General features: G+C 70.9%; 53 protein-coding genes and 3 pseudogenes (1 of these 56 cut by a window edge). 25 read left to right on the forward strand and 31 right to left on the reverse strand.

Features of this window, described 5'->3' with window-relative positions:
* The 3 genes from ACFYQ6_RS29160 to ACFYQ6_RS29170 all read right to left on the reverse strand — a co-directional run.
* On the reverse strand, window positions 1–31 hold the beginning of the coding sequence (locus tag ACFYQ6_RS29160; RefSeq protein WP_361585632.1) for a hypothetical protein. Its footprint begins 530 nt before the window's first position; 31 of the gene's 561 nt are visible here — the first part of the coding sequence; its start codon is at window positions 29–31; the stop codon falls past the left edge of the window.
* Window positions 32–120: 89 nt separating this feature from the next.
* Window positions 121–876 (reverse strand): siderophore-interacting protein, encoded by a 756-nt coding sequence (locus tag ACFYQ6_RS29165; protein ID WP_361585634.1) that lies wholly within the window; start codon window positions 874–876, stop codon window positions 121–123.
* A gap of 252 nt (window positions 877–1,128) precedes the next feature.
* Window positions 1,129–1,857, reverse strand: a complete 729-nt coding sequence (locus tag ACFYQ6_RS29170) for an SDR family NAD(P)-dependent oxidoreductase (RefSeq protein WP_388765775.1) — start codon at window positions 1,855–1,857, stop codon at window positions 1,129–1,131.
* Window positions 1,858–2,236: 379 nt separating this feature from the next.
* On the opposite strand from ACFYQ6_RS29170, the gene ACFYQ6_RS29175 reads away from it, so the two are divergent.
* Window positions 2,237–3,505: an MFS transporter gene (locus tag ACFYQ6_RS29175; protein ID WP_361585639.1), complete on the forward strand. Its 1,269-nt coding sequence runs from the start codon at window positions 2,237–2,239 to the stop codon at window positions 3,503–3,505.
* A gap of 378 nt (window positions 3,506–3,883) precedes the next feature.
* On the opposite strand, the gene gap is transcribed toward ACFYQ6_RS29175, so the two are convergent.
* The 3 genes from gap to ACFYQ6_RS29190 all read right to left on the reverse strand — a co-directional run bounded on the left by gap (window position 3,884) and on the right by ACFYQ6_RS29190 (window position 7,098).
* A complete protein-coding gene (gene gap, locus ACFYQ6_RS29180) occupies window positions 3,884–4,882 on the reverse strand; it encodes a type I glyceraldehyde-3-phosphate dehydrogenase (protein WP_361585642.1) in 999 nt (332 codons plus the stop codon).
* 250 nt (window positions 4,883–5,132) lie between these two features.
* Window positions 5,133–6,089: a helix-turn-helix domain-containing protein gene (locus ACFYQ6_RS29185; RefSeq protein ID WP_361585645.1), complete on the reverse strand. Its 957-nt coding sequence runs from the start codon at window positions 6,087–6,089 to the stop codon at window positions 5,133–5,135.
* 112 nt (window positions 6,090–6,201) lie between these two features.
* The gene (locus ACFYQ6_RS29190) at window positions 6,202–7,098 is read right to left on the reverse strand and encodes a helix-turn-helix transcriptional regulator (RefSeq protein ID WP_361585647.1); all 897 of its coding nucleotides are present in this window, start codon (window positions 7,096–7,098) and stop codon (window positions 6,202–6,204) included.
* A gap of 248 nt (window positions 7,099–7,346) precedes the next feature.
* Between ACFYQ6_RS29190 and ACFYQ6_RS29195 the strand changes: the two genes are divergently transcribed.
* Window positions 7,347–8,363 carry a zinc-dependent alcohol dehydrogenase family protein gene (locus ACFYQ6_RS29195; protein ID WP_361585650.1) on the forward strand — a complete coding sequence of 339 codons (1,017 nt, stop codon included), beginning with the start codon at window positions 7,347–7,349 and terminating at the stop codon, window positions 8,361–8,363.
* Between the two features lie 147 nt (window positions 8,364–8,510).
* The gene (locus ACFYQ6_RS29200; RefSeq protein WP_361585652.1) at window positions 8,511–8,921 is read left to right on the forward strand and encodes a cupin domain-containing protein; all 411 of its coding nucleotides are present in this window, start codon (window positions 8,511–8,513) and stop codon (window positions 8,919–8,921) included.
* Between the two features lie 22 nt (window positions 8,922–8,943).
* Here ACFYQ6_RS29200 and ACFYQ6_RS29205 read toward each other — a convergent pair whose 3' ends face one another.
* Window positions 8,944–11,004, reverse strand: a complete 2,061-nt coding sequence (locus ACFYQ6_RS29205) for a BTAD domain-containing putative transcriptional regulator (protein ID WP_388765778.1) — start codon at window positions 11,002–11,004, stop codon at window positions 8,944–8,946.
* Window positions 11,005–11,156: 152 nt separating this feature from the next.
* On the opposite strand from ACFYQ6_RS29205, the gene ACFYQ6_RS29210 reads away from it, so the two are divergent.
* Entirely contained in the window at window positions 11,157–12,038 is an 882-nt protein-coding gene (locus ACFYQ6_RS29210; RefSeq protein WP_388765779.1) for an alpha/beta fold hydrolase, read from the forward strand.
* Window positions 12,039–12,402: 364 nt separating this feature from the next.
* Here ACFYQ6_RS29210 and ACFYQ6_RS29215 read toward each other — a convergent pair whose 3' ends face one another.
* Window positions 12,403–13,107 (reverse strand): hypothetical protein, encoded by a 705-nt coding sequence (locus ACFYQ6_RS29215; RefSeq protein ID WP_388765781.1) that lies wholly within the window; start codon window positions 13,105–13,107, stop codon window positions 12,403–12,405.
* Window positions 13,108–13,320: 213 nt separating this feature from the next.
* On the opposite strand from ACFYQ6_RS29215, the gene ACFYQ6_RS29220 reads away from it, so the two are divergent.
* The 8 genes from ACFYQ6_RS29220 (at window position 13,321) to ACFYQ6_RS29255 (ending at window position 21,039) form a co-directional block, all read left to right on the forward strand.
* Window positions 13,321–13,794, forward strand: coding sequence for a hypothetical protein (locus ACFYQ6_RS29220; protein WP_388765783.1), 474 nt, complete (start codon window positions 13,321–13,323; stop codon window positions 13,792–13,794).
* Between the two features lie 711 nt (window positions 13,795–14,505).
* The gene (locus tag ACFYQ6_RS29225; RefSeq protein WP_388765785.1) at window positions 14,506–15,714 is read left to right on the forward strand and encodes an ATP-binding protein; all 1,209 of its coding nucleotides are present in this window, start codon (window positions 14,506–14,508) and stop codon (window positions 15,712–15,714) included.
* Window positions 15,711–16,553 carry a roadblock/LC7 domain-containing protein gene (locus ACFYQ6_RS29230; protein WP_361585667.1) on the forward strand — a complete coding sequence of 281 codons (843 nt, stop codon included), beginning with the start codon at window positions 15,711–15,713 and terminating at the stop codon, window positions 16,551–16,553. Before ACFYQ6_RS29225 ends, ACFYQ6_RS29230 begins: the two co-directional genes overlap by 4 nt.
* Window positions 16,546–16,938: a DUF742 domain-containing protein gene (locus tag ACFYQ6_RS29235; protein ID WP_361585669.1), complete on the forward strand. Its 393-nt coding sequence runs from the start codon at window positions 16,546–16,548 to the stop codon at window positions 16,936–16,938. The genes ACFYQ6_RS29230 and ACFYQ6_RS29235 overlap by 8 nt, the downstream gene beginning before the upstream one ends.
* A gap of 4 nt (window positions 16,939–16,942) precedes the next feature.
* On the forward strand, window positions 16,943–17,503 hold the full coding sequence (locus ACFYQ6_RS29240; RefSeq protein ID WP_145807330.1) for an ATP/GTP-binding protein: 561 nt from the start codon (window positions 16,943–16,945) through the stop codon (window positions 17,501–17,503).
* A 10-nt stretch (window positions 17,504–17,513) separates the two neighbouring features.
* On the forward strand, window positions 17,514–18,893 hold the full coding sequence (locus ACFYQ6_RS29245; protein WP_361585673.1) for a cytochrome P450: 1,380 nt from the start codon (window positions 17,514–17,516) through the stop codon (window positions 18,891–18,893).
* 104 nt (window positions 18,894–18,997) lie between these two features.
* Window positions 18,998–20,245: a cytochrome P450 gene (locus ACFYQ6_RS29250; protein WP_388765788.1), complete on the forward strand. Its 1,248-nt coding sequence runs from the start codon at window positions 18,998–19,000 to the stop codon at window positions 20,243–20,245.
* A complete protein-coding gene (locus tag ACFYQ6_RS29255) occupies window positions 20,242–21,039 on the forward strand; it encodes an enoyl-CoA hydratase/isomerase family protein (protein ID WP_361585680.1) in 798 nt (265 codons plus the stop codon). Before ACFYQ6_RS29250 ends, ACFYQ6_RS29255 begins: the two co-directional genes overlap by 4 nt.
* Before the next feature lie 420 nt (window positions 21,040–21,459).
* On the opposite strand, the gene ACFYQ6_RS29260 is transcribed toward ACFYQ6_RS29255, so the two are convergent.
* From ACFYQ6_RS29260 to ACFYQ6_RS29280, 5 genes are all read right to left on the reverse strand, one after another.
* Window positions 21,460–22,986, reverse strand: a complete 1,527-nt coding sequence (locus tag ACFYQ6_RS29260) for a serine/threonine-protein kinase (RefSeq protein WP_388765791.1) — start codon at window positions 22,984–22,986, stop codon at window positions 21,460–21,462.
* A 642-nt stretch (window positions 22,987–23,628) separates the two neighbouring features.
* Entirely contained in the window at window positions 23,629–24,300 is a 672-nt protein-coding gene (locus ACFYQ6_RS29265) for an MFS transporter (RefSeq protein ID WP_361585685.1), read from the reverse strand.
* Window positions 24,301–24,350: 50 nt separating this feature from the next.
* Window positions 24,351–24,773: an NAD(P)H-dependent oxidoreductase gene (locus ACFYQ6_RS29270; protein WP_361585714.1), complete on the reverse strand. Its 423-nt coding sequence runs from the start codon at window positions 24,771–24,773 to the stop codon at window positions 24,351–24,353.
* The gene (locus ACFYQ6_RS29275) at window positions 24,770–25,855 is read right to left on the reverse strand and encodes an LLM class flavin-dependent oxidoreductase (RefSeq protein ID WP_361585688.1); all 1,086 of its coding nucleotides are present in this window, start codon (window positions 25,853–25,855) and stop codon (window positions 24,770–24,772) included. Before ACFYQ6_RS29275 ends, ACFYQ6_RS29270 begins: the two co-directional genes overlap by 4 nt.
* A gap of 117 nt (window positions 25,856–25,972) precedes the next feature.
* A complete protein-coding gene (locus ACFYQ6_RS29280; protein ID WP_361585691.1) occupies window positions 25,973–26,749 on the reverse strand; it encodes an MBL fold metallo-hydrolase in 777 nt (258 codons plus the stop codon).
* An 86-nt stretch (window positions 26,750–26,835) separates the two neighbouring features.
* Between ACFYQ6_RS29280 and ACFYQ6_RS29285 the strand changes: the two genes are divergently transcribed.
* The 3 genes and pseudogenes from ACFYQ6_RS29285 to ACFYQ6_RS29295 all read left to right on the forward strand — a co-directional run bounded on the left by ACFYQ6_RS29285 (window position 26,836) and on the right by ACFYQ6_RS29295 (window position 29,550).
* Window positions 26,836–27,453, forward strand: a complete 618-nt coding sequence (locus tag ACFYQ6_RS29285; RefSeq protein WP_361585694.1) for an ABATE domain-containing protein — start codon at window positions 26,836–26,838, stop codon at window positions 27,451–27,453.
* A 248-nt stretch (window positions 27,454–27,701) separates the two neighbouring features.
* Window positions 27,702–27,968 (forward strand): annotated as a pseudogene (locus ACFYQ6_RS29290) (MBL fold metallo-hydrolase); the annotation flags it as partial.
* Window positions 27,969–28,659: 691 nt separating this feature from the next.
* Complete coding sequence (locus tag ACFYQ6_RS29295; RefSeq protein ID WP_361585697.1) at window positions 28,660–29,550, forward strand: LLM class F420-dependent oxidoreductase; 891 nt, start codon at window positions 28,660–28,662, stop codon at window positions 29,548–29,550.
* A 23-nt stretch (window positions 29,551–29,573) separates the two neighbouring features.
* On the opposite strand, the gene ACFYQ6_RS29300 is transcribed toward ACFYQ6_RS29295, so the two are convergent.
* From ACFYQ6_RS29300 to ACFYQ6_RS29325, 6 genes and pseudogenes are all read right to left on the reverse strand, one after another.
* Window positions 29,574–30,491 (reverse strand): TIGR03619 family F420-dependent LLM class oxidoreductase, encoded by a 918-nt coding sequence (locus ACFYQ6_RS29300; RefSeq protein ID WP_361585699.1) that lies wholly within the window; start codon window positions 30,489–30,491, stop codon window positions 29,574–29,576.
* Between the two features lie 220 nt (window positions 30,492–30,711).
* Window positions 30,712–31,560 carry a prephenate dehydratase gene (locus ACFYQ6_RS29305; protein WP_361585701.1) on the reverse strand — a complete coding sequence of 283 codons (849 nt, stop codon included), beginning with the start codon at window positions 31,558–31,560 and terminating at the stop codon, window positions 30,712–30,714.
* Window positions 31,561–32,153: 593 nt separating this feature from the next.
* Window positions 32,154–33,005, reverse strand: coding sequence for a hypothetical protein (locus ACFYQ6_RS29310; protein WP_361585704.1), 852 nt, complete (start codon window positions 33,003–33,005; stop codon window positions 32,154–32,156).
* Between the two features lie 208 nt (window positions 33,006–33,213).
* On the reverse strand, window positions 33,214–33,480 hold the full coding sequence (locus ACFYQ6_RS29315) for a hypothetical protein (protein ID WP_361585707.1): 267 nt from the start codon (window positions 33,478–33,480) through the stop codon (window positions 33,214–33,216).
* 66 nt (window positions 33,481–33,546) lie between these two features.
* Window positions 33,547–34,155: pseudogene (locus tag ACFYQ6_RS29320) on the reverse strand (DUF6250 domain-containing protein); the annotation flags it as partial.
* A 54-nt stretch (window positions 34,156–34,209) separates the two neighbouring features.
* Window positions 34,210–36,453 (reverse strand): annotated as a pseudogene (locus ACFYQ6_RS29325) (hypothetical protein); the annotation flags it as partial.
* Here ACFYQ6_RS29325 and ACFYQ6_RS29330 point away from each other — a divergent pair.
* Window positions 36,389–36,811, forward strand: a complete 423-nt coding sequence (locus ACFYQ6_RS29330; RefSeq protein ID WP_361585710.1) for a PPOX class F420-dependent oxidoreductase — start codon at window positions 36,389–36,391, stop codon at window positions 36,809–36,811. The pseudogene ACFYQ6_RS29325 and the gene ACFYQ6_RS29330 sit on opposite strands and share 65 nt — an antisense overlap.
* 171 nt (window positions 36,812–36,982) lie before the next feature.
* Here the strand turns inward: ACFYQ6_RS29330 and ACFYQ6_RS29335 are convergent, their stop codons facing one another.
* Window positions 36,983–37,720, reverse strand: coding sequence for a 3-keto-5-aminohexanoate cleavage protein (locus tag ACFYQ6_RS29335; protein WP_388765796.1), 738 nt, complete (start codon window positions 37,718–37,720; stop codon window positions 36,983–36,985).
* Window positions 37,721–38,051: 331 nt separating this feature from the next.
* On the opposite strand from ACFYQ6_RS29335, the gene ACFYQ6_RS29340 reads away from it, so the two are divergent.
* Window positions 38,052–38,483, forward strand: a complete 432-nt coding sequence (locus ACFYQ6_RS29340; RefSeq protein WP_388765798.1) for a VOC family protein — start codon at window positions 38,052–38,054, stop codon at window positions 38,481–38,483.
* 48 nt (window positions 38,484–38,531) lie between these two features.
* On the opposite strand, the gene ACFYQ6_RS29345 is transcribed toward ACFYQ6_RS29340, so the two are convergent.
* Together ACFYQ6_RS29345 and ACFYQ6_RS29350 are read right to left on the reverse strand one after the other, a co-directional pair.
* Window positions 38,532–39,299 (reverse strand): NPP1 family protein, encoded by a 768-nt coding sequence (locus tag ACFYQ6_RS29345; protein WP_388765800.1) that lies wholly within the window; start codon window positions 39,297–39,299, stop codon window positions 38,532–38,534.
* 114 nt (window positions 39,300–39,413) lie between these two features.
* Entirely contained in the window at window positions 39,414–40,562 is a 1,149-nt protein-coding gene (locus ACFYQ6_RS29350; protein WP_361581879.1) for a hypothetical protein, read from the reverse strand.
* 159 nt (window positions 40,563–40,721) lie between these two features.
* On the opposite strand from ACFYQ6_RS29350, the gene ACFYQ6_RS29355 reads away from it, so the two are divergent.
* On the forward strand, window positions 40,722–41,216 hold the full coding sequence (locus ACFYQ6_RS29355) for a GNAT family N-acetyltransferase (RefSeq protein ID WP_388765801.1): 495 nt from the start codon (window positions 40,722–40,724) through the stop codon (window positions 41,214–41,216).
* A gap of 87 nt (window positions 41,217–41,303) precedes the next feature.
* On the opposite strand, the gene ACFYQ6_RS29360 is transcribed toward ACFYQ6_RS29355, so the two are convergent.
* Window positions 41,304–42,125: a PepSY domain-containing protein gene (locus tag ACFYQ6_RS29360; protein WP_361581885.1), complete on the reverse strand. Its 822-nt coding sequence runs from the start codon at window positions 42,123–42,125 to the stop codon at window positions 41,304–41,306.
* Between the two features lie 192 nt (window positions 42,126–42,317).
* A complete protein-coding gene (locus ACFYQ6_RS29365; RefSeq protein ID WP_361581888.1) occupies window positions 42,318–42,566 on the reverse strand; it encodes a DUF5133 domain-containing protein in 249 nt (82 codons plus the stop codon).
* Between the two features lie 279 nt (window positions 42,567–42,845).
* Here ACFYQ6_RS29365 and ACFYQ6_RS29370 point away from each other — a divergent pair, with 279 nt between their 5' ends.
* The 6 genes from ACFYQ6_RS29370 to ACFYQ6_RS29395 all read left to right on the forward strand — a co-directional run bounded on the left by ACFYQ6_RS29370 (window position 42,846) and on the right by ACFYQ6_RS29395 (window position 47,922).
* Window positions 42,846–43,100: a DUF6296 family protein gene (locus ACFYQ6_RS29370; RefSeq protein ID WP_361581891.1), complete on the forward strand. Its 255-nt coding sequence runs from the start codon at window positions 42,846–42,848 to the stop codon at window positions 43,098–43,100.
* Between the two features lie 193 nt (window positions 43,101–43,293).
* The gene (locus ACFYQ6_RS29375) at window positions 43,294–44,055 is read left to right on the forward strand and encodes a DeoR/GlpR family DNA-binding transcription regulator (RefSeq protein WP_361582216.1); all 762 of its coding nucleotides are present in this window, start codon (window positions 43,294–43,296) and stop codon (window positions 44,053–44,055) included.
* Window positions 44,052–44,999: a 1-phosphofructokinase gene (gene pfkB, locus ACFYQ6_RS29380; RefSeq protein ID WP_388765803.1), complete on the forward strand. Its 948-nt coding sequence runs from the start codon at window positions 44,052–44,054 to the stop codon at window positions 44,997–44,999. Before ACFYQ6_RS29375 ends, pfkB begins: the two co-directional genes overlap by 4 nt.
* Before the next feature lie 82 nt (window positions 45,000–45,081).
* On the forward strand, window positions 45,082–47,118 hold the full coding sequence (locus ACFYQ6_RS29385) for a fructose-specific PTS transporter subunit EIIC (RefSeq protein WP_388765805.1): 2,037 nt from the start codon (window positions 45,082–45,084) through the stop codon (window positions 47,116–47,118).
* 87 nt (window positions 47,119–47,205) lie between these two features.
* Entirely contained in the window at window positions 47,206–47,478 is a 273-nt protein-coding gene (locus ACFYQ6_RS29390) for an HPr family phosphocarrier protein (protein WP_361581900.1), read from the forward strand.
* Between the two features lie 12 nt (window positions 47,479–47,490).
* Window positions 47,491–47,922: a protein-tyrosine phosphatase family protein gene (locus tag ACFYQ6_RS29395; RefSeq protein WP_361581903.1), complete on the forward strand. Its 432-nt coding sequence runs from the start codon at window positions 47,491–47,493 to the stop codon at window positions 47,920–47,922.
* Between the two features lie 30 nt (window positions 47,923–47,952).
* On the opposite strand, the gene ACFYQ6_RS29400 is transcribed toward ACFYQ6_RS29395, so the two are convergent.
* Complete coding sequence (locus ACFYQ6_RS29400; protein WP_356739044.1) at window positions 47,953–48,240, reverse strand: hypothetical protein; 288 nt, start codon at window positions 48,238–48,240, stop codon at window positions 47,953–47,955.
* Window positions 48,241–48,364: 124 nt separating this feature from the next.
* Window positions 48,365–48,796: a DUF2000 domain-containing protein gene (locus ACFYQ6_RS29405; RefSeq protein WP_361581907.1), complete on the reverse strand. Its 432-nt coding sequence runs from the start codon at window positions 48,794–48,796 to the stop codon at window positions 48,365–48,367.
* Window positions 48,797–48,884: 88 nt separating this feature from the next.
* On the opposite strand from ACFYQ6_RS29405, the gene ACFYQ6_RS29410 reads away from it, so the two are divergent.
* Window positions 48,885–49,721, forward strand: coding sequence for an AraC family transcriptional regulator (locus ACFYQ6_RS29410; RefSeq protein ID WP_388765808.1), 837 nt, complete (start codon window positions 48,885–48,887; stop codon window positions 49,719–49,721).
* Here ACFYQ6_RS29410 and ACFYQ6_RS29415 read toward each other — a convergent pair.
* The 5 genes from ACFYQ6_RS29415 to ACFYQ6_RS29435 all read right to left on the reverse strand — a co-directional run bounded on the left by ACFYQ6_RS29415 (window position 49,682) and on the right by ACFYQ6_RS29435 (window position 52,757).
* A complete protein-coding gene (locus tag ACFYQ6_RS29415) occupies window positions 49,682–50,191 on the reverse strand; it encodes a DUF664 domain-containing protein (RefSeq protein ID WP_361581913.1) in 510 nt (169 codons plus the stop codon). The genes ACFYQ6_RS29410 and ACFYQ6_RS29415 overlap by 40 nt on opposite strands.
* A 154-nt stretch (window positions 50,192–50,345) precedes the next feature.
* Window positions 50,346–50,579, reverse strand: coding sequence for a hypothetical protein (locus tag ACFYQ6_RS29420; protein ID WP_361581915.1), 234 nt, complete (start codon window positions 50,577–50,579; stop codon window positions 50,346–50,348).
* A gap of 17 nt (window positions 50,580–50,596) precedes the next feature.
* Window positions 50,597–51,268 (reverse strand): TNT domain-containing protein, encoded by a 672-nt coding sequence (locus tag ACFYQ6_RS29425; protein WP_361581918.1) that lies wholly within the window; start codon window positions 51,266–51,268, stop codon window positions 50,597–50,599.
* A 177-nt stretch (window positions 51,269–51,445) separates the two neighbouring features.
* Window positions 51,446–52,162 (reverse strand): DUF4230 domain-containing protein, encoded by a 717-nt coding sequence (locus ACFYQ6_RS29430; protein ID WP_361581920.1) that lies wholly within the window; start codon window positions 52,160–52,162, stop codon window positions 51,446–51,448.
* A gap of 79 nt (window positions 52,163–52,241) precedes the next feature.
* The gene (locus ACFYQ6_RS29435; protein WP_361581922.1) at window positions 52,242–52,757 is read right to left on the reverse strand and encodes a DinB family protein; all 516 of its coding nucleotides are present in this window, start codon (window positions 52,755–52,757) and stop codon (window positions 52,242–52,244) included.
* Window positions 52,758–52,967: the final 210 nt, after the last annotated feature.

Genomic DNA, 52,967 nt, shown 5'->3' on the forward strand with positions numbered 1-52,967 from the left:
CGGCCCGTGTCACATGATCCCGGAACGCCATGCGGCCTCCTTCTCGATGAGTTCGAAGAGCATAGAGGCCCGGCTCACCGTCCGCTCCGGCACTCCGCCGGCCTGTCCGGCCGCCCGCCGTCAGGCGTGCGCCGGCTCCCGCCGTGTCTCCGTGGCCGCTCGGGGGGCCGGAGTTCCGCGCCAGTAACCGCAGAAGTAGATCTGCTCCTTGTCGATGCCCCGCTCGTTCACCAGGTAGCGCCGTACGGACGTGGCCAGGGCGGACTCGCCCGCTACCCAGACGTAGGGCTTGCCGGGCGGGAAGGGCAGGGTGCGCAGCGCCTCCACGGTCCGGGCACCGTGGGGGCCCGAGCGGAACAGCCAGGTCGCCTCACCGGCCAGATCCACCACGACCTGCTCGTCCTCGACTTCGAGAAGGGTGTGCACGGGGGTGCGTATGCCTTCCAGCATGGACGAGATCGCGGGCAGGGCCGTTTCGTCGCCGATCAGCAGCTGCCAGTCCGCGTCGCCTGCCTCGTACCGGGCACCGTCGCTCAGGATGCCGATCCGATCGCCCCGTTCCGCCCGCATGGCCCAGGCGGAGGCCGGGCCGCTGTCGCCGTGCAGCGCGAAGTCGACATCGAGTCGGCAGCCGGCGGGGTCGATGCGGCGGACCGTGTAGTTGCGGACCACGGGGCGCCGGTCGGGAGACATCGCCTGGAGCTCGGCCCACCAATCCGTGGTCGCCGGCAGCCGCAGATCGTCGTCGACCGGGAGGAAGAGCCGAACCAGATGGTCGGCGCCTGCGTAGTGGAAGTCGCTCACGCCCGGGCCCTCCAGCGTGATCCGGACCATGCGCGGCGCGAGGTGACGCACCTCGGCAACCGTCACGAACATGGGTCGCTGCGGGGGGACTTCAAGGGCTGCACGTGATGGAGACATCGAAGGACCACTCCCGAACCGGACCGTCGGACCATGATTAGGTGAGCCTCAGCTTACTTGTGCTGTGGGTGAGCGCTACCCCGCCCCCGCCCCTCAGCCGGCCCGGACGTGGCGTTCCCTGCCCCCCGGCCCGCGCTGCTCCCACGTTCACTCATGAGACCTCGTCGCCTCCCCGGTCAGGCGCCGGCCCTGGCCCGCGGCGACCGGTCAGCTGAGCTCGACGCCTGTTTCCTCGGCCAGCACCTGCAGGAGACGGTCCTGGAACGCATCGTCGTGCACCGCCGGATGGGTCTGCTGCCGCTGCTGGTGGTACCAGTAGCCACCCGTGGTCATCGCCTCCGGGTCATCGCCGGTGGCGAGCCACGCCTGGGTCCGATGACCTAGCTCCAGATCGTCCGGCGCACCGGGGCCGCCCATTTTCGTCGGCACCCAGCCCGGGTCCACGGCATTGCTCGGCGTGCCGGGCCGCAGCCCCGCCACCGCTGCCGCCAGGGCGGTCACGAACAGCTTGCTGTCCGCGTACGAGCCAGGGCTGAGCCCCGTCCAGTCGACTCCTTCGAGGACGGGGCTGCCGCTGAAGTGCGAGCCGCTGCTGAGGTACACCAGGCGGCGTGGCGTGGGCGTCAGGGCCGTGAGCAGGTAGGGGGCGACGACGTTGACGGGCATGACGGCCGGTCCGCTCCACACACCGGCGTTGTGGATGACCGCATCGAGCGGTGCCGCGTTGCCGAGCTCGGCGGCCATGCGCCGTACGGCGTCCCGCTCGGTGAAGTCCGCCACCGTCAACTCGGCCCCACGGGCCACCAGGTCGGCCAGGTCATGCCCGCGTTGACGGTTGCGGGCGTGCACCACCACCTGGTGGCCATGGGACAGCAGGGCATCTGCTGCCGCACGTCCGAGCCCGTCGGCGGAACCCGTCACCAGAATCCGGCTCATGACCGCTCCATCCTTCCCGTCGACGTCAGGAAACACGCGACCCGCCCCCGTCTCCCGACGTCACGGCCGTGCAGGCGTGTCAGGGGTGCACTGCCAGTACACCCCTCATCCGTGACTCGATCTTTCAGCGCCGCGCCCGTTTCCTGGATGGAGCGGTGTCCGGTCCTGCATGCAGCGGTATCCGGAGTATCCGCCGTGACCGTCGACCGCCCCGAGAAGAGACAGACCGTGTTCCGTGCCGCTGCCCGCGTGGCTCCCGCACCGGCCCCGGGCCGCACAGACGTACGCATCCCGCGGTACGACCCAGTCCAGCGCTGAACCGCCCCGCTGCCCGAGCCGGCCCCGCACCGCACACCTGCGCCGAGGAAAGAACCCGCCCATGCGCTCCACCCCGCCCACGCCCCGGACCGGCACGCTCCCACGTGTCGTCTGGGTACTCGCTGCCGGAACCTTCCTGATGGGGACCACGGAGTTCGTCGTCGCCGGGCTGCTGCCCGAGATCGCCGCCGATCTCGACGTCAGCGTCTCCGACGCCGGACTGCTGATCACCGCGTTTGCCCTCGGCATGATCGTCGGCTCCCCCACGATGGCGATGGCCACCCTCCGCCTGCCCCAGCGCCAGACCTTGATCCTGGCGCTCGTGGTCTTCAGCCTCGGACACGTCGCCGCCGCCCTGAGCGGCTCCTTCACCGTCGTTCTGGCTGCCCGCGTGATCACCGCACTGGCCACCGGGGCCTTCTGGGCGGTCGGCATGGTCATCGCGAACGCCGCGGCCGGCCCCGCCGCAGCCACCCGTGCCACGGGACTGATGATCGGCGGCCTCACCCTGGCCAACGTCATCGGTGTACCCGCCGGGTCCTTCGTCGGCCAGTACATCGGCTGGCGCGGCCCCGTCTGGGCCCTGGCCGTCCTGTCTGCCCTCGCCGCCTTCTTCATCGGCCGGTTCATCCCCGCCCAGGGACGCCGCGCGGCCGTCTCCTTGCGCGCCGAGTTGAGCGCCCTGCGCCAGGGTCGGCTGTGGCTCGCACTGAGTTCGGCCATGCTGATCATGGGCGGCGTGATGGCCACCTACACCTACATCACGCCCCTGCTCACCGAGCGCACGGGGATCCCCGAGGGCGCTGTCCCGCTCGTCCTCATCGCCTTCGGTATCGGCGCTCTGGGGGGCACCACCACCGGCGGGCGGCTGGGCGAACGCCGGCCGATGGCCACCACCGTCACCGCCGCCGCAGCCACCGCGCTCGTACTGTTGCTGATGATCCCGCTGTCCGCCCACGTCGTCACGGTCACGGCACTCGTCCTGCTCATGGGCTGGACCGGATTCACCGTCAACCCCGTCGTCACCGCGCTCGCCGTGCGCTTCGCAGGTGACGCGCCCACCCTCACGTCCGGCCTGACCACCTCCGCCTTCAACGTCGGTATCGCCGCCGGATCCGCAGTCGCGGGCATGGCTCTCGATTCGGCAGGACCGGTCGGCCCCCCGGCCGTGGGTGCCGTCATAGCGGCATGCACCGTGCTGCCCCTCCTCACCCTCGCCCTGCACGGCAGGCACCGCGGCTCACGCGTCGTCGCCCGGCACGCCCCCGTCACGAAGCAGCCCGAGGAACCCACGCAGCCCTGTCCGGCACCGAGTCCGCGCGCTCACTGAACGAGTTCGACGATGCCCCGTTCGTCGGGGATGCGAGGACCGAGAGCGGATGCGTGCGTGCACCGAGAGCAGACGCGTGCGTGCACTGAGAAGACTGAGTCTGTCCCGCCGGGCCGGCTACCGCGCCGCGCTCAGGCCCAGTCGGCTACCGGCGGCGCTCCGAATCCCGAACCGGTGCCGGCTCGTCCTGGGCCGTCGCCTCGTCACTCCGTTCTGCCAGGCGCTCCGGCCAGGCTTTGCGGGTCGGCCGGAGCGCTCGGTCAGGCCGGCGTTGGCCGTGCCGGTCGCCGGCGGCGGCGGGCGCCGCCCCCGGCGTCCCGGTCTCCCCCGGGCGTCCCGGCCCTGGCCCGGGCGTCCCGGCCGGCCTCTGGCTCCTGGTCAGCGGCCTGCGAGGAGTTCGAGCGTGTCGATCACACGGTTCGAGAAGCCCCACTCGTTGTCGTACCAGGCGACCACCTTGATGTGGCGGCCCTCGACGCGGGTGAGGGCGGAGTCGAAGATCGACGAGGCGGGATTGCCCGTGATGTCGGACGACACGAGCGGGTCGTCCGAGTACTCCAGGATGCCGGTGAGCGGCCCCTCCGCCGCGGTGCGGTATGCCGCCAGCACGTCGTCGCGCGTCACGTCGCGGGAGACGGTCGTGTTGAGTTCGACGATCGAACCCACGGGCACCGGTACGCGGATCGAGTCTCCCGACAGCTTGCCGTCGAGGTTGGGCAGCACCAGGCCGATCGCCTTGGCGGCGCCGGTCGTGGTCGGCACGATGTTGACGCCGGCGGCGCGGGCTCGGCGGGCGTCGCGGTGCGGACCGTCCTGGAGGTTCTGTTCCTGCGTGTAGGCGTGCACCGTGGTCATGAACGCGTGCTCGATACCGGCGAGTTCGTCGAGGACCGCGGCCAGCGGCGCGAGCGCGTTGGTGGTGCAGGAGGCGTTCGAGACGATCGTGTGCACGGCCGGGTCGTAGGCGTCGGTGTTGACCCCGAACGCGAGCGTGACGTCGGCGCCGTCCGACGGGGCGCTGACGAGGACCTTCTTCGCGCCCGCGTCGAGGTGTGCCCGAGCGGCCTTGGCGGAGGTGAAGCGCCCGGTTGCCTCCAGGACGATGTCCACGCCGAGTTCGGCCCACGGCAGCTGTGCCGGTTCGCGCTCGGCGAGCACCGTGATCCGGCGGCCGTCGACGACGAGGACGTCCCCGTCGACGCTCACCGGGCGCCCGAGCCGGCCGGCCGTGCTGTCGTAGGCGAGCAGCCGGGCGAGAGTCGCGGGCTCGGTCAGGTCGTTGACGGCGACGATCTCGAGGGAGCTGTCGCGCTCCAGCAGCGCGCGCAGCACGTTGCGTCCTATGCGGCCGAATCCGTTGATGGCGATGCGAGTCATGAGTGATGTCCCTTTCTCTCCCCACCAGGCTCGCTCGCGGCGGGTGCCGCTGACAGTGGCGGGATCGCCATGGTTCAAAAGGATCCCGCCAGGCAGGGCCCGGACCGTACGGCCAAGGGCCCGGCTCCCCCGCGGGCGGGCGCCTGGCGGGGATCGGGCTCCGTACAGGCGGGCATCGGACCACGTACGGGCGGGTGTCGGACCACGTACGGGCGGGCATCGGGCTTCCTGCGGCCGGGTCCCGGGCGGGTCACTCACCCCGGGTGAAGGTGCGCCGGTACTCGCTCGGTGAGGTGCCGAGGATGCGCTGGAAGTGCAGGCGGAGGTTCGCGCCGGTACCCAGCCCGATGTCGGCGGCGATCTGTTCCACGCTGCGCTGTGAGCGCTCGAGCAGTTCGCGGGCCAGGTCGATGCGGGCGCGCATCACCCACTGCATCGGCGTGCAGCCGGTCTCCTCGACGAAGCGCCGGGAGAAGGTGCGCGCCGATACGCCGGCCTGACGCGCCAGCACGTCGAGGGTGAGGGGTTCGGCGAGGCGGTGGAGCGCCCATTCACGGGTGGCGGCGAAGCGCTCGCCGAGCGGTTCGGGGACACTGCGGGGCACGTACTGGGCCTGGCCGCCGCTGCGGTAGGGGGCCGCGACCAGACGCCTGGCCGCGTGGTTGGAGGCGGCCACTCCGAGGTCTCCGCGCAGGATGTGCAGGCACAGGTCGATGCCGGAGGCGGCGCCTGCCGAGGTGAGGACGCTGCCCTCGTCGACGAACAGCACGTTCTCGTCGACCCGCACGAGCGGATGCCTTGCCGCCAGTGCCCGCGTGTAGTGCCAGTGGGTCGTGGCGCGCCTGCCGTCGAGCAGGCCGGTGGCGGCGAGCGCGAAGGCGCCCGTGGAGATGGCGGCGAGCCGCGCGCCCCGCTCGTGGGCGGCGATCAGCGCCTCGACGACGGACCGCGGCGGGTCGTCGCGGTCGGGGAAGCGGTAGCCGGGCACGAAGACGATGTCGGCCCATGCGAGCGCGTCGAGGCCGTGGGCGACGTGGTAGGCGAGCCCGTCGCCGCCGGCGACCGGACCGGGTGCCGCTCCGCACACCCGTACCTCGTACGGCATGCTCGCGCGGGTCGTGAAGACCTGCGCGGGAATCCCGACGTCGAGTGGTTTCGCGCCCTCGAGCACGAGGACGGCGACGCGATGAGGGCGAGGATCGGGCACAGGTAGAGGTTACGTGCGGTGCGATCGCGCCAGGTCCGCGAACGGGGCCGCGGTGGTGCGCCCGGTGCTTATGCGCCATGGCCGTACGCACCGGGGCGGCCTCATCCGCGTCTCAGCCCGTGGTGGGCTGCCGGGTGGTGGAATCGGCCGCTTCCCGGGTGGCGGCCCAGGAAGCGAGCAGACGCAGCCCTTCTTCGGAAGGGGATCCGGGTTCGGCGGTGTAGATCGTGAGGGTGAGGCCTGGTTCGGCGGCCATGTCCAGGCCCTCGTAGGCGAGGATGAGCTGTCCGACGGCCGGGTGGTGGAAGTGTTTGGTGCCGGTGCCGTGGTGACGGACGTCGTGGGCGCCCCAGCGGGTGCGGAACTCGTCACTGCGGGTCGACAGCTCGCCGACGAGGTCGTGCAGGTCCTTGTCGTGGGGGTCCCGGCCGGCTTCGGTACGCAGGATGGCCACCGCCATGTCGGCCGCGGTGTCCCAGTCCGCGTAGAAGCGCCGGGATGCGGGGTCGAGGAAGTTGAAGCGGGCGAGGTTCGCCTGGTTGACGGGGGCGGCGTAGAGGTCGGAGTAGAAGGCACGGGCGAGCTGGTTCGCGGCGAGGAGGTCCATGCGGCCGTTGCGGACGAAGGCGGGTCCGGCGGTGATCGCGTCCAGGGTCCACTGCAGGCTGCGGTGCGGGGTCCACTGCTGCCTGCTGGTGCGACGCCGCGGCCGGGTGAGGGCGTGCGAGCCGTCGGCGGCCTGGGCGAGGTGGAGGAGGTGGGCCCGCTCGGCGTCGTCGAGTTGCAGGGCGCGTGCGACGGCTTCGAGGACTGCCGGGGAGACTCCGGCGAGGTTGCCGCGTTCCAGCTTGGCGTAGTACTCGACGCTCATGTCCGCCAGGGCCGCGACCTCGCTCCTGCGCAGGCCGGGCACCCTCCGTCGGGAGCCGGCCGGCAGTCCGGCCCGCTCCGGGGTGATCTTCGCTCGCCGCGAGGTGAGGAACTCGCGCACTTCCGCATGATTGTCCACGTCTTCGACGGTACGGCCTGCGCGCCGTCCGAGGGATGTACTGCCGGTACACCCCTTGACAGTGACTCGCTGATCGCGGGCGGAGCGTTTTACCTGGATGTGGTGGCGTTCCTCGTCCGGCCGTGCCGGCGGGACGAGGACGACGCCGGACCGGTACGCGTACGGCGGCTCGCCGCCCGGCCCGGTCCCGCAGCCGCACCGGCGACTGCCGGCCGAACACAATGTCTGAGCACGTAAGGAACCCCCTCATGCGCGGAGCAGTGATACACGCCCCCGGCGACGTCCGTTTCGAGACCCTGGACGACCCTGAGATCCTCGAGCCGACAGACGCGATCATCCGGACGGCCGTCACCTGTGTGTGCGGCTCCGACCTGTGGCCCTGGCGCGGCCTGGAGCCGACCGGTGAGGCACACCCCATGGGGCACGAGTACGTCGGATTCGTCGAGGAGGTCGGCCGCGATGTCACCTCGGTGAGGCAGGGCCAGTTCGTCGTCGGCTCGTTCGCGACCTCCGACAACACCTGTGCCAACTGCCGCAACGGATTCCAGTCCAACTGCCTGCACCGCGAGTTCATGAGCACCTGCCAGGCGGAGTACGTACGCATCCCCAACGCCCAGGGCACCCTGGTGGCCACCGACACCGTGCCGGACGAGGAGTACTGGCCCGGGCTGCTGGCCGTCTCCGACGTCATGGGCACCGGCTGGTGGGCCGCCGACGCCGCTGAGGTGAAGCCCGGCTCGACCGCGGTCGTGGTCGGCGACGGGGCCGTGGGTCTGTGCGGGGTGATCGCGGCGAAGGAGAGGGGCGCGGAGCGGATCATCGCGATGAGCCGCCACGCCTCCCGGCAGAAGCTCGCCCGTGAGTTCGGCGCCACCGACATCGTCACCGAGCGCGGTGAGGAGGGTGTGGCCAGGATCAAGGACCTCACCGGCGGCATCGGTGCGGATGCCGTCCTGGAGTGTGTGGGAACCGCCCAGGCGATGCAACAGGCGCTGCACTCGGCGCGGCCCGGCGGCAACGTCGGCTTCGTCGGCGTCCCCCACGAGGTCGCCGTCGACGGGCAGGAGCTGTTCTTCTCCCACGTCGGCCTGCGCGGCGGGCCCGCCCCCGTGCGCCGCTACCTGCCCGAGCTGATCGACGGCGTGCTGTCGGGCCGGTTCGAACCGGGCAAGGTCTTCGACCTCACCCTGCCCCTGGACCAGGTCGCCGAGGGCTACCGGGCGATGGACGAACGGCGCGCCATCAAGACGCTCCTCAAGCCCTGACGCCACGGGGCCGCCGGGGCGGTGACGTCGACGCCGCCGGGCTCCCCCGGTCCCTTCGGCCCGTCCCGCTCCGCCCCCTGCGCCCATGGCGCCGACGACACCCACGGCGCCCATGGTGCCCACGACGCCCACGAAGAAGGAATGACCATGCAGATCACCCGTAGCTCGATGGATACGGCCAAGGGGCCGGCCGACTGGTTCACCGGCGATGTGTACATCGATGCCGTCGCCGCCGCGCCCGCACCCTCACGGGTCACGGCCAACCTGGTGCACTTCATGCCGGGAGCGCGGACCCACTGGCACCGCCACCCGCTGGGCCAGACCGTCTTCGTCACGGAGGGCGTGGGCCTGTGCCAGCGGAGGGGCGGTCCGGTCGAGGTCATCCGCCCCGGGGACCGCGTCCTGTTCGAAGCAGACGAGGAGCACTGGCACGGCGCGGCTCCCAACCGGCTGATGGTGCACCTGGCCGTCAACGAGAGCGACGCCGACCATGACGTCGTGCACTGGCTGACTCCCGTCACCGACGAGGAGTACACCGCGGCCCCGGTGTCCGGCTGACGCGTCGCGGCCTCGCCCGGTCTCAGCGCTGCCCGGGGCGGTCGCCCGGCCGGTCGCGGTCTTCGAGGGCTCTGTCGGCCGCCCGGATGTGCTGCGCGACGGGGCCGAAGGAGACCAGTCCGCTCCCTGCGCCCGCCGACTCTCCGGCGGCTGCGGCGAGTTCGTCGCGGGCACGGCGCAGGACCGGCACATGGCCCACGGTCGCCGCGGCCCGGGCGAGTACGCACCACAGCGCCTCCTGGAGGAGATCGTGCGGCGGGCGGGGCACGACCGCGAGCGCCTGCCTGGCCTGCTCCGTGGCGCCGGCCCCGGCCAGCAGCAGGGGGTGGAGCCACGGCCGGTAGGGGCCGGCGTCGACGCGGGCGAAATCGTCGGGGTCCGGCAGGGCCTCCCCCCGCATGACCGGAATCAGCGCGACGAGGGCGCCCGCTCCCCCGGTGAGGCCGGGCATGCCGCAGTTCGCCGTCGTCCCGAGCACCTCCTCGTACCGGGGACGGGCAGCCGCCCAGCCGTCTGTCTCGCAGATGCGCAGCGCCTGGTACCAGGACGTGAACACCCCTGCGAGCGGGCGTTCGTTGCGGTGCGCGAGCCGGTCGATCTCCTCGGCCTCGGCATCGGCCGCATCGAGGTCGCCGAGTCCGGCGCATGCCTGGAGGCGGATCAGCCGCCCCAGGACCTCGTGGCCCGGAATCTCGTGGCCGGCGGCCAGCCGTGCCAGTTCCCCTCCGATCGCCGCACGGCGCGCGGCCGATCCGCACGTGGCGAACGACTGCATGAAGGCACCGTTCAGGGCGAACGCCAGCACGGCCGGGTCGGCGAGACTCCGGGCGATCCGGACGGCCTCCTCGGCGGCGCGTTCCGCACGCAGCCGCCAGGGTTCGGCAGCCGGCGAATCCGCCGCGCGGGGAAGCGGCGCGTCGGCGGCGGCGTCGCCCCGTGACTCGACCGCGACGACCGAAAGCAACCGGGCGCGCAACGTCGGCGGGCCTCCGGGGCCGAGCCGCGCGACGGCCCGGGCCGCTGCCCGGGACAGCTCACCGGCGTCCGCGGGATCGTCGGCGCGGGTCCACAGCGCCGGCACGTCGTAGGAGCCGATGATCCGGGCCGCCAGTTCGTCGTCACCTGTCGTCTCCGCTGCGGCGACCAGCTCCCGCCGGTGCTCGCGCGCCTCCTCCAGGCCGTCGGCGCCGGTCACCGCCAGGTCCCGCAGGAGGCCCGCGGTGGCGTGCAGCCGGGCCCGGGACCTGGCGGGCACCGAGCGCTCCCACGCGGCGGACGCCCGGCCCCAGACACCGTCCGCCACCCCGGCGAGCTCGGCCCCGGAGCCGGATGTGCCGCTGAGGATGCGCGCTTCGAGCCGGGCCAGCGCGGGACCTGGGCCGTGACCTCCGGCGGGCCGGTCCGTGAGTGCGACACGGGCGTGACGCAGACTCTCCAGGGCCTCACCGCGGCGCCCGGACCGGTCCAGTGCGGTTGCCAGGAGAACCCAGCCGTCCTCCCGCCCCGGGTGCGCGGCGACATGGGCGCGCAGGTCGGCGACGGCGTCGCGGGCGGCGCCCGTGGCGAGCAGGGCGTCGGCGCGGCGCTCGACGGCGTCGAGGCGCAGCGCCTCCAGCCGGGCCTGCTCGGCAGCGGCCCACGCCGCATCGGGAAAGTCCGCCAGAACGGGCCCACGCCACCGGGCGAGCGCCTCGTCCCACAGGGCGACCGCGGCGTGCGGGGGCGCCGCCACGGCACGCGTGGCGGAGTCCTCGAACCGCCAGGCGTCCACCGCCTCGCGGCCCGCGCGCAGGACGTAGCCGGGGCCGTCGGTGACCAGCAGACGGGACGGCTGCCGGGGAGGGCGCCCGGGTTCCAGTGCACGCCGCAGCGCCGCCACGAATGTGCGTACCGCACCGATCGCGGCGGCCGGAGGTTCGTCCCCCCACAGGTCCGCGACGAGGCGGCCCACGGGTACGACCCGGTCGCGAGCGATCAGCAGCCGTCCGAGCACCTCACGGTTGCGGGGCGCTCCGAGCGGGAGCGGTGCGCCTTCGGAGTCCCAGGCCTCCACCGGTCCCAGCAGTCCGAACTCCACGCCCACGGCACGGTCCCTTCGTGGGCGGCGCCGCTGCCGGGGTGCCGCGTGTTCACTCATCGATCGCTGATCCGGGGCCCGCAGTGTGGGTGCCGTCCCGGGGCGGCCGGACCGCGAGGTCCGGAACGTCCACTCTGCCACGAACCACAGGAGTCGCAGTGACACACCTGAGCATCCCCGGTTTCGCCGAGCACCGCGTGCGGGTCGACGACGACGTGACGCTGAACGCCGCCGTCGGCGGCAGCGGCAGCCCGCTCGTCCTGCTGCACGGTTTCCCCCAGACCCACCTGATGTGGCGGCACGTCGCCGCCGATCTCGCTACGGACCACACCGTCATCTGTCCTGACCTGCGCGGCTACGGAGCCAGTGACAAGCCCGCCGAGACGGGCCCCGAGGTGTACGCGAAGCGGACCATGGGCCGGGACGTCGTCCGGCTCGCCGCCGAACTGGGGCACGACCGCTTCACCCTGGCCGGTCACGACCGCGGCGCCCTTGTCGCCTTCCGCACCGCCATGGACCACCCCGACGCGGTGTCCCGGGCGCTCTTCCTGGACGTCCTTCCTACGCTCGACATGTGGGACGCCCTGGGTGGGGTCTCCGGCGCGATCGGCTTCCACCTCTACCTGATGGCTCAGGCCCCCGGTCTGCCGGAGGAGATGATCCAGGCGTCCTCGGACACCTTCTTCGCCTACTTCCTCGACGCCTGGACGAACGCCCCTGAGGCCATGAGTGCGGAAGTCCGCCGTCGCTACCTCGACGCCTCGGCAGCCGCCGTGCCCTCGATCGTGGCCGATTACCGTGCCTCCGCCGGGGTGGACGTGGAGCACGACACCGCGGACCGCGAGGCGGGCAACCAGCTGGCCATGCCGGTCACCGTCCTCCAGCAGGACTGGGGCGCGGCCCTGGGCTACCACGCTCAGGGACTGTGGGGAGCCTGGGCCGGGGATCTGCGGCACCGCACGGTCTCCTGCGGCCATTTCATGGCCGAGGAGGACCCGAAGCTGATCGCCTCCGAGATCCGGGCCCTCGCCGAGCGCTGACAGGCCGGAAACCCTCGTCTCCGACCGGATCGGCTGCCTCGGCCGCAGCGGCATCGGCCCTCTCCCGTACAGCCGGACCGGCCGTCCCCGTACAGCCGGACCGGCCCCCTCCCCGCCTGGGAGGGAAGGCGGTCAGGCGCCGCAGGACACGGCGTACCTGGCCTCCATCAGCAGCACGGCCTCATCGACGCGAGCGCAGAGTTCAGCTCTACCGGAGGCGCCCTGCCCTCCGGCCCCGCGTCCGCACCTGCGCCTGCGGTCGAGGCTCAGGCCTGGCCGGGGCTCAGGCCGGGCGCGGTGCCGTCCCGCCGCATCACGGCGGCGGCACTTCCCTCAGCGGGCGCCCCCGGGTCGCGAGCACAGGTCAGTGGAGGCGATTCCCGCACCCGGCGGGGAACAGAACAGCGTGCGGCGGCAATTCGCCGGGGTGCCGGGCGAATACCCGCAGGCATGATTCCCGGGACCCCGCATCGGAGTACTCGACGGAGATCTCGTTCAGCACGGTGATGGTTCCGGCGTGATGCATCTCGGCCGCGTGCACCCCGTCGGGGAGAGCGCCGCCGAGGATTCCGAAGGCCGCCGCGTCGCCGCCGTCGGCAATGCATTCGAAGATCTCGAAGCGCCAGTGCGCGGAAGCGTCGGCCAGTAATGACTTACCGATCCCGCCCAGGCCGACAAGGAACTCGGTGCGGCCACGGACGTGATGGGCAATGGCGCAGCAGAGGGCCGCCGCCGTGCCGTCGGGTGCCGCCAGTCTCGTGTACCCGGCGTGCGGATAACAGGACAGCGCCTCGTCCAGAAGCCCCAAGGCGGTGTCCCGAGCCGCCGGATGTCCGTGGTGAGCGATGTCCAGCAGCAGCGGTGCAGCGACCGCGGCCGCTGGGAACACCGCGCCGCTGTGGCCATGAACCGTTCCACCCCCGGCAAGCAGAGAGCCAGCGTCTGCAGCTTGCGGCAGATTCGTCGCCCCCGACAGGGCACGCAGCCCGTCGGCGACCCGGGCCGGTTCGTACCAGTCGGGATGGCCAGGCACGGAGTGCCAGTCCACCGCGTCGATCCCGTTCAGCACAGCGGCGTCCTCGCGAGTGGCCGCCGCCCGCCGTGCGCGAGGACCGACGGGTGCAGGGTCTGTTCGTCGTACGACACCATGAGGGAGAAGGTAACCCCGGTGCCGGCAGACCGAGTCACGCAGGCGCCGCGCGCTCCCTTGCCTGCCGGCGACCGGCTCGCACGTCGGAGAAACCGGTGGCAGACCTCGCCTCACCTGACCGACGATGCCCGGATGCACCTCGACGAAGCACTGGTGGGCCTCTGGAGCAGCACCCCGTTCGACTACGGGGTGATGGAAGCCTCCGAACTGGTGTTTCTCCCCGACGGGCGGGGCTTGAGCGTGTGGCACGCTGTCGCGGCCATGTACGTCACCCACTTCCGGTGGGGGTGTCCCGCCCCGGGGCTGCTGGAGTTGCGGGCGGAGTGGACGGTCGAAGGGGAGCCCGGGGGAAGCGGTGACCCTTTCGCGTTCTCGGCCATGCAGCAGCCTGAAGCGGCGGACGAGGTGACGCGCCATCACTACTCCGTCGGCCCCGCCGTCCCGCCGCCTGGTGGTGAGCCGGTCCTGGCCGTCGCCTTCCGGGAGCCGGTGGAATTCTGCACGACCTTCGCCCGACGCTCCGGAACGGCCGCCTTCGAGGAGGATCCGGCCCTGCGGTCGCTCCTCCGCCCTGGAGGGCAGGAGCGCAGGAGCGCGGGAGCTTAGGGGACTCGCTCCGGGAATCGTCCAAGGGGCGCCCCGCCCCGGACGGCACCCTGCGGCGGCGTACCGCTGCCCTCCACCGGACGGCACCCAGCGGCCGAGTACCGCTTCGGCTGTGTGCATGGCGGTCACGACGGTATCGAGGCCCCCGCCACCGGGCAGGGGACAGCTCTCAGAGCTTCCGGGCAGGCGCCACCGCACGGCGTACGGCCTGTCGCGCGTTCGCCCGGTCGGAGTGTCATGCACAGGTAACTGATGGGTGAACGCGCATGACGCGTCGGTGAAGACCGGAAGAACTTCGGCGCCGGTGCGGGAGACACCCCGCACGGAGTCGCACGTCCGGCCGGGGGTCCGGTTGACGGTGCCTCAGATCGATGTGAGAGATTGTCACTCCTCTTGTGAAGGACCCGTTGACGTATCCGCTGCGAGTGGGGTCGAGGGGTGACCGCGGTCGAGGCGAAAGGGCTAGTCAACCTGACGTGACAGAGGCCGCGTTGGCCGCCTGCGCGGCCATAGCGGGAGTCCTTCGAACGTAGATCCGGTGATAGCATCCCGGCATCTGTGATCTTGATCCACTTGACGCAGAAAATGATTTCCGATCGGCGGCCTGCTCTCCGCGTAACAGCAGGTGAACAGTGCCGAGCGGCCGTGCCGCGGGTCCTTCGCGAGGTGTATCCGCCGCCGTCCGCATGCCATGCGCCGGGAAAGGTTTCCATGAATCGAGACGCACTTGTCTGGTGTCTGGTTGCGCTGACGGTGATATCCGTTGTCGCAGTCGTGGCACTCGTCGCCCGCAACAGAGCCCTGGGGGCGAAGAAGCAGCAGAACGAGGCCGAGCTGAGGCGCCAGCTGCTCGCGGCGGACAGCCTGCTTCACGCATCGCGCGCAGAGCTGCAGCAGTTCCGGAACGAACAGGACAACACGCTCCGCGAGGCGAAGGAAGCCGCCGAGGAGAACACCAAGGCCGTCCTCAAGGGTGCGGCCAGCTTCCTGCAGAGTCTGGCCGCCGAACAGACGACCCTCCTGGACGGCATCCAGCGCAAGTACGGCAACCACGCCGTCCTGAGCGAACTGCTGGACGTCAACCACGCCAATGCCCAGATGGCGCGCAAGGCGCAGGGCATCGCCGTGATGTGCGGTGCGCCTCTCGGCCGCCGCAACAGGCCCGCGAGCGTCTACGACGTGGTGCGCAGCGCCCAGGGCCAGATCCGTAACTTCCACCGGGTCGCCATCATGCAGCAGACCGGGCTGGCACTGAAGGCGTCCGCCGTGGCGCCGGTCGCGCTCGCCGTGGCGGAGCTGCTTGACAACGCTGCCAGCTTCTCCCAGCACGACGCACCGATCGAGGTGACGTTCCAGCGCGTGCAGAACAACCTGTGCATCGTCATCGACGACGCCGGCGTCAGCATGAACGACGAGGACCGGCAGCGGGCGACCGCGCTGCTCTCGGGCGAGGTCGCCCCCCGCCTGTCGCAGCTCGGGACCCAGCCGAAGTTCGGCTTCCCGGTCGTCGGGCTGATCGCGCGTCAGCACGGCTTCAAGGTGGATGTCACGGGAGTCTCCCGGTACGGCGGCGTCCGGGCCGTCGTCCTCTTGCCCGAGGAGCTGTGGACCATGGAGGAGATACCGCCCGCCCAGGAGGCCCCCGTCAGCAACATCAGGCGCTCGGCCGAGAGCCGTCCCCAGAGCTCCGAGAGCCGCCCCCAGAGCTCGACGTCGCGCACGATGCACGGGCTTCCCAAGCGAGGAGCGCGTCAGGCGCCCATCGCGAGCGTTCCCGACCCCGACGCGACCCCGCAGGCGACGCGGACACCGCAGGAGACGGGCCGGGCTTCCGGGCGCAGCCTGGGGGCCTTCCAGCGCGGCACGCTCTCCGGCCGCAACCTTGACGCCACCTCGCTCGAAGGGTCCGAAGACGCATGACCGCAGACCTGTCGTGGATGCTCGAGGACATCGTGCACAACGTGCCCCGTGCACGGCACGCCGTCCTGCTGTCCGCGGACGGCCTTCCCCGCGGGGCGACGGAGGGCCTGGCCGAGAAGGAAGTGCGTACCATCTCCGCCGCCATGGCCGGCATGCAGTCGCTCAGCCGCGCCACGGCCCACTTCGCCGGACCGGAGGAGGACCGGCAGTGGAACCAGACCATCATCGAGTTCTCCCACGGGTGGAGTTTTCTGATCGGGGCGGGGCAGGGCGCCTACCTCGCCGCCGCTGCCGCCCCCGATGTGGACATGCAGCAGATCTCCTTCCGTATGCACCGCCTCGTCGCCCGGCTGGGCAACAACCTCACCTCGCCTCCACGCGTGCGTTCCGAGGACGCCGGCGGTGCGCGGGGTACCTCGCCCCGGCGGCAGAGCGCGAGCGACGCGGGATTCGTCCTGGCCGAACTCGATGAAGTCATATCCGAGGTCAAGGGCGCGCGGCATGCCGTGCTGCTGGGGTCCGACGGCCTTCCTCGCGGGGCGACCAAGGGGATGAGCCGGGATCTCGCGGACACGATCTCCGCGGCCATGACCGGGATACACGCCTACAGCCGGGTCACCTCCCAGTTCGCGGGAGTCCTGGAGGACGCCGAGTGGCGTCAGACCGTCATCGAGTTCCAGCACGGCTGGATCTTCCTGATGGCCGCCGGCACCGGATCGTTCCTCGCCGCCGCGGCGGAGCACGACTGCGACATCGAGGAGTTCACCACGCGTCTGCACGAGGTGGTACCGAGACTGACCGCGTCCTCGACACGAGGGGAGGGCGCAGGCGATGCCTGACGGCCCCGAGCAGGATCCCGAGCTGGAACTGACGTCCCCGTTAGTCCCTCTTTTCGTGATCACGAACGGACGTGCGCTTCCTCCGGACCACGAGTACGAGCACACGACGCTCGTGACAGCGGCGGCGCAGGACGGGCCGGTCGTGGGGCGCACCCTGTCACCGGAAGCCGATCAGGTCATGGACCTGGTCGCCAACGGCTTCCTGTCCGTGGCCGAAGTCGCCGGGCACACGCACCTGCCCCTGGGCGTCGTCCGCATCCTGCTGGCGCAGTTGGAGGAGGACGGCCTCATCCTCGTGAGACGGCCGATCCCGCGCGCCGAACGTGTCGACAGAGAACTGGTCAGCGCCGTGCTCGAAGGCCTGAAGAATCGATTCGGAGCGTAAACGCGTGTACCTGGATCCAGACGTCTCCCACGCGGTGAAGATCCTCATAGTGGGGCACTTCGGGGTCGGCAAGACCACCTGCATCGGCAGTCTCTCGGAGATCGAGCCGCTGCGGACCGAGGAGGAGATCACCGAGGCCAGTGTCGGCTTCGATGACCTGTCGGGGGTCCCCGACAAGAAGACCACCACCGTGGCCATGGACTTCGGCCGTCTCACCCTCAGCGACTCGCTGGTCCTCTACCTCTTCGGAACGCCCGGGCAGGAGCGTTTCAAGGAGATGTGGGAGGAGCTCTCCCGGGGCGCCCTGGGCGCGCTCGTCCTCGTCGACCCGGAACGGCTGCACGAGTCCTTCCCCGTACTGGACCTGGTCGAGCGCTTCGGCCTGACGTACGCCATCGCCGTCAACCACTTCGAAGGCACCACGGACTACCCGCTCGACGAGGTGCGCGAGGCGCTGAACCTCACCGCGGAGACCCCCGTCGTGAAGTGCGACGTACGCGACGAGAGTTCCTCGGCGCAAGCCCTCATCACCCTCGTGAAACACCTCATGTCCCTACTCGGCTAGGAGCGCAGGAATGCAACAGCCACTTGATCCGCAGGAGATACCCCCCGGCTGCCCCGCGCACGGGAACGTCCAGCTCTACGGCCCCTCCTTCGGGGCCGACCCGGACGGCCACTACACGCAGCTGCGCGCGTTCGGCCTGAGCGCGCCCGTGGACATCGCCCCCGATGTCCAGGCCGAGCTCGTCACCAGCTACGACGCCGCGCTGTACGTACTGCAGAACCCGGCCTCCTTCGTGCGCGACTCGCGCCGCTGGAAGGCCCTGAACGAGGGGCGTGTCCCGGCCGACAGCCCCGCGCTGCCCATGATGGGTTACCGCCCCAACGCGCTCTTCAGCGACGGCGCGGCCCATGCCCGCCTGCGCCAGGCCGTCACCGACAGTCTCGCCACCGTCAACGAGCACCAGCTCATCAGGCAGACCCAGCAGTCCGCCAACTACCTGATCAGCCGGTTCAGCTCCGAGCCGCGCGGTCAGGCGGAGCTCATGGCCGAGTACGCCCAGCCGCTTCCGCTGCTGGTCTTCAGCGACCTGTTCGGCTGTCCGCCCGAGATCGGTGACCGGGTGATCGCCGGCATCAGCGGCATCTTCGAAGGGACGCCGGGAGCCGACGAGGTGCTGGGTGGGGCGCTCACCGAGCTGATCGCCCTCAAGCGGCGCCAGCCGGCGGCCGACCTGACGACCCGTCTGATGGAGCACCCCGCCCAGCTCAGCGACGAGGAGGTGCTGCACCAACTGGTCACCCTGCTCTCCGGCGGCACCGCACCGCTGACGGCGGCCATCGGCACCAGCAGCGCCCTGTACCTCGACGAGGACTGGCAGAGCGGCCTGCCCGTCGAGGACGCCGTGTCCCAGACCCTGTGGAACTACGCGCCGATCGCCAACTACGCGGCCCACTACCCGACCCACGACGTCGAGCTGGGCGGCCGGGTGATCCAGGCGAACGACCCGGTCCTGATCTCCTTCGCCGCGGCCAACACCGACCCGAAGCTGACCGAGCACCGCGAACAGCTCAGCGCCAAGGCTCACCTGGCGTTCGGGGCCGGCCCGCACGCCTGCCCGGCCAAGGACCCGGCGTTCATGATCGCGGTGACGGCCGTGGAGGCGCTCCTCAACCGGCTGCCCGACGTCGAGATGCGCGTCCCGTTCAAGGCGCTCACCTGGGCCCCCAGCCCGTGGAGCCGTTCACTGGTGACCCTGCCGATCCGCTTCACCCCGCGGACGGTTCCCTCGGCCGCCGAGTCCGCCTCCCCGCACGGGAGCCAGGGCTACCAGCAGCAGACCGGTGCCTCGGCACCGTCCACCGCCGGGCCGTCGCGCCCGGCACCGTCCGCCGCCCCCCAGCACAAGGGAGGCCTGTTCAGCCGCTTCCTGGCCTGGACACGGGGTGAGTGAGGCGAGAGTGATCTAAGTAACCTTCTGTGTACCCAGGGGTAGTGGATGCTTTAACGATCATGTGGGTATGCATGGCGGCTGGTTCTCAGAAAGGAGCCGCCACTATGGGGGTTACCACAACTCCGTCGTACGACCGTCGGGCGTCTGCCTCCCTCTTCTCCCGTCTCCGGACGGCAGGAGGGCAGGCCGACCCCTTCCCGATCTACGCCGAACTCCTCGCGAGAGGCGAGGTCGTACCCGCTCCTTGGGGCGGCTCGGTCGTCACCGGTTTCGCCGCCTGCGACCAGGTACTGCGCAACCGTGACTGGCTGGAGCCCGACAAGCGTTGGCGAGAGCGCCAAGGGGCGGGTACGCGGTGGAACGCACCGTCCTCACGCGAGATGAGCAACACCCTCGCCGCCCTCAACCCGCCCGACCACACCAGGGTGCGGCGCGCGGCGGGCACGTTCGACCGGGCCACCGTGGAGCGGATCGGCAGGAGTGTCAGCAAGACCGCGGATCGGCTTCTCGACTCCTTCACGGAGCGAATACGCACCGGCGAGGCGGACTTCGCGGCCCTGGTCTGCGAGGAACTGCCGGTTGCCACCATCGGAGACTGGCTCGGGCTGCCCCAGGCGGACTGGCCCCGGCTGCGTCAGCTGACCCACGATCAGGTGTTCACCCAGGAGCTGCTCCCCTCGGCCAGCCAGCTCGCCCTGTCCGACGCCGCCACGGCCGAACTCCGCACCTACTTCATGGACCTCGTCCGCCACCGCCGCTCGCACCCCGGCGACGACCCCGTCACCGGGTGGATCCGGACCTGGGACGCGATGGAGACCGACCAGGACAAGGCTGACGAAGGGGTCTACTTCCTCGTCCTGTTCGTCCTGCTGGCCGCCCTGGAGACCACCGCGACCCTCCTGTCGACGATGACGCTCCGGCTCGTCGAGAGCCCCGAACGCTGGGACCAGGTCGCCGACAACCCCGGTCTCGTGGCCGGATTCGTCGAGGAGACCCTGCGCTACGACCCGCCCACCCACGTCATCAGCCGGGTGGCTTCCAAGGACCTGGTACTCGGCGGGCACGAGGTCCGCCGTGACGAGATGGTGCACCTCATGGTCGGCGCGGCACACCGGGACCCGGCACGGCACGTCGATCCCGACCGCTTCGACCCCGAGCGTTCCCCCGGCCACCTCGCCTTCAGCGGAGGCATCCACTACTGCCTCGGCGCTCCGCTGGCCCGTCTGGAGGCGCAGACCCTCCTCCGTCAGCTGATCCGCCGTGTTCCCCGTCTGGCCCTCGTACGCCCCCCGTCGATGGCGCCCCGCGTGGCGTTCCGGCGCCTGCTGAACCTGGATGTAGCCCTCGCATGACCGAACCGAGCCACACCCGCGTCCCCGCCCGCACGAACACCCGCCCCTCCCCCAAGGCGATACTCGTCGAGCAGGACGGACCCGTACTCCATGTCCGCCTCAACCCCTGGGAGGGCGCGGACACGCTCGACGCCGCCGTCCTCGACGACCTGGCCGCGCTCCTCGACGACCTGCACGAGAGACCGGACGTCCGCGTCCTGACCTTGTCCTCACAGGGTGAGGACTTCTGTCTGGGCGCCGACCGCGGTGAATACCAGGAGGCCCTGGCCGCCGATCCGACCGGCGCGAGCCTGCGACGCATCGCGGACAGGGCCCACCGGCTGTGCCAGGCCCTGGAGAACACGCACGTGGTCACCATCGCCCGTCTGCACGGGCGCGTCATCGGCGCGGGGCTCGCGCTCGCCTCCTTCTGCGACCTCCGCGCAGGCGCGGACACCAGTCGCTTCCGCATGCCGGAGGTCGGCATAGGTCTGCCGCCCGCCTGGGGCGGCGCGATGGGCCGCCTGGTCTCCGAAGCCGGCGCCGCGAGGATCCGCGAGCTCATGCTCACCTGCGACGTGTTCGACGCCGAGGCCGCGCAGCGCATCGGTCTTCTGCACCGGACCGCGCCACTGGACCGGCTCGACTCGGTCGTCGACGCCTGGACGAGACCCCTCGTCCGGCGCTCGCCGGAGGCCCTCGTCCTCACCAAACGCATGCTGGCCGGCTATGCCCGCGCCGACCGGACGGCGGACGTCTCCCTGCTCGACTCCCATCTCCTGACGGCCTCTCTGCAGCAGTACGCAAGGGGCTGATGACGCGAGAAACAGCACGACACACGGCATGAGCGTTCGAGGATCCCGGCCGTGGCCACCGTCAGGGTGACCTTGCCGCAGACCCTCGATCGCCGTGCCTCTCCTCGGCGCAGGGGCCCCTCAGCCGTCGCGTGGCTCGCCCACGTCGTTGCCTGCCTGCCCCGACGCCCAGCACCTCGGGCGTCCCCTCAATCCGGTCTCACCGCTGGCGTCCCGCCTCGTGGCTACCGGACAATCCGTCGCCGCGTCCGCTCAGACAGGCAGCAGCTTGTGGATTCTGGTGGTTCAGACAGCGGAACTGCGGTTGCGCACTCCCCCAGCTCTGCGGCGCCCACCCACCTGGCTAGCGCCTCAAAGATGCCCCCCCACCAGGCATGGTCACTCAAGGTAACGAAGCACTACCAGCCGCGTTCCTGGAGTTCAACGAGTGGAGGTTCGAAGGGCAGTCCGCTTGAGGACCTTGGGGTGCGGCTGGTAGACGCCAGGCGGGGCGAATGTACCGAGTGCTTGGTGTATTTCCGAGCATGAGGCGTTGCGCTCTGCCCGGTTGAGAGCCAGGAGGGTAAAGGTCGCCAAGGGTGGACGGGTGGCGATCTTCTTGGCCGGAAGACTGGTTATGTCAATTTCGCCCGGGTCGCGGAAGCGGCAGAAAAGAGTGACGGAGTACGGAGCCGAGCCGACCGAGACCAGGACGCGTTCGAACTCGCGCCAGGGTAGCTCGGCGGTGTCATGGCCGCGCCGAAGGGCGACTCCATTGCGGCCGACGCTCAGTTCGGAGGCCTCCCGGAAGGGGCGACAGGCCGCCCAGAAGTAGACGGTGACGGGCACTGCGAAGGTGAGGTAAACGGCCAGGACGCCAACCCAGTTCGCAACCACGTCGATGCCCCGGGTGATGGCCACGCCCAGAGGTATCGTCCCGAGCACCGCCAACCACATCAAGGCGTCGAACAAGCGCCGCAACCGTATCTCCCGGAAGCGTGCCCCACCGCCGTCGACAAGCTCCAGCGGCGTATCGGCGTGAGCCTCCTCGGCGCCCGTCCTCGCCACGGTGTCCGGTCCTGCCCCGCCAGCCGCATCAACATTGCGCGTGTACGCGACCGTGGACAGCGGCGCGGGAACAGGCTCGGTCGTGTGTTCACCATCCGTGAGCAGGGCGACCAGTGCTCCTGGCGAAGGCCTGCGTGCCGGGTCCTTCGCCAGGCACAGCTCAATTGCGTGGCGCAGTTCGTATGGAACGGCTGACAGGTTCGGCTCTTCGCTGACGACCCGGTAGAGCAGAGCGACGGGTGTACCGGCACCGAAGGGCTCGGTGCCGGTGGCAGCGTACGCAAGGACCGCCCCGAGGGAGAAGACGTCGCTGGCCGTGCCGACCTTCGCGCCGGTGGCTTGCTCGGGCGACATGAAGCCGGGGGTGCCGATGACCACGCCTGTGTGGGTGAGGGCTGTGCTTGCGCCGGAGCCTTCCAGGGCCTTGGAGATGCCGAAATCGATGACGCGCGGGCCGGTATCCGATAGCAGAACGTTGGAGGGTTTCAGGTCGCGATGGACCAGGCCCAGCGTGTGGAGCGAGCCCAGTGCCTCGGCCAGTCCGACACCGAGATCACGTACCTCGGCCGCTGAGAACGGGCCGTCGTCGGCGATTCTGCGCTGCAGGGAGGGCCCGGGGATGTACTCGCTCGCGATCCACGGTTCGGGGGCGCCGGGGTCCGCTTCCACTACAGCTGCTGTCCAGAAACCTCCAACCCTCATCGCCAGCTCGGCCTCCCGCCGGAAGCGGGCTCGGAATCCGGGATCGTCAGCAATCTCGTCCCTGACCACCTTGACGGCAACCCTGCGACCCGAGGGAGACCTGCCGAGATAGACACGGCCCATTCCGCCACTGCCGAGTCTGCCGAGGAGCCTGTACGGGCCGACGCTCCGGGGATCGCTCGGTCCGAGTCCGTCCAAGGCCGCGCCCCTCCTCGCTCCGCTGAAGTCCGAGGATATTCATAGGCCTTCAGTTAGGAAAGGCCGACGTGCAATCGCGGCCACCCTTCAACTCGGCGAACCGGAAGTGTGAGCAGGGCCTCCGGCGGCAGGGCAACCAGGCTGCCGACGTCATCGGGCACGGTCCGAGCCGTGGACGGAACATGGTGCAGGCTAACGACGTCGTACGGGCCCAGCATCAGGCGATGACGTACTGGCAGCAGCAGTTGTCCGCTGAAGGGTTCACCACGGTCGTCTTCGCTCACCACCTGGACCGCCTCGAGCCGCTGAACCGGCTCTTGCCTTGTGTGCCCTGGTCGGGCCGCCTGGCTGCGGCCAGTCCACCTCGTTTCCCGCTGGCCGGACAACTGGCGTGTGTCTGGACCGATCCCGTGAGCTCGCCACGGACGACTTCACTGTCAGGTTCAGGTGCCGAGGCCGGGGCGGGTCCTGGCGCAGGCAGTCGGCCCTATGTGAAGGCTTGGCAGAACGCCCGCCATGTACGGCGGCTGTCAAACGATGGTGAACTCGGCTGGAGCCGACCGCTTATGAAATAACCTCGGTGTTCGCGTTGTCGTCTCTTCGAGTCAGCGGAAATCCTGGCCGCCGATCCGCGCCTGTGACCTACCCGGCAGATCCCAAGGCAGGCGCGGAGCTCTTACGGGCCGCGACGATCGCCGCAGGCGCTGCCACGGAGGCGAGGATGCCGGACAGAACGGCGAGGATCGGGTAGCTGGCGACGAGGATGCCGGAGGCCAGGCCGCCGAACGCGCCCGCGATGGCGATGGCGATGGCGACGGCGACCAGTCCCTGAGTCTTGGCGCGGGTGGCCAGGGGCGTGCTGTTGGTGACGATCGCGGTGCCGGTGACCAGGCCGAAGCTCCAGCCGAGACCGAGCAGGACAAGGGCGAGGGTGATCAGGGGGAAGGAGTGGCCGGGCGCGAGGGCGGCAACTACTCCCGCGGCAAGCAGCGTGCCGGCAGTGGCCACGCTCATCGCCGTGGCACCGAATCGGTCGACGAGGCGGCCCGCCAGGGGCGACGGCAGATACATGGAGCCAGTGTGCACGGCGATGACCAGGCCGGACGCGGCGGCGCCGAAGCCGTTGGCGTGCATGTGGATGGGGGTCATGGTCATCACAGCGACCATGACGAGCTGACTGAGGACCAGGACCACGACGCCGACGAGGAGTCCGGGCCTGGGCCGAGAGGAGTAATCCGCGGGTGCACCCTCAGCAGGGGTGGCGGGCAGAGTGCGGGCAAGCAGCAACGGGTCAGGGCGCAGCCATACGAGCAAGTTGAGTGCGGCCAGCGTGAACGCGACCGTGGAGAGGAGGAACAGGCCGGTCAGTTCGGGCAGTCGGAGGGCGGTCGCGAGGTGCCCGGCGGGGGTGGCGAGCAGCGGTCGAACGCATGCTGCGGCAGCAGGTCGAGGAAGGTCTTGAGCAGGCCGGAGTAGGCGGCCTTGTAGATGGGGGCGGCCACGACGAGGGCGTCGGCCTCGGCGACCAGGTTCACGGCGCGGGCGAGCGAGGTGTCGTGGGTGTCCGCGGAGAGCAGCGGTGCCGCGGGCAAGTCGCGCAGGGCGAGTACGTGGGAGCGGTGACCGCAACTCCGTAGGCCCGCGGCGGTGCGTTCGGCCAGCAGAGCGGTGCGGAGGTACGGGAGGGACTGCCGGACAGGGCGAGGACGGTGGCCACGGGAACTCCTGGAACTGCAGGGGCTCGGCGGTGAAGAGCGGTGGGCGCCGGGTCGCCCGTCCCGCGTCAGTGTGAGTGGCCAGGCATGCCGTAGGCATCGGCGATCAGCTCGGTGGAGCGCAGCCGGGCCTGGACGGAGTGGCCGACGCTGCCGATCATGAGCTCGTCGGCGCCGGAGTCCCGCTGGACCTGGTTCAGGTGCGCGGTGACCTGCTCGGGGGTGCCGTGCGGGACGTGTTTCAGCCAGCTGTCGACGGCCTGGCGTTCCTCAGCGTCGTAGGGGTGGGCGGCCACTTCTTCGGGGGACGGCAGCAGGTAGGACTTGCGCTGGAACATGCGGAGCATGGCGTGGGCAAGGGTGCCGGCCTGGCGGCGGGCCTCGCGTTCGTCGTCGGCGGCCGCGACAGTGAAGCTGACCAGTGCGTACGGCTCGGCCAGGGCCTCGGACGGGGTGAACCGCTCGCGGTACAGCCGCAGGGCGGCCACGACGTCGCGCGGGTTGAAGTGCGCGGCGAAGGCGAACGGCAGGCCGAGCCGGGCGGCGAGCTGCGCCGAGTAGCCGGACGAGCCGAGAAGCCACACCGGCAGGCGGCCGGTGGAGGGGGTGAGGCCGTTGAGCCGGTCCTGGGCGGGCCCGGGCACGGCGTAGACGCGGTCGGCGTAAGGGTGTTCGGCGGGAAAGTCGTCGCCGAGGAAGTGCAGTAGTTCGGTGACCTGCCGGGGGAAGTCCTCGGCGTCGCTCGCGCCGCGGCGCAGAGCGGCGGCGGTGGTGTGATCGGTGCCTGGCGCGCGGCCGAGGCCCAGGTCGATGCGGCCGGGGGCGAGGGCGTTGAGCATGCCGAACTGTTCGGCGACGACCAGTGGCGGGTGGTTGGGCAGCATGATCCCGCCGGCGCCGAGCCGCAGTCTGCTGGTCTCCGCGGTGAGGCGGGAGAGCAGGACGGGTGGGCTGGAGGTGGAGACGCCGGGCATGGCGTGGTGCTCGTTCATCCAGTAGCGGGTGAAGCCGCGCCGGTCGGCGAGCCGGGCGAGTTCGATGCTGCCGGCCAGCGCCTCGGTGGCGGTCTGGCCGGTGCCGGTCATGGCGGAGTCCAGTACGGACAGGGCGGCGGGGGCGGAGCCGTGGCGGGTGCCGCGGATGGGGTCGGTCATGGTCGTGCGGTCCTTCGGTTTCGAGGTGTGCGGCGCGTGGGGGCGCCGGCCGACAGCGGTGGCAGTTCCTGTCGGCCGGCGCCCGGCTGTCCGACGTACGCGTGCGACGCCGGTGGTTCAGCCGCGGACGCCGAAGTCGACGCGATCGGTGAGGCCCACGGCGGCAAAGGCGGCGACGAGCTCGTCGCGGCCCTCGGTGAAGTGGGCCCAGCTGTCGAAGTGGACGGGCACGATGCGGCGGGCGCCCAGGATGCGGGCGGCCTCGGCGGCCTGAGCGCTGTCGAGTGTGAGCAGCGCGCGGTCCAGGACGGGGGTGCGGACCGCGCCGGCGAACAGCACGGCGGTGTCCACCGCGCCGAATCGGTCGGCGATCTCCTGGACGAGGGAGAGCTGGGCGTTGTCGCCGCTGACGTAGACGGTGGGCAGGCCGTCACCGCTCAGGACGAATCCGACGACCTCACCGACGACGGGCTCGAGGTCCGCGCGTGCTCCGGGGCCATGCAGGGCCGGGACGCCGGTGACGGTGATCGTGCCGCCCCCGGGGCGCTCCAGCTCGATGGACTCCCAGTCCTTCAGGGGGCGGGCGGTGCCGCCCAGCCGATCCGCGCCACTGGGCGTGGTCAGGGTCAGGGGTACACCGGCGAGCAGGGCACGGCCCGAGGCGTCGAGGTTGTCGTCGTGCTCGTCGTGCGACAGCAGCACCACATCGATGCGGCCCAGGTCGGCGGGCGTGGCGGAGGCGGGCGCGGTCTTGGCCAGCCCCGAGGGGTAGGTGCCGGGGGCGTCGAAGGTCGGGTCGGTCAGGAACCGCAGCCCGCCGTACTCGATGAGCGCGGTCGGACCGCCGAAGACACGGACGGGGATCTGCTCGCTGGACGTGCCGGTTGTTGCCATGACGAAATCACCTCACGGATAGATGCGCTTACATCCGTGACTGTAGGCGGTTGTCACGGATGAAGGCAAGCTGTAGCGTGAGATGCGTGAGTGAGACCGATACCCCCACCGCCGTCGAAACTGCCGACCCCGGGCTGCCTCTGGCACCGGGCGCTGAGCGCTACCCCGCGCTCGACCTCGCCAACAGCGCCATCGCCCTGCCGGGCGGCCAGTTCCTCGACTCGTTGGGCACGCCTTCGGGCGCCAACCAGTGGTTGGTCGACCACGACCTGGCCCCTGCGGACGCCGGCTTGCAGGAGATCTGCGCGGCTCGCCTGCGTTCCCTGCGCGAACAGGTACGGGCCTTGCTCGCCGCCCAGGTCGGTGGTCACCCCGCCCCCGCCCCCGCGATGGCTGCCATCAACGACGCCCTCACCCGGGTCCCCACCGCTTCCCCGCTCGGCTGGGACGCGGTCCGCGGCATGCACCGCACCGCCCCGCACCCCATCGACCAGATCGTCGACCAAGCCCTGGGCATCCTCGCCGCCGATGCCGCCGACCTGCTCACCGGGCCCGACGCCGAACGGCTGACAGCCTGCCCCTCGTCCCCCTGCAACCGCTATCTGCTCCGTGCCGGGCGCCGCCACTGGTGTTCGGTCCGCTGCGGCGACCGCGCCCGCGCCGCCCGCGCCTACGCCCGCCGCACGCAAGGCACCGCCGACTGAGTTCGGCCGCCCGAGCCCCGCCGCCGGTTCACCGGACCCGCGCCGGGGCGCGGCTTCGCACACCATCGAGCCCTCGGCATGGACGGCACACCTCGCCCTCCATCCGGTCATTCCCCACGATCGACGAAAGACCATCACCTCTCATGAGTGCCACATTCACCCTGCTGACCACCGGCTAGGACAGCCTCGACGCACGCAATGCGGACCGCGACGGCCACGAGAAGCCGTGGCACGTCGCCTCGACCGTCGGTCTCCTGCGAGACGGCGACACGATCGTCGTCGTCGACCCCGGCATGGTCGAGGACCGCAAACTCATCCTGGACCCGCTCGCCGCCGCCGGAATCAGCCCCGGGCAAGTAACCGACGTGGTCTTCAGCCACCACCGCCCCGACCACACCCTCAACGCCGCCCTCTTCCCCCACGCGCGCGCCCACGACGTACGGGCCGCCTACGACAACCACCTCTGGTACGACCGGCCGCCGACGGATACCAGCTCTCCCCCTCGATCCGCCTGATCGAAACACCCGGCCACACCCCCCCAGGACACCTCCACCGTCGCGGAAACCGCCGAAGGCACCGTCGTCCTCACCCACGCCTGGTGGAGCGTCCACGGCCCCGCCGAAGATCCCACCTCCGACGACCACGAGGCCCTGCGCGCCACCCGCCGTAAGGTCCTCGCCCTCAAGCCCGCCCTGATCGTCCCCGGACACGGAGCCCCCTTCGTCCCCGACGAGAACACCCCCATCTGAAACAGAGAAATCAGCCGCAAATCGGCTTCGCAGGTCGTCATCCGGTGCTCGCTGGCGGTACGCCTGCTGGTTCTGGCCACGGCATCGGACGATCACTCCAGGCCAGGCTGTGTCATTCACGTTGCCGGGGTGGCCTTGCTCGAGTCGGGAGCACGCGGATCGTCGTGCCGGGTCGGCCCGGTCCACGGAGTTGCTGATTCACCGGTTGTGCGAGGTGCAGGGCCCCGACGAGGGCGTCGACGTCGGCTTTCAGTTGCTGGATCTCGGCGGCGTCCGAGGCACGTAGCTCCGGCCGGCACCTCGCCCGCGCCGGCGGCCTGCCGGGCCCTCTGGCCCGCGTCGCCCCGTCCTCGGCGGGCGCCGGGAACGGGCGTGCCCGATGCCAGGCGCGTGTGGCCCGTTCGGGGGATTTCCGTTCGCCCGGGAATAGCGGGCACCAGGCGCTGTTGATCACACCATGACTTCTGAGAAGCGCAAGGCATTCGGACGGGTCGGTATCTGGAGCAGCGCCCTGCACTGGTCACGGGCGGACGAGGCGGGCAGGAAGGCGATCGCGGAGGCGGCTGCCGAGCTCGAGGAGCTGAAGTACGGCGCTCTCTGGATCGGGGGCAGCCCCTCGCCCGACGACGCCGCGGCGCTGGTCGCCGCCACCCGCACGGTGACGGTCGCCACCGGCATCCTGAGCATCTGGGACCACACCGCCGAGGAGGTGACGGCAGCCTTCGCGGCCATCGAGTCCAGTGCGCGGGGCCGGTTCGTCCTGGGCCTCGGGGTCAGTCACGGCCCTATGGTGCCGCAGTACGCGAAGCCGTACAGCGCCATGGTGACCTATCTCGACGCGCTCGACGCCGCCGCACCGCCGGTGGATGCCGGGCGACGGGTTCTCGCGGCACTCGGCCCGAAGATGCTGAAGCTCGCGACCGACCGGGCGCTCGGAGCGCACCCGTATCTCGTCACCACCGAACACACGGCAGAGGCACGCGAGGCACTCGGTCCCGACGCCCTGCTCGCCCCGGAGTTGTCGGTGGTGCTCGACACGGATCTCGACCGGGCCCGGACGACCGCGAGGAACATGCTGTCGATGTACCTCCAGTTGCCGAACTACACCGACAACCTGCTGCGTCTGGGGTTCACGGAGAGCGACTTCGAGGATGGCGGCAGCGTGCGTCTCCTCGACGCCCTCTTCGCCCTGGGCGACGTCGATCGTGTGCGGGCCCGCGCACAGGCGTACTTCGACGCCGGCGCCGACCACGTCGCCCTCCAGGTCCTCACCGCCGAGGAGGGCGGCAACGGCCTGCCCCGCACCGAATGGCGGGCGCTGGCCGACGCGTTCGCCGACACGCAGTAGAGGGAAAGACAGGGCAGTTCACGTCACCCGGTTCGCACGCCCTCGATGAATCGGCCGGCCAGGTCGACGCGCTCGTCGATCGTGGCCGGTGTCTGCCCCAGGTCCAGGAAGAGTTCGTGGACGCCCGCGTCGGCCGCAGCGCGGGCGTAGTCGATGTACTGACCGATCGTGCCGGCCCGGGGAACCAGCGCCGGGTCCCCCTTCACGTCGGTCAGGGTGAGGTTGACCCGAAGCGCCATGCGTACGGCCGCGGCATCCCGCTCCGCCTCTTCGGCCTCTTTCACGACGACTGTCCACATGGCCCCGATGCGCGCCAGGGGCATCGCGCCGGGCAGCCAGCCGGCGAGCCGTCGGCCGATACGCCGCAGACCCTTCGGGGTGAACGCCGCCAGGAGGACGGGAGGCCCGGGCCGCTGGTGCGGCTTGAGGCCGACCACTGTCTCCGGGACGGTGAACAGCGGACCCGCGTGCGTGAACACGTCGTGGGTCCAGTACCCTTCGAGCACATCGAGCGTCTCGTCCAGCCGCTGCCCCCTGTTCTCCCAGGGCACGCCGACCGCGGTGTACTCGTCGGGCATCCAGCCGAATCCGAGTCCGACGTCCAGGCGTCCCTCGCTGACGACGTCGAGGGTGGTCAGCGAACGGGCCAGCAGCAGGGGCGGATGCCAGAGGCCGTTGAGCGTACTCGTCCCGAGCCGGACCCGGCGGGTGTGAGCCGCGGCGAGCGTCAGGGCCACGACCGGGTCCATGCAGTTCTCGTAGACCCGTGGCATGACACCGTCACCGCCGGGATACGGCACACCCGGCGTCCTCGGGGCGAGCACGTGGTCGCCGCTCCACAGGGAGTCGTAGCCCATCTCCTCTGCCGTACGGCTCACGGTGACGATGGCCTCCGCCCCGGCGTCCGGACCGAAGGTGGGTAGCGCCAGACCCAGTCGCATGTGTCTCCCTTCGTCCGCGGACACACGTGTGTCGGCACATGTGCGTCGGCACATGTGCATCACGCAGGATCGGGCCGATTCACGGCACCGTCCCGTGCACCACATGCACCTACCCACATTCGTGCACCAAGCAACTATGTGGCGCGCGACGCGGACCCGGGCCGGATAGCCAGGGCCCCGACCGCCCCCGCGCGACACGCGGGCCCTCCGGGTGAGGCCCTCAGGCGGCGACCACGCCGAGGCGGTGCGGGTGGGCCGGATACACGCCGAGGACGCGCACCTCGGAGGAGAAGAAGCGCAGCTCGTTGAGAGCGAGGTCGACCCGGGGATCGTCGGGGTGCCCCTCGATCTCGACGTAGAAGTGGCTCGCGTTCAGCCCGGCGCCCATCTGGTAGCTCTCGATCTTGGTGAGGTTCACGGCGCTGCTGGCGAACCCCCCGAGGGCCTTGTAGAGGGCGCTCGGGATGTTGCGCACGCTGAAGAACAGGCTCGTCATCGTGGGCTCACCCGTGTCCGGTGCGATGACGGCCTCGCGGGAGAGTACGACGAATCGCGTGGTGTTGTCCGGGTCGTCCTCGACGCCCGCCCGCAGCACGTCCAAGCCGTGCAGCTGCGCCGCCGCTGGCGGGGCGAGCGCCGCGTGCCGCGGATCGCCGAGTTCGGCGATCTCACGCGCCGCGCCGGCCGTGTCGTCGGTGACGAGGGTGCGCCAGCCGCCCGCACGCAGGACCTTGCGGCACTGTCCGAGGGCGTGCACGTGGCTGCGTACGCATTCCACGTCCTCAGGGGTCGAGCCGGGGACCCCCATGAGGTCGAAGCGAATGGCGAGGAAGTGCTCGGCGACGATGAAGAGCCCCGACTCGGGGAGCAGGTGGTGCACGTCCGCCACGCGCCCGGCGGCCGAGTTGTCGACCGGGATCACCGCGAGGTCAGCCGTTCCCAGCGTGACGGCGTCCAGCGCCTGCTCGAAACCGGTACAGGGCAGTTCAGTGCATTCTGGGTACAGGAACCGGGCGGCCGTCGCCGAATTCGAGCCGGGCTCGCCCTGATATGCGACGGTCGTCGTCACCGTGCTTCGCCTTCCACCGTGCTGATCGGGTCCTCAACGGCGGACGATCCACCGAAACCGCGTGCACTCCAGTATCGGGGGTGCGAGCCGGACCGGGTGCAGCAGGGTGGAAGTGGGGCAGGGCGTGGCGGCGGCGCGCGCCGCGGGGTTCGGGGCGCACGGCCCCTTCGCCCGCGGCTTCTTCCGGACATCCGCCCCCTGACCGCAGGTCCGGGCGCCGCCGCCCCGGCCGGGCCTGCGGACCTCCGAGGTTCCGCGCGCTGCGCGCCGAGGCGCGCGGCGGAACAGGGACCGGCTGCCGGCCGAAGCGGGAAGCGGCCTCCCACCGGGAGCACGGACGCGTCCCTGGAGGGGATCGCCCCACGGGCCGGCGCTCGACGGCTTCCTGGCCGCCAACCCGGGCCACCTTCGGACGGTCGCCGTGACACCCTCGCCCTGAACGCACCAGGCGGGGGCTCCGGTGTGCCCCCGGCAGCTCCGAGGTGGCCGGGATCCCCCGGGGACCGCGCCGGCGCCCACCCTGGCCGGGAGCACCAGAACACCACCGGCCGCAGCGGAGCCGAGGCGCCCGTCGCGACCGGTGGCGTACCGGGTCAGGAGAGGTTCTTCTGCTCCACGTCCCAGTCGCTGGAGCACATCCCGCAGTTCGGCCCCACGAACTCCGCCCGGGCGATGGCGTCGCCCTTCAGCTGCCACTTCAGCCAGTTGACACCGACCCGTCCGAACTCACCGCCGTTCGGCTCGGCGTAGGTGCCGTAGTGGCCGACGTCCAGGTTCCCGGAGAACGCCGGGAGGCCGGCGGGGAGTCTGTCCCAGTCGTCGGCGGCGTTCTCGTACGCGATGTCGTCCGGCCCGCCGATGAAATACGCGATCGGTGCGTGCAGGCGGGGCAGCTGGATCCACTTGTCGAGCCTGCTCATCAGGCCGCTGTTCCACATCACCGTCGTGTCGATACGCGGATCGTCGGCCACCTCCATGGTCTCCAGCCCGCCGCACGACTGGCCCATGACAGCGATCTTCGATGTGTCGATCCTGCCTCTGAACCTGCTGCCCGGGTCGCTGTTCGCCTTCACCGCCCAGTCCAACGCCTCGATGAGCATGTCCGACGACGTCTGGCCGGAGCCACCGGGTGCGCCGTTGGCGATGACGAGGAACCCGTGCGAGGAAAACTCCGTCAAGATGTTCTCGAACCAGGTGCCGTCCGCCCGGCACGCGCCGTTGCCCCAGGCCACGACGGGGAGCTTCTCTCCGGCCGGCAGGACGTCGGGACGGTAGACGGTGTGGTCCGGCAGGCCCGCGACGGTCTCGTAGCCCGCGGTGTAGGGCCCCGTGCCTCCTGCCGCACCGGCCTCGGCGTCCGCCCCTGCCGCCGACGCCGGTGCGAGTAACACCATGGCGAGCAGAGCCGTCGCCGCGCCCGCGACGCGGCGCATCGTCCGCTTCATACGTGTTCCACCTCCTGGATCCGGAAATCCTGTCGGTCGAGCACGCTAGGCATGGGCGGAGGGCGCGTCATCCGCCTGGCCGGAACACCGGTGAAAGTACCGATCACCGCATCTCCGGGAGGGCACCGCATCTCCGGGAGGCCGCCGCATCTCCGGGAGGGCTCCGCATGTCCGGAGGCCGGACCGGACGCCGTGGCAGGCGGACAGTTCAGGGGCTGTCCGCCTGCCACGCCCAACGCTTCCGGTCCCCGGCCACGGGTCCGTACACGGCGCGGCCTCCCGCACCGAACCTCCCCAGCTCCGTGCCGAGTGCCGCGCCCACCGCGAGGCGCTCCTCGGGCCATCCGGTCACGTCCAGGAGCAGCCCGTCCAGCGGGCCGGCGACCAGCTCCACGTAGACGTGACCGGGCCGGGGTCCCGGATCGGGGTCGTCGTGGTCGGCGCCGTAGACGCGGCGTCGCATCAGTTCGTCCATGGCTCCAGCATCACAGCCACCACTGACAACGGACTTCCGCGAGCCTTCCGGCGCCCCTGCGGGCTGTCATCCTCGGCTGGGCGGGCGCCAGACCGTGAAGTCACTGACCCGGAAGTGGCTGGTGATCGTCCGGAACGCGAAGTGGCCGCTGGTGTACGGGTCGGGGTCCTGGTGGTCGAACACCAGTCGGCCGTTGTTCCACCACTGCACGGTCGAGCCGTCGGAGACGATGCGGACCCGGTTGGGCTCGTTGGCCGTCAGCAGCGGGGCGGTGTAGTCGAGCAGGAGAGGACGGTTCCCCGCCTCGCCGACGTAACGGCGCAGCCGGGACGTGGTGTTCGAGTTCGCGCCGTAGCCGACGTAGTAGGTCTTCAGATGGTCGTACTCCGCGAGGGCGCCGCCGCGTGCGGTGCCGAAGATGTCACCGGGCGAGCGTACGTCCGTGGCGTTCCAGAAGTTGTTGAGGTCGGACACCCGGTCGTTGGCCCCACCGGCCGACACGGCGGTGGCCGTGTACTCGATCTCGTACGGCCCGCTCAGCCTGCGGTCGAACCACACCGTGGCGCCGCTCGGTACGTCGATGTCGAGGACACCGTCCGCGGCGGTCACGCTCCCGCCGTCCTGTAGTTCGGCGGTCCACCGGCCGGTACCGGCGCGGAAGGTGTCGCCCGCGATCGGTGTCCAGGCGCGGCCGGGTCCGGTGTCGGTGCGGATCGCGGGCCTGGGCGGGTTCCTGGAACCGTAGCCGAGGTAGTAGTCCGTGAACGTGGACTGGAGGTAGCCGCGCACGGTCCAGCCGAGGCGGTAGGCCGGGTTCTGGGCGAGGGTGTAGAGGCGGGTGGTGGTGGGCTCCGTGGTGGTGTAGAGACGCAGGGCCGTATGGTCGGCGGTCTCCGCGAGGATCTCCTCGCGCCAGTCGCCCAGGATGTCGCCGTAGAAGGGGGTGGCGTTGCGGGCGCCTGCCGTGACTCCGGCCGGGTCGAAGACGCGGCGGCTGGTCTCCGTGGCGGGGTTCCACTTCTCCACGTACGTACTGTCGAGGAGTTCGGCTCCCTTGTCCCCGTCCCACCAGATACGGAAGTTGACGCTGGGGGTGGTCCCGGAGATTCTGCCGTCCTGGACGTTGCGCACGCCCGCGCCGGGTGCGGTGACGTCAGCGGTCGAGGTCCAGTGTTCGAGGCCTTTGTGGCGGGGGTCGATGTCGGCGGTGGTGCCCCGGCCGACGTCGAGGTCGGCCTCCCCGGCGGGGTCGGCGGGGTGCTCCCCCGTCACGAGCCGCTCACCGGTGTCCGCGTCGTAGTAGTACCAGGGGAAGCGGGACACGACGCCGAGTTCCGACTGCTGGATCGCGAAGCCTTCCAGGCCGGGTCTGGCCGGATCCAGATCGGCGATGTGGAATCGGTCGCCGTGACCTGCACCGTCGACGACGTAACGCAGGGTCCCGTCGCTGTTGACGACGTAGTTGCCGTCTGCGATGTCGTCCTTGCCGTCCTGGTCGACGTCGACGGTCCGGATCTGGTGGAAGCTCGTCGCCCCGCTGCCGGCCGGCACGACGTACTTCCAGCGGGGCTTCAGGGTGCGGCCGTCGAAGTCCCAGGTCTGGACGAGCGTGCGGAAGGCTCCTCGTTTGGCGCCCACCCGTGTGACGAGCTTGGTCACCAGGCTGGGGCGGACGCCGTCGAGGTAGGCGATGCCGAACTGGCCGCCGGAGGGCCCGTCGGCGGTGAAGTCATCCGGCACGGGCTGCCGGGTGCGCTCGGCGCCGGTGGCTCCGTCGACGACGGTGACGAACTGCTCGGCGGGCGACGCCGCCCGGACGGTGCTTCCGTCGGCGAAGGTGGTGCCGTCCGCCGTGTGGACCAGCACCTCGGCCTTCCCGTCGCTGTCGAGGTCGTAGACGGTCACGTTGTCGTCGTTGCGGAATCCGCCGATGGCGGTCGAGCCGCTGATCGCCGCCGGGGCCGGGTCGTTGGCCCCGTTGCCGGGCGCCTGGGTGTACGAGCCGGGACCCTGGTCGACACGCCACAGCCGCTCGCCGGTGAGGGTGTAGGCCTCCAGGAGATCCGGGCGGTCCCGCGTGCCGGACAGCCGGCTCACCACGAGCTCGTAGCGGCCGTCGCCGTCGAGGTCTCCGGGCCAGGCGTGCTGCACGGTGTACCCGTCGGCCTCCGCCAGCGGAATCTCCGCGTGCCCCTTCCCGAAGTCCAGGGCCCCTCCGCTCGCCTTCCTCTCACGGCCGTCCACGACCGCCCGCACGGTGTAGGCGCCGTGCCCGCGACTGTTGTCCTGGTACGTGGTGGAGGAGGTGACGGGCCGGTGGTTGAGCCGCTTTCCGCCCCGGTAGACGTTGAAGGCGATGTCGGAGCCGTACTCGGTGCCGAGCAGGCGCCAGCTCAGGAACGTGCCGCGCCCCGAGGGTACGGCGACAAGACCCCGGTCGAGGTTCTCCACCAACCGGCGGGACTGCGTCTCTGCGGGGCGCCCGTTCTCGTGGGCCGCGGCCGGTGCGGCCTGTACGGACGGGGCGGCGAGCAGGCCGGCGAGAGCGGCCACGGCGCTCACCGCCGCGATTCTGCGACGTCCTGGTCGGACGGGGAGCATGACGGTTCCTCCGAAGCTGTGAAAGCGCTGTCTACGAAGATCCACACTGCGGCCGGAGCAGCCCGCTGTCGATGCCTTCCGGCACGCTGCCACGCGACCGCAATGCGCGGCACATCCGGCCGTCACGCGCCCGGCACATCCGGCTGCCGGGGAGGCGGGACCGGTTGTTTCCCGTACACCCACCACCGCCCGAGGGGCGGTCCCGGGCATCGCCTCCGCCATGTGACAGCGTGGGGGTCGCGCCCGCCGGATCACCGGATGTGGTTCCCCGTCACGGACGGGCGCGGCCCGAGACGAAGGAGAGAACATGTCGAAGCCGCCGCTTCCCGACGCAGCCGTCGCCATGCTGCGCAAGCCCAATCCGGCCGTCATCGCCACCCTGCGCGCGGACGGTCAGCCGGTGTCCACGGCCACCTGGTATCTCTGGGACGACGGCCGCGTCCTGGTCAACATGGACGAGGGCCGCAAGCGGCTCGACCATCTGCGCCGGGACGCCCGCGTCACCCTGACCGTGCTGGACGACTCCGACTGGTACACCCACGTCAGCCTGATCGGGCACGTGGCCGAGATGCGGGACGACGAGGGTCTCGCCGGCATCGACCGGCTGTCCCAGCACTACCTCGGCCAGCCGTACGCGCAGCGCGACCGTGACCGCGTCAACGCCTGGATCGAGATCGACCGCTGGCACGGATGGGGCGGTTTCCGGGACAGCTCCCAGGCGGCGACGTAGTCAGGCGCGCGGCCCGGCGAGCGGGCTTTGGCACGCCTGGCCGTGCGCATGGAGACGACCTGGCGGATACGAGCACCCGCAGGGTTCGTCTTCTGCGAGGCTGCCGGGCCACGGAACACCTGTCGGCGCCGCACTGCTCCCGCCGGTGTTCCGTGGCGTACCCGCGAGAGGTCAGAACTGCCGGGCGGGGTGCTCGTCGAGGATCTGCCGCGCGGCCTGCACGAGGTGTGCGTTCGTCTCCGCGGCCGAGCCGTCGGGCAACGTCAGCACATCCTCCAGGCCGATCCGCGTGTCCAGTCCCAGGCCGGCCGCCGCCCGCAGGACGGGCCAGGCCCCACCGTCTTCACCGTGCAGCAGCAGGGGCGCCCTGAGACCACCCCGCAGCCTACCCACCAGGGTCACGGCTGTAGCCGCTGCCGTGAACGGATCGGTGTCGGTCACCTCGGCCAGCACCCGCAGCACCCGGTGGGCCGAGGGCCAGGCACGAAAGCGCCGGGCGCCATCGGTGCCCGACCACACACCGGCCTCGATACCGATCCCACGTTCCAGCAGCACACCGGCCACCGCTCCAGCACCTTCCTCGTGCCAGTTCACCGAGGCGTGGTCAGGCAGAACCGTCCAGGACCGGATCGACTCGGCCCGCTTCCCCGGATCCGACTGCGCCCAGGCTCCCGTGGTCACTCCGACCCCTGTGCCCTTCGGCACGACGGCGCGCACCGCACTCACCGCCTCACCCACTGCCCGGGCATCCAGCGAATCGAGACCATCGGTCCCTCTGGGGTGCAGGTGCACGTCCTCCGCTCCCGCACCCACCGCGCGTAAAGCCTCGGCCGCCAACTCCCCTGGCGTCACGGGGATCCGACGGCTCTCGCTCCGCCTCCGCACTCCGTTCAAGCACACCTGCAGCATGGACCGAACACTGCCGAACGCCTGACCGGGTGGCAAGCGGGGTCACACCTGTACGACGTCTCGGGGAGTCCGTCGGAGACCCGTACAGGCGCGGGGCTGCGAGCCGGGATCGCCGGGGAGCAGCAGTCCCCCGGGCAAAGCTGCGGCGTGCGGCATGCGGCGCGGCAATCGGTCACAGTGTGGGCCTCGATGGCGTTTCCACGTGCGCTCCGACGGCTTCCTGGGCGACGGTTGGACCTTCTTCGGACTCCGTCGCGGCGCACTTCCCTGACCGCCACGACGAGGACCATTCGTCCGGCCGGGCGCACAAGCGCCGTTCAGAGGAGGCTCCATGAACTGGACACTCGAGGTCATCCCCGTCCCCGTCACCGACATGGACCGGGCAAAGGCGTTCTACACCGAGAAGGCCGGCTTCACGCTGGACCTGGACGACGAGGTCGCCCCCGGCATGCGCATCATCCAGCTGACACCGCCAGGCTCACGCTGTTCCGTCGCCATGCTCCAGGGCATGCCCCCGGCACCCGGCATGCGGACCATGGCCCCGGGCACGCTGCAGGGGCTCCAGGTCTGCGTGACGGACATCGAGGCGGCACGCAAGGAACTGGTGGGCCGCGGGGTGGACGTCTCCCCCATCCGGCACGTGGGGGCGACGGGATGGGAAGAGGGGAAGGGCGGCACCTGGAACTCGTTCATGTCCTTCGACGACCCGGACGGCAACGGCTGGGTGGTCCAGGAGGCTCCTTCGGAGCTGTCGGAGCGCTGACGCACAGGGGGCCGTCCGGCATCCGCCGGACGGCCCCCTGTGCTCGGGTCAGGCGTAGGAGTCGAAGGGGATTCCGGCCGGTTCGGCCTTCTCCAGATGGCCCGCGAAGTTGCCGTCCTTGAGGCCGAAGACAGCGCTGCCGAAGTCGGCCTGGCTCAGCTTGTCCCGCAGGCCGGCCGGGTAGCCGTTCCAGCCGACGAGGCTGGGGTAGCGCCAGTCGTGGTAGTGGTTCTCCGGCGGTTCGTCGTTGGAGCCGGCCGGGCGGAAGCAGTGGGTGCTCCACCCGTCCTTGTGGTAAACGATCTTGGGATGGGTTCCGTCCCACCGGATCGCGTCGGCACTGTAGGTGTCGAAGTCCCCGTGCGCGGAGGTGGATACGTACCGCGCCACGTTGTTCTGTGTCCACACCACGACGTGTTCCCAGTCGTGCCGGTGGCCGCCGAGTCCGCTGCCCGCCACCGCCTGGTCCTTCTCGAAGTAGAGCCCGTACATGATCGCGCACCAGCCGTTGTTGCACTTGGAGCGCGCGTAACCGTTGGTGTTGTCCAGGTCCTCGATGTCACGGCAACTTCCGTTCACCGCACCGGTCGTGTTGAGGCCGGTGGCTATGGTGCCGTCCGAACCGATGGCGGGTGTCGGGTAGCAGCCGTCGGTGTCGTAGTCGTACGCGGGCTGGAAGGTCTGCTCCAGCCCGTCCGCGTTCGCCGGCAGCGCGCGGGGCGGGGCGGCGAAGGCGCTGCTCGCGGAGGCGACGACGAGTGCGACGGCACCGGCGACGACGAGCGACGTCCTGCGGATCGGGGCTCTGCTTCTCACTGTGTCCTCCCGGTCGGCGCGTGGTGGGGTCACGCGGCTACGCATGGCATGCCCACAGCAAGAACATCGAACACCGCTACGCGACCATCGGCCCACGGCAGAACGCGGGCACTCCTACCGCGTGGCGCCGCCACGGCTCCCGGCCGCGCCGGCGGGAGCCGTGGCGCCGGGCGTGCCGGTCTGGGCGTTCCGGCCGGGCCGCAGGGTCCAGGGCACCGGCTCGGTGTTCGTCAGCCACCCGTCGGCGATCAGCCGCCGGATGACGAAGATCCGCAGGTCGCGGGACATCTTGCCCCACTCCATGCCCTTGCAGAACTGCTTGACGGAGGGTCCGTGACCGTGCGAAGCACGGAAGGCGGCGGCGAACCGGGCCGCGGGAGGCCCCTGGTCAGGGAACTTGGCCTCCCAGACGCTGTAGGCCGTACGCACCTTCTCCCCTGACTGGGCGGGTACGGGCTTGCGCATGAAGGCCTCGGAGACCCTGGCGGTGGTCAACGAACAAGCGGGGCAGTTCTCCACCGCCTCCACGTGCCGCCGCAGAGCGACGCTCACCCCTGCCTTCCACTCGTCCCAGCTCGGCGGTTCCTCCACGGCCACGGCTTCCGCCCGGGGCGCGGCGTCCGTCACGGGCCGCATACCCGCCAGATGCCGTACGGCGTCGCCCAGCAGGTAGCGGTCCCCGTCCGTCTCCCGCAGGAACCCCTTGGCCGACAACTCCGGCACAGCCGCCAGGCAGTCGGCTGGCAACTCCGGGGGCAGGGTGCCGTACTCGTCGGCCGGCCCGTGTGCGGCCAGGAAGAGGGCGGCCAGCCGGGCGGCGGTCGAGGTCTTCCTGACGGGCTTGGCGGACAGGGTCCTGCTGGTCCATCCCGAGACCCGGGACCGCATCACCTTGCCGAACGGCAGTCGGTCTTCGGCGAGTTCAGGCACGGCGATCGGGACGGGGGTGACGAGGTCGTCCCCGAAGAGGGCCTCCTGCCCCCGCCAGCCCAGGGCCGTGACAGCGGTGAGCGCACCCTCCGGGTCGGCCAGGCGCAGGGAGCGCAGATCCTGACCGGTCAGATTGCCGACCCCGCTCCGGGCGGCCCGGATGGAGACGACCACCGCGAGGAGCTGCGCGTCGGCGCCCGTCAGCGGCAACGAGGCGACATAGGACAGGAGTTCTCGGGCCGCGACCCCCTGCCGGGGCGTCAGCAGGAAGGCGAACGGCTTCACCGCCGGTGAGGCCTGAGCGGGAGGCGAGCTCGGAGAAGAAGAAGGCACGCCCTGTACAACGTGCGGGAAGGGCTGAAGTCACCGTTCGTACTTACATACGAGCACCACCCGGGCAGAGACAGGCGTGTCGGTCAGGATCGGACCGGCATCGCACCGCGGACGGCACTCCCCCTCAACTCCTGCCACCGCGGCCGATATCGTCGCCGTATGACCGTCCTCGAGCGCCTCCGCCCCGATCACGCTCCCGCACTGCTCGCCTTCGAACGGGAGAATCGTGCGTACTTCGCCGCTTCCATCCCGGACCGGGGGGACGACTTCTTCTCCGATTTCGACGCCAGGCACGCCGAGCGGCTGGCCGAACAGCAGGCCGGAATGCACCACTTCCACGTTCTGACGGACGGCAGGGGGGCGGTACTGGGGCGGATCAACCTGGTAGACGTCGAGAACGGTTCCGCCGAGCTCGGCTACCGCATCGCGGAGCGGGCCGCGGGCCGGGGACTCGCCACCTCGGCGGTGCGCGACGTGTGCGCACTGGCCGTCGACGACTACGGACTCACCGAGCTCAAGGCCAGAACGACGCTGGACAACCACGGCTCCCTGGCCGTGCTCGCCCGGACGGGGTTCGTGGAGGCAGGCACCGTCACCCTGATGGACAAACCCGGCCTCCGGTTCGTCCGGAGCCTGGTGGACGCCCGCCACTGAGCCCGTCCGGGACGCCGGATGCGCCGGGACGCACATCGGTGGCGCACCGCGATGCGGTCCGCCACCGATGATCCGTCGGTACCGTGATCAGTTCTCGTCGGTCTGCTCGTCGATGATCGTGCCCTTCACAGCATCCACGTCGAAGGTGGTCTTGTTGTAGCCCTTGGAGACCACGTCCACCTTCCAGACCAGAACCTGGCTGTCGTTCTCCTCGAGGGCCATCGACGTGACCCAGCCCTCCTGCCTCTGCGTAGCGGCCTTGGCCGCCTGCTGGGGCGTCTGCGTCGCCTTGGCGATCTGGGCCGCCAGCTCCTGCTTGTCCGCATCGGTCTGGTCCTCGTCCGGTGCGAAGTCGATGACGTCACCGGAGACCGCGTCGATGGTCACGTTGTGCGCGGTGCCGTCCTTCTCGACGACCTCCGCGATCCACTTCGGGCTGCCGGCGCTGCCACTCGGACTCGGGCTGGCCTCGGGGCTGGGGCTCCCGGTGCCGGTCGGGCTGCCGGTCGGGCTCGGACTGCCGCTCGGGCTCGGACTGCCACTCGCGTCGTCGTCATCGTCCAGGCCCTCGAGGTCGAGGTCGGTCAGCTTGCCACCTGACACCTCACCGACCGCGGTCGTGGCGGCCTTGTCGAAGGTGACCTTGACGCTCGAAAGCAGTTCCTTGCGCTGGGTCTGCTCCTCGGTCAGCTGCGCCGTCGCTGAGGGGCTGCCGGAGGGGCTGGTCGTCTCGTTCGGAAGGACCTTCGCAGCCTCGGAGGTCGCCGCGGAAGTCTTGTCACCGCTGTCCTGACCGCAACCGGTCACGAGAGTGGCGGCAAGGGCGGCGGCGCACAGGGCGCCACCGGCAACGCGGAGCCGGCGGGCACGCGAAGAAACGGTCTTGTTTCGGCGGGGCTCAAATCTCATGCTTGCATGCCTAGCCGTCCGCGCGAGCAGTCATGTTGTCCGACCGGCCGGTGTCACCCGATCGACGGTGCTGTCCGCCCATTCGGCGTGTCGTGCGCCTGCGGCCCGTTAGCGCGATCCGCGCGCGGGCGCGAAGGCGAATGACGCCGGTTCGGCAGAACCGGCGTCATTCGCGTAGGCGTGGTAGCGGCGTCAGGCGGTCAGCTGCACCTCGGTCGCCGCCGGCGCCGGCGACCCCGCGGTCGGGACCGCGCGCAGCTGCGCCGCGGCGGCGGCCAGCGCGTCGGGCACGGTCCTGGTCCCGGTGGTGACGCAGAGCGTGTAGGAGACGTCGTCGAGCTTGCGGCTGCTCTCGGAATTGCCCAGCCGTGCATGGGCACTTCGCAGTGCCTCGTAGCGCTTGACGAGATTGCGCAGCGTTGCGGGATTGGCCATCAACACGGCAGTTCCTCTCCACAGGGCGGCCGGGAGCCCGTGGGCCCCGCACCGACGATGTCCGATCGCGCCGGCGGTCCCGCCTGGCGTCACGGGCGGCCGTGCGAAGCTGTCAGCACGCGTCCGATCCCTTGCAGATGATGGTCGCCCCACCTCACCCATTCCGCATCCGGAGTCACGTACGGTCACACGTACGGGCTCACGGAGCGGCGTCCGCCCGGGTGAGAAACAATGGGAAGTCATGGGCGGCCGACGCTGCCGCGCCCGCCCGGCAGGGAGGTCGACATGGATTATCCGGAAAGCTACGAGCTCATGTTCCAGGCGGGCGGCGCCGAGGACGACGTGGTCGTCGTCCACCTCACAGCCCGGTCCGGCGCGGGCGGTTACCCGGTGTACGAGGACGAGACCGGCATCGTGCGCGCCGAGATCAGTGAGCGCGGCGAGGTCCGCATGCTGGCGAGCGGCGGTCATCAGGTCCTGGGAGCGCCGCTGCGCGCCCGGCCGCTGAACGGGCCCGCAGCCACCCAGCGTCCGCACTGAAGGCCCCCGGACCGCCGCATCGATGGCCTCATCCGCGCGACTCCCTCGCGCGGCTCTTCACCACGTCTCCTTCGCACGTCTCCTGAAGTCTGTCCGCGCCCACTTTCCGTCCGAACATGTTTACTTTCCGGAGAAGCGTCCGTAGTCTGCCCGTGAAACCACAGACTCGGGCATGAAACGGAAACGTAACCACATGTACGCACCGGAGCGGCAGCAGGAGATCCTCCGCATCGCCGGCGAGAGCGGCCGGGTCGATGTGCTGTCCTTGGCCGAACAGTTCCAGGTGACCGCCGAGACCGTGCGGCGCGATCTCAAGGCGCTCGACCGGGCAGGGCTCCTGCGCCGCGTGCACGGCGGGGCCATTCCGGCCGGGCGGCTCGGATTCGAGCCGGATCTCGCCGAACGCGACACCGTGGCCGCAGACGAGAAGGACCGCATCGCCGCCGTCGCCCTGGGCGAACTCCCCGCCGAGGGCAACATCATCATCGACGCCGGAACCACGACCGTCAGGCTGGCCTCCGCCGTGCCGATCGACTCGCGTCTCACCGTGGTCACCCATGCCCTGCCCGTCGCCGCCCGCCTCTCCGACCACCCGGGCATCGCCCTGCACCTGGTCGGCGGCCGGGTCAGGCACCGCACCCGCGCGGCTGTCGACGCCTGGGCCCTGAGCGCGTACGCCGAGATCAACGCCGACGTCGTCTTCCTGGCGACCAACGGTTTCTCGCCCGAGGGGGGCCTGACCACCCCTGATCTGGCCGAGGCCGCGGTGAAACGCGCCGTCATCGCGGCGGCCCGCCGGGTGGTGCTCCTCGCCGACTCAGGCAAAGCCGGCCAGGAGCACTTCGCCCGCTTCGGAGACCTGTCCCAAGTCGACCTGCTCGTCACCGATACGGGACTGAGCCCCGAGGACGCCCGGGCCATCGAGAGCCAGGGCACGGAAGTAGTACGCGCATGATCCTCACCGTCACCCCCAATCCGAGCCTGGACCGCACGTACGAGCTGCCGGGCCTCACCCGCGGCGCCGTCCTGCGCGCCACCGGCGACCGGGTCGATCCCGGCGGCAAGGGCGTCAACGTATCCCGCGCGGTCGCCGCCGCCGGGCACCGCACCGTGGCCGTCGCGCCGCTGGGCGGTCCCGAGGGCGCGCTGCTCGCCCGGCTCCTCGGCGAGCACGGCATCGAGGCCGCAGGCGTGCCGATCGCGGGCAGCACCCGTATCAACATCACCCTCGTCGAGCCCGACGGCACGCTCACCAAGGTGAACGCGGCGGGACCGGAGATCACCCCGGCCGAGGCGGAGGCCCTGCTGGACACCGTCCGGACGCGTTCGGCGGGGGCGGACTGGATCGCCTGCTGCGGCAGCCTGCCGCGCGGACTGCCGCCGCGCTGGTATGCGGAGCTGGTCGCCCGCAGTCACCGTGCGGGTGTCCGCATCGCCCTCGACACCTCCGGTGCGGCGCTGCTCGCCGCGCTTCCGGAGCAGCCGGATGTGATCAAGCCGAACACGCAGGAGCTCGCCGAGGCCGTCGGCCGTCCGCTCGCGACGGTCGGTGACGCGCTCAAGGCCGCGCAGGAGCTGTGCGAGCTCGGGGCGCGTTCGGTGCTCGCCAGTCTGGGCGCCGCGGGACAGTTGCTGGTGGAGCGATCAGGAGCGTATTTCGCCAGCGCCCGGGTGGACGCCGTCCGCAGCGACGTCGGAGCGGGGGACGCCTCACTCGCGGGCTTCCTGTCCACCGGCGGCACGGGCCGGGCGGCCCTCGCCGCCGCGGTGGCGCACGGCGCCGCAGCCGTGCAGCTGCCCGGAAGCCTCATGCCGGCACCCGCCGACCTCGATCCGTCCGCGGTGGTCACCACCGCTGACATCCCCGTGGACCTGGCTCTGACGGAGCAGGCCGCGTGACCGCCCCGTACACGGCCGGTCGTACGACTTCCCCATCCCCCCGACCCGTCCCTGGGACGGTCAACGAGCAAGGAGCCCCGCGATGAGTGAGCTGATCACCGCGGAACTGGTCGATCTCGACCTGCCCGCCGAGACGAAGAGCGAGGCCGTCCGTTCACTGGCCAGCCGGATGGTCGCGTCCGGCCGCGTCACGGACCTCGACGGCTTTCTCGCCGACGTGGCAGCGCGTGAGGCCCAGATGCCGACCGGTCTGGACGGAGGCATCGGCATCCCGCACTGCCGGAGCGAGCATGTCACCGCACCCACGCTGGCGTTCGGCCGTAGCGCCCGTGGCATCGACTTCGGCGCGCCGGACGGTCCCGCCGACCTGATCTTCCTGATCGCCGCTCCGGCAGGTGCGGACGACGACCACCTCACCATCCTGTCGAGCCTCGCCCGGCGCCTCATGGACCCTGAGTTCACCGGTGCACTGCGGGCGGAGAGCGACCCGGCGACCGCCGCGGCCCTGATCCGCGGCGACCGGGCCCCCGCGGCCGGGACAGTGGAATCCGGGCCCGGGGCACCGGCATCCGTGCCCGAGGCCGCGGAATCCGGGGCGGCGGAGCCGGACGTCCCGGAGCCGGAGGCCACCGAGCCGTTCCGGATCGTCGCTGTCACGTCCTGTCCGACCGGTATCGCGCACACCTACATGGCGGCGGAGTCGCTGGAGGCCGCCGCACGTGCCGCGGGAGTCCAGCTGAGCGTCGAGACCCAGGGATCCGCCGGCTTCGAGCGGCTGGATCCGGCGGTCATCGCCTCGGCGGACGCGGTCATCTGGGCGCATGACGTGGAGGTGCGCGAGAAGGCGCGGTTCGGCGGCAAGCCTGTCGTCGACACCGGGGTGAAGGCCGGGATCAACAGGCCGGCCGAACTCATCGCGGAGGCCCGGCGCAAGGCCGAGCGGGGCGAGATCAGCCGGATCGCGGACGACGGTGAGGGCGCGGGTAGCGACTCCGGAACAGGCGGGTCGGGCGCGGCTTCCGGGCACTTCGGTGTCCGGCTGCGGACGTACCTGATGTCGGGCGTCAGCTACATGGTGCCGTTCGTCGCGGCGGGAGGGCTTCTCATAGCCCTGTCGTTCGCGATCGGCGGCTACGAGATCGCGAGTGCGAAATCGGTGGCCGACCACTTCGTGTGGGGCGAGGCGGACAGCTGGGCCGCGCTGCTCAACCAGATCGGCAGTGCCGCCTTCGGCTTCCTGGTCCCGGTGCTCGCCGGGTACATCGCCTACGGGATGGCGGACCGTCCGGCTCTCGTACCGGGTTTCGTGGGCGGTGCCATCGCCCTGACGATCGATGCCGGCTTCCTCGGCGGCCTGGTCGCCGGGCTGCTCGCGGGGGCGGTGGTGATGGCGATCCAGCGGGTCCATGTGCATCCCACGCTGCGCGGCATCATGCCGGTCCTGGTGATCCCGTTGCTCGCCTCGGCGGCGGTGGGCTTCCTGATGTTCATCGTGGTCGGCAAGCCGATCGCCTCGCTCCAGAACGCTCTGACCGACTGGCTGAACGGCCTGTCGGGCTCCAACGCAATCATCCTCGGCGTCGTGCTCGGCCTGATGATGTGTTTCGACATGGGGGGCCCGCTGAACAAGGTGGCGTACGCCTTCGCGGTCGGCGGTCTGGCCGACCCGACCCCGGGCAGCCTCAAGGTCATGGCCGCGGTGATGGCTGCCGGAATGGTCCCTCCGCTGGCGATGGCCCTCGCCACCACCGTGCGCGGGAAGCTGTTCACCCGGACCGAGCGCGAGAACGGCAGGGCCGCCTGGGTCCTGGGGGCGTCCTTCATCACCGAGGGCGCGATCCCGTTCGCCGCGGCCGACCCCCTGCGGGTGATCCCGTCCGTGATGGCGGGTGGTGCGGTGACCGGCGCGCTGTCCATGGCCTTCGGATGCTCGCTGCGGGCCCCGCACGGGGGCGTGTTCGTCGTCCCGCTCATCGGGGAGCCGTTCCTGTACCTGCTGGCCGTCGCCGCAGGGACGGTGGTGTCCACCGCTCTGGTCGTCGCCCTCAAGGGCATGCGGCGCGGTCCGGACACCGCCGTACCCACCGCCGGGAAGTCCGAAGTCCCTGCCGCTGTGTGACGGCCCCCCACGGCCCCTCGTCCTCCTTTGCCCCTTGTCGCCAGCCATTTCCCGTCAGCGAAAACCCAGTCACACAGGAGTGAACCCATGTACCAGCGCACCGTCACCGTCGGTTCCCGAAGCGGCCTGCACGCCCGCCCGGCGTCGCTCTTCGTCCGGGCGGCCACGGCCCTGCCCGTCCCCGTGACCGTCGCGCGCGACGGTCGTGACCCGGTCGACGCCCGGAGCATGCTGTCGGTCCTCTCCCTGGCCGCGCAGCACGGCGATCTGCTCACGCTGTCCGCTGTCGGCGAAGGTGCGCCCGAAGCGGTCGACGAGCTGGCTAGCCTTCTGGCCGAGGATCACGACGGAAAGGCTTGAGGGGAACCGGCCATGGAGACCTGGGATCCGGCGGGCGCGGGGGTGCTGCGGCTGCCTTCAGGGCGGACGGTGCGGGGGCGCGGCCTCCGCGACCCGCTCCCTGAAGGCCTCACGCCCGCCTTCGCCGTCCATCTCCTGGGCAGCCCGCCGCCCCCGGTGCCCTGGGAGTCGCGGTGGCTGCGCTGGCCGGACTTCCGTCTGCCGTCCGACCGCGCCGCCGCCCGGACCGTGCTCCGCGAGGTGTGGGACCGCGCTCCGCACGAGCGGCTGGAGGTGGCGTGCGCGGGCGGCAGAGGACGGACCGGTACGGCCCTGGCATGCCTGGCCGTGCTGGATGGTGTCCCGGCGGATGAAGCGGTCGCCTTCGTCCGCCGGCACTACCACCCCAGGGCCGTGGAGACCCCGTGGCAGCGGCGCTACGTGGTGCGCTTCGCGGAAGGCTGACGCGCCCGCCCGCCGCCCGTCGGGGTCACGTCACTCCACCGCGTGCGGAACCGGAACCGTGGCTCCGCCGCCGGCGCGTACGGCCTCGACGACTCTCTGGTGGAAGGCCCGGCTCTCTTCCTCGGAAGGGCACGGCACGGGACTGCCGGCCAGTGTGAACCAGTCCGAAGCGCCGCTGTACTGCACGGCGACTTCTGCCTGCCCTTCGGTCCATGTCGTGTGTACGGTCAGATCACCGCTCACGACTCCTACCTCTTCGGTGCGCACTCCGCCGGTTCCCGCGAAGACACCGAGGGTAGTCCACGATGCCCAGTTCATGACGCGTCGCCTTTCGGAGACAATGACAAGCCTGTCAAGCGGACTTGTCTTGAGTATGGCACCGCGACCCGTCACCCGCACGGGTGTGCCCGGCAGTATCCGGCCGGTGACGCCGGGCCACCGGTCACGGGTGCATGGAGGCCCCCTTGACGATCTTGTCCACGGCGTTGCGCGGCCCGTACACCGCAAGGCCCACCAGGTCCAGCGCGTCGCGCGGGACGGCCCGGACGGCCGCCCTGTTGGCCTTGTCGTGACCCGTCATGAACAGGTCGGAGGTGAAAACGGCGGTCGTCACGCCCCGGCCCACCGCCCGGGTGTGCGCGGTCGTCAGCAGCTCCTTGGACCCGGCGAACACGAGGACGGGCTGGCGCAGCATGGGCAGGTAGGGGGTGCCGTCGGCGTCGGCATACGGTTCGCCGATCACCTCGGGCACCTGGGTACCGAGCCCGCTCACGAGGAAGGCCGTGACGTTGAGCCGCTGCCAGGTCTCCAGGTCGTCACGGAGCAGTACGGCGATCTTGGTGTCGAAGCGTACGGGTGCGTTGTCGTCGGTCATGGAGACAGCCTGCCGGGGAGGGCCGGCCGCAGTCTTGTACGAACTTTGCACGCCGGAAGCCCTCACACGCTCTTGTAGGCTTCGGGCCATGGGTGCACGTCCGGACATCACCGCGTGGCGTCCGCGGGTCGAGGGAATCGACGAGGTCTTCCACGCCCACTTCGCGGACCACGCCTACCCCATGCACACGCACGACGCGTGGACGCTGCTCATCGTCGACGAGGGGATGGTCCGCTACGACCTGGACCGCCATGAACACGGGGCGCCGAGCTCGGTGGTGACGCTGCTGCCGCCGCACGTGCCGCACAACGGCGACGCGGCCACCCCCGAGGGCTTCCGGAAGCGTGTCCTGTATCTGAACACCTCGCAGATCGACGCGGACCTCGTCGGGCCCGCGGTGGACAGCCCCGTCCTGCACGACCCGCGGCTAAGACAGCGCGTCGACCAGTTGCACCGGTCGCTGGAGCGGCCGGGGGACGAGCTGGAGGCGCAGAGCCGTCTCGCGTTCGTCTCCGAACGCCTCGCCCATCACCTCCGCGACGATTTCGCCGCCCCTTCTGTTCCCGGCAGCCGGATCGCCCACCGGCTCCGGGACCTGCTCGACGAGCACATCGTGGAAGGGCTGACCCTCCGCGAGGCGGCGGAGCGTCTGCACTCCCACCACACCCATCTGGTGCGGGCCTTCAGCCAGGAGTTCGGCATGGCCCCGCACCAGTACCTGACGGCGCGTCGGGTCGATCTGGCCCGGCGCCTGCTGCTCGGGGGGATGCGCGCACCGGAGGTGGCTGCCTCGGCGGGCTTCTACGACCAGTCCCACTTCTCCCGGCACTTCAAGCGAGTGGTCGGCACCAGCCCCGGGCACTACGCGCGCGCCGGAGCCGCCGTTCAGCGGCGCTCCAGCGCCCCGCGCACGAACGCGGCCTGACCCGCGTGCTGGAGGTCGTCGGCGATCACGCTGACCAGCCGCACGCCCAGGGTGACGGGAGGTGACCAGGCCTCGTCGACGACGCGTTCCAGGGCACGCCCGTCGAGTCCTCGTACGAAGTCGAGGGTCCGCGCGTGCACGGCGTCGAAGTAGTCGAGGAGCAGGCCGGCGGAGGTCACCCGCACGGACCCCACTTGTTCGCTGCTGTGCCCGTAACCGGTCGAGCCCTTCTCCAGCGGCAGTTCGAAGCGAGAGGCCCAGTCCTGCGCGAACCAGATCTGCTCCGTGCCCGCCGCGTCGGCGACGTGGTCGTCCTGGACGCGGGTGAGGTGCCAGACGAGCCAGGCGATCGAGTTGGCGTCGTCGTCGAGCCGGGCGTTGAGGTCCTCCGGCGGGAGGTCTTCGACGGCGGCGTGCACCGCTTCGTGGATGCGTTCGAACGCATCGGCGAGAATGCCAGCACTGTTCATACGACCACCATGGCCGGTCACCCGGCGGGCCCCCGACTCCGACACGCGGCCCTCGCGTCCCCCTGAGCGGTGTCCGCACGATGCCGCGCCCCGCCACGGCGACGGCCGGCGCACTGCCGGTGCCCAGTGGTCCGCGAGCGCGGCCCCGGCCCGTTCAGACGAGCAGCCGCAGGAGATGGGCGCAGGCCACCGCCTCGTCCGGGTGCCTCGCGAGCACCTCGTACCTGCCGCGCTCGTAGGCGCCGGTCTCCCACACCCCGTCGGGCGCCCTCCGGAGAAAGAGGAAGTCCGGGGGCGTGGGCACCGGTTCGTGAACGCCTTCGATCCGGTAGTAGCCGTCGGCCACACCTGCGGCGACGAGCGCGGTACGCAGTTCGCGGCGTTCCATGTTCCGTCCCTGTCCTGCTACACCCCGGCCGGGGTCAGGTATTCGTGGTCCAGCAGCCACTTCACGTTGAGGCGCTGGCCCGCTCCCGGATCGAGGAAGACCGCGTCGAGCTTGATCTGCTGACCTCCTCCGGGCTGCTCGAACCACGGCGCGATGCTTCCCTGCCAGACCCAGAACGGCTTGGCCACCTTGTAGACGCGGTAGTCGCAGGGGACGGCGGCGTCACGGGTGTTGAGGTTCTGCGGGGGCAGGGCCCGCTCTTCGTACGCATCGCCTGCGGGGGCGAGGTAGCCCCCGTACTCCGAACCGAAGCGGTCCAGGCGCTGCCCGGTGCGCAGCTTGGCCGGCTCCTTGTCGATCTCGCCGTTGACCTCGGCGAAGCCGTCGTTGGGCGGGTACTTCCAGCTGCCGGCGTCCGCCGGACCCTCCCAGTACTTCTTCAGGAAGGCGGAGGGGGACAGGCTGCCGGTGCGCTTGTACCCCTTGAGCAGGGGTCCGACGGGTGCCTGGTTCGTGTGCGGCAGCCACTTGGGGCCGAGCCGCGCGTCCCCGAGGAACTCGCCGGTGCAGGGGTCGTGGCGGACGGCCGCGGGAGTACGTTCCCCGAGCGGCGCGGCGCTCGCGGCCGGAGCGGTCACCAGTCCGGCGGCGAGGCCGACAGCGGCAAGTGCGGTGCGGATACGGTTCATTCGGAGGTCCCCTAGGGTGCCGACGATCTCGGTGGGCTCACGTAGGGTAACCGTCCGGATTCATGCGGTGCCCGCGCCATGCCGTGGGCGTCCGCCCGGAACGACAGCCGGACGCCCAGGGACCGTTGCGCGCCGGTGCCGATCCGGGGCGGTCGCGGCCGGGACGCTCCGGCCGGGTCAGGCGGTGGGCGGATCCACGTAGGTGACGGTGACCTTTTCGAATCCGAGCGAGCCGAGCAGTCCCTGGAGCATCGAGGTGGTGTTCTTCTCCGCCCGCTTCGTGAGCCCGCTCTCCTCGGCCGCCGCTCCGATGTGCTTGGCGGCCAGCTTGTTGACGGCCTGTTCACTGCCCGGGTTGTCGGAGAAGAAGTCGCCGAGCCGGTCCAGCAGTCCGCGCTGCTTGGACACGGCGTACGAACGGTCGGGGTCCAGGGCGGGCTTGCCCAGCACCGCGTGCGGCAGCCGCAGTTCGGCCGTCGTGCGGTCCTCGTCGACCCGCACCCCGTCCGCCCCGACCTTGCCGAGGTCCACGGAGGCGCCGACCGTGCCCGCGCCGACGTACAGCGTGCGGGTGCCCCGGATGGCGTCCGGCAGGAACTTGGCGTCCTTCTCCAGGTCGACGACGACCTGGAAGTTGCCGGAGGCGGCCTCGTACGCGCTCATGTCCTGGATGGACTTGAGGACCGCGGGACCGGAACGGTCGGTGGTCTTCTCACCGAAGAGGTCACCGAACCCGGGCAGCACACTGAGCCTGCTGCCGAGGAGCAGCAGGACGAGCGCCGCGGCGCACACACCCGCGAAGGGCAGGCACCCTCGTGTCCGGGCACGGCGGCGCGGTGCGCTGCCCGGGCCGGGGTCGCCTGTGCTGTCTGTCCTTACGTCAGTGGACGTCATACCTTCCGTGTGACCCCGCCCGGGGATTTCAGTCCGCCGAGTACCGGGACTACGCCAGATCCTGTACGGGCCGGGGGTCCTACGCCCCTGTGGCTCCGTCCAGTCGTTCCCTGAGCAGGTCCGCGTGGCCGATGTGCCGTGCGTACTCGGCGATCATGTGGACGTGCACCAGGCGCAGGGAGAAGACCTTGTCCTGGTGCGTGAAGGTGTCGTCGAGCGAGGCGTCCGCGACCACCTCGTCCGCGAGCCGGATCTCCTCGACGAGCCTCGCGTAGTCGTCTGCGGCGCGCTCCGGGACCAGGTCCTCGAAGTCGGCGTCCTTGCCCTTGGCCGGGTCGTACATCGGGGGCAGCGGCTGGCCCGCGAAACGCTCCCGGAACCAGCAGCGTTCGACCTTCGCCATGTGCCGTATCAGGCCGAGCAGGGTGAGATTGGACGGTTGTACGGTCTCCTCGGCGAGCTGGTCGCCGGTCAGGCCCGAGCACTTCTGCAGGAGCGTGCTCCGGTAGAAGGCCAGGAAAGCGGTCAGGGTCTCCCGCTCACCTGCGGCGAGAGGGCCGAGGGCGCGGGTGGCTTCGGGAGCTGTCCATGTCATCGTGTGATCATGCCCGCCCGACGCCGTCCCGCGCGACGCGTTTGCCGCATCCGGGCCGTGGACGGCGCGCCCACGCGGTCGTGCGGGGGTGGGGGGGGGGGGGGGGGGGGGGGGGGGGGGGCCCCCCGGGGGGGGGGGGGGGGGGGGGGGGGGCCCGCGCGCTGGTCCGCGTCGGCGACGGTTCCGGCGCGGGTTCCGGCCGGGGCGGCT

The sequence above is a fragment of the Streptomyces sp. NPDC005494 genome, from assembly GCF_042872025.1.
Lineage (GTDB): Bacteria > Actinomycetota > Actinomycetes > Streptomycetales > Streptomycetaceae > Streptomyces.

Bases quoted from the DNA above. Each gene is read 5' to 3' on its own strand.
- ACFYQ6_RS29165 (WP_361585634.1), bottom strand. From the start codon at position 876: ATGTTCGTGACGGTTGCCGAGGTGCGTCACCTCGCGCCGCGCATGGTC.
- ACFYQ6_RS29170 (WP_388765775.1), bottom strand. From the start codon at position 1,857: ATGAGCCGGATTCTGGTGACGGGTTCCGCCGACGGGCTCGGACGTGCG.
- ACFYQ6_RS29175 (WP_361585639.1), top strand. From the start codon at position 2,237: ATGCGCTCCACCCCGCCCACGCCCCGGACCGGCACGCTCCCACGTGTC.
- gap (WP_361585642.1), bottom strand. From the start codon at position 4,882: ATGACTCGCATCGCCATCAACGGATTCGGCCGCATAGGACGCAACGTG.
- ACFYQ6_RS29195 (WP_361585650.1), top strand. From the start codon at position 7,347: ATGCGCGGAGCAGTGATACACGCCCCCGGCGACGTCCGTTTCGAGACC.
- ACFYQ6_RS29200 (WP_361585652.1), top strand. From the start codon at position 8,511: ATGCAGATCACCCGTAGCTCGATGGATACGGCCAAGGGGCCGGCCGAC.
- ACFYQ6_RS29220 (WP_388765783.1), top strand. From the start codon at position 13,321: ATGCACCTCGACGAAGCACTGGTGGGCCTCTGGAGCAGCACCCCGTTC.
- ACFYQ6_RS29225 (WP_388765785.1), top strand. From the start codon at position 14,506: ATGAATCGAGACGCACTTGTCTGGTGTCTGGTTGCGCTGACGGTGATA.
- ACFYQ6_RS29230 (WP_361585667.1), top strand. From the start codon at position 15,711: ATGACCGCAGACCTGTCGTGGATGCTCGAGGACATCGTGCACAACGTG.
- ACFYQ6_RS29235 (WP_361585669.1), top strand. From the start codon at position 16,546: ATGCCTGACGGCCCCGAGCAGGATCCCGAGCTGGAACTGACGTCCCCG.
- ACFYQ6_RS29245 (WP_361585673.1), top strand. From the start codon at position 17,514: ATGCAACAGCCACTTGATCCGCAGGAGATACCCCCCGGCTGCCCCGCG.
- ACFYQ6_RS29250 (WP_388765788.1), top strand. From the start codon at position 18,998: ATGGGGGTTACCACAACTCCGTCGTACGACCGTCGGGCGTCTGCCTCC.
- ACFYQ6_RS29255 (WP_361585680.1), top strand. From the start codon at position 20,242: ATGACCGAACCGAGCCACACCCGCGTCCCCGCCCGCACGAACACCCGC.
- ACFYQ6_RS29275 (WP_361585688.1), bottom strand. From the start codon at position 25,855: ATGACCGACCCCATCCGCGGCACCCGCCACGGCTCCGCCCCCGCCGCC.
- ACFYQ6_RS29280 (WP_361585691.1), bottom strand. From the start codon at position 26,749: ATGGCAACAACCGGCACGTCCAGCGAGCAGATCCCCGTCCGTGTCTTC.
- ACFYQ6_RS29295 (WP_361585697.1), top strand. From the start codon at position 28,660: ATGACTTCTGAGAAGCGCAAGGCATTCGGACGGGTCGGTATCTGGAGC.
- ACFYQ6_RS29300 (WP_361585699.1), bottom strand. From the start codon at position 30,491: ATGCGACTGGGTCTGGCGCTACCCACCTTCGGTCCGGACGCCGGGGCG.
- ACFYQ6_RS29310 (WP_361585704.1), bottom strand. From the start codon at position 33,005: ATGAAGCGGACGATGCGCCGCGTCGCGGGCGCGGCGACGGCTCTGCTC.
- ACFYQ6_RS29315 (WP_361585707.1), bottom strand. From the start codon at position 33,480: ATGGACGAACTGATGCGACGCCGCGTCTACGGCGCCGACCACGACGAC.
- ACFYQ6_RS29330 (WP_361585710.1), top strand. From the start codon at position 36,389: ATGTCGAAGCCGCCGCTTCCCGACGCAGCCGTCGCCATGCTGCGCAAG.
- ACFYQ6_RS29335 (WP_388765796.1), bottom strand. From the start codon at position 37,720: ATGCTGCAGGTGTGCTTGAACGGAGTGCGGAGGCGGAGCGAGAGCCGT.
- ACFYQ6_RS29340 (WP_388765798.1), top strand. From the start codon at position 38,052: ATGAACTGGACACTCGAGGTCATCCCCGTCCCCGTCACCGACATGGAC.
- ACFYQ6_RS29355 (WP_388765801.1), top strand. From the start codon at position 40,722: ATGACCGTCCTCGAGCGCCTCCGCCCCGATCACGCTCCCGCACTGCTC.
- ACFYQ6_RS29360 (WP_361581885.1), bottom strand. From the start codon at position 42,125: ATGAGATTTGAGCCCCGCCGAAACAAGACCGTTTCTTCGCGTGCCCGC.
- ACFYQ6_RS29370 (WP_361581891.1), top strand. From the start codon at position 42,846: ATGGATTATCCGGAAAGCTACGAGCTCATGTTCCAGGCGGGCGGCGCC.
- ACFYQ6_RS29375 (WP_361582216.1), top strand. From the start codon at position 43,294: ATGTACGCACCGGAGCGGCAGCAGGAGATCCTCCGCATCGCCGGCGAG.
- pfkB (WP_388765803.1), top strand. From the start codon at position 44,052: ATGATCCTCACCGTCACCCCCAATCCGAGCCTGGACCGCACGTACGAG.
- ACFYQ6_RS29385 (WP_388765805.1), top strand. From the start codon at position 45,082: ATGAGTGAGCTGATCACCGCGGAACTGGTCGATCTCGACCTGCCCGCC.
- ACFYQ6_RS29390 (WP_361581900.1), top strand. From the start codon at position 47,206: ATGTACCAGCGCACCGTCACCGTCGGTTCCCGAAGCGGCCTGCACGCC.
- ACFYQ6_RS29395 (WP_361581903.1), top strand. From the start codon at position 47,491: ATGGAGACCTGGGATCCGGCGGGCGCGGGGGTGCTGCGGCTGCCTTCA.
- ACFYQ6_RS29400 (WP_356739044.1), bottom strand. From the start codon at position 48,240: ATGAACTGGGCATCGTGGACTACCCTCGGTGTCTTCGCGGGAACCGGC.
- ACFYQ6_RS29405 (WP_361581907.1), bottom strand. From the start codon at position 48,796: ATGACCGACGACAACGCACCCGTACGCTTCGACACCAAGATCGCCGTA.
- ACFYQ6_RS29410 (WP_388765808.1), top strand. From the start codon at position 48,885: ATGGGTGCACGTCCGGACATCACCGCGTGGCGTCCGCGGGTCGAGGGA.
- ACFYQ6_RS29415 (WP_361581913.1), bottom strand. From the start codon at position 50,191: ATGAACAGTGCTGGCATTCTCGCCGATGCGTTCGAACGCATCCACGAA.
- ACFYQ6_RS29420 (WP_361581915.1), bottom strand. From the start codon at position 50,579: ATGGAACGCCGCGAACTGCGTACCGCGCTCGTCGCCGCAGGTGTGGCC.
- ACFYQ6_RS29425 (WP_361581918.1), bottom strand. From the start codon at position 51,268: ATGAACCGTATCCGCACCGCACTTGCCGCTGTCGGCCTCGCCGCCGGA.
- ACFYQ6_RS29430 (WP_361581920.1), bottom strand. From the start codon at position 52,162: ATGACGTCCACTGACGTAAGGACAGACAGCACAGGCGACCCCGGCCCG.
- ACFYQ6_RS29435 (WP_361581922.1), bottom strand. From the start codon at position 52,757: ATGACATGGACAGCTCCCGAAGCCACCCGCGCCCTCGGCCCTCTCGCC.